This window comes from Clostridium sp. YIM B02569, from assembly GCF_022320765.1.
Taxonomy (GTDB): Bacteria; Bacillota; Clostridia; order Clostridiales; family Clostridiaceae; genus Clostridium; species Clostridium beijerinckii.
On the sequence record NZ_JAKJJX010000005.1, the window covers coordinates 115344 to 173014 of the forward strand.

Below are 57671 nucleotides of genomic sequence, written 5' to 3' on the forward strand. Positions count from 1 at the left end.
GTACAATGTCCATAAGATGCCTTTGGTGTTTATACCGAAGAAGTTGAATGTTATGTCCCCAAAAGGTACAGTATCCATAGAGTTGACTCGATTATAAGTTCACAAAGAATATTTTAAATTTACTGAAAATATAATTTGACTAGTAAAAGGAGATGAAGATATGTTGGAAAAAGCTATATGTATAGCAGCAAAAGCTCATGAAGGTCAGGTGGATAAAGGCGGTAAACCATATATTCTTCATCCTCTAAGATTAATGATTTCAAAGAGAAGCCAAGAAGAAATGATATGTGCAGTGCTTCATGATGTAATAGAAGATACTGATATTACAATAGATTATTTAAAAAATGAAGGCTTTTCAGAAGAAATATTATCTGCACTGGATGCTTTAACAAGACGGCATAATGAAACATACGATGAGTTTATAGAAAGAATAATTACTAATAGGTTAGCATGCGAGATAAAGCTAGTTGATTTAAAAGACAATATGAATCTATCAAGAATCGAAAATCCTTCCCAAAAGGACTATGAAAGAATAAAAAAATATAATAAAGCAGCAGATAAAATACTCAATGCATTAGAATTTTATAGAGGGGAGTAATATAGAGGGGATGAAGAACAGTTTTTCTTTTGATATGGAAAATATTATAGATAACATGAAAGTTTCAGGAGCATTTTTATTTTAATTGTTATATTAAATGGAACATTCTTAATTAATATTGATAAATAAGTAATTTTATTGTATCCTATTATATAAAAATTAAACTAGTACGTTAGTAGTGGGGGAAAGCTTTATGATAATAAGAGAAATACAGGAAAAAGATAATGAACAAGTAGAATCATTAATAAGAACTTGTTTGATAGAATTTGGGGCTAATAAACCTGGCTGTGCTTGGTCTGATCCCAACTTAGGATGTTTTTACCAAGTCTATAGCGGTGAAAAATCTAAATATTGGGTAGTTGAAGAAAACGGGAAGATAGTAGCAGGATGTGGGATAGGGCCATTGTTAGGAACTGAAGATGTATGTGAATTACAAAAAATGTATTCTTTAAAAGAAGCAAGAGGCTCAGGTATTGCAAAGAAATTGCTGGATCTTTCATTAGAATTTGCGAGAGAACATTATAAAAAATGTTATTTAGAAACTTTTGATAATATGGAGGCGGCTAAGAGATTTTACGAAAAGAATGGATTTCTTAGATTAGAAAAACCTTTAGTTGAAACTGAACATTATGCTTGTGATGTGTGGTACATAAAGGAATTATAAATTTTATTGAAGTTTAAGATATATAAATAGTATAAGATAATAAACTAATACAATATGCAATGTTTTAAATGTATATTTATTAGTTTATTTTTATGCCTATAGATATCCAACGTTAAAACTAGATTTATGTGATAACTTACCGAAATCATAAATATTTTGATTCCGAAAAGCTATGAAAATATCGCTGAAGGTTTTAAGCAGCAGGTTGTATCCAATTTAGCATGCTCCAACTTTCTTAGGGAAGCTCGACTCATTACATTCGCTGAGGAAGTTCGAGAACCCAAAATAAAATTTTGGACTCTCACTTCACAAGCTAAAATGGAACAACCTACAGCGAAGAACCTTTAACAGCTCATTTTCAAATGTTTTCCCATATTATCACCCCTGTGGTTACAAATATATTTATGATTTCTAGTGAAGATATGAACTCAAGGTTTTAGCAACTTTGTAAATCTGTTCATCAAATAAGTTGAATTGTTATTGTTTATCACTAAAGTAGATGTTCAAAATTACCACAAATAAAAAATTTAAATATGTAAATTATAAGAAGTGTTTAGAATTATGATTCTAAAATGGATTATAAAAGGAGGGTGAGAAATTGAAGAATAGAATAAAATTTTTCTTATTTTTATTAAGTGGTCTTTTTGTTATATTTATATGCATGAAAAGCGTAAGTGCTATTCCGATATCATCTAATGAAACAACTAGTGAAAATCATGATCTGGATAAAAAAGTTTCGCATGATATGAAGAAGGTAATTTATCTGACTTTTGATGATGGTCCTAGCTATAAAGTTACAGATCGTGTTCTAGACATTTTGAAAGAAAAGGATGTTAAAGGAACTTTTTTTCTCATAGGAAGCCAGATTGAAGGAAGAGAAGGGGTTGTAAAAAGAATTTATGATGAGGGAAACAGTATAGGACTTCATACTTATACTCATAAATTTAATAAAATTTATTGTAGTGAAGATAAATTTATACAAGAAATGCTTGCATGCCGTATTCAGATAAATAATGTTATTGGAATTTCGCCAAATATAATAAGGTTTCCAGGTGGAAGTAGTAAGCATTTAAATAATAGATGTTTAAAGAAATTACATGATAATAATTTTAAAGTATATGACTGGAATATGGATAATACAGATGGATTAAATCCAAAGCTTTCTCCATATAGTTTATATAGGAAGGCAACAAAGGGAAGCGAGAAATTATCAAAAGTAATACTGCTTTTACATTGTACGGATATGAATAATAATACTTGTGAAGCATTACCCGAAATAATAGAATACTATAAATCACAAGGATATGAATTTAAGACGATTACAGAAGAAACACAAGAATTATATTTTCCTATATCAAGAAGAACATTTACATTCTTTGAGAATATTATATAAGAGCCGATATAAAAAATATTCTTTATTAACTCTACATAATTCATTTTTTGGTAATATGATGTTTACAAAAGGTTAATAACTTTGACAAACGACTGACAAAAATAAGTATTAATATAGTTATTAGAAAGGGTGTTTATATCATGGAAAAAGAAATTGAGGATCTAGAAATTAGAGATGATAAAGAATTAGAAATTAGAAATAAAGTTACAAAAAGGGATAAGAAGATATTGCAAAAGGCAATAAGTGGAATAAAGGGATGGAGTTTTAATCCAATAGCTGTAGTAAGTAATGGAATAGAAGAGTATTATTTTATTTGTAAAGTAAAAACAATAATAGAAAATTTACAAATGACTATGGCGAGGATATATATTAAAGTTCAAGATGGAAATAAGCCTAGATTATTAGCTATAGAAGAGATAGTATAAAAGCCTTGTGACAAGTAAAATTGTTGTATAGGAATGGTTTGAAAAATAAAAAAATGTTAATAATTAAATTGTTAAACCTTTTTTCATAATTTATCAAAAGCAGCAATTAGGAATTGTCTAATTGCTGCTTATATTTATTTTCTTAGAAATAATCATAAAGAAAGATCTTCACATAGATAAACATTATAATAGCTTAGTCTTATGAAACAATCTACCAGAAAGGAGAAACATTATTATTTCACAGGCTATGAAAATTTCGCTAAAAGCGCTAAATTACAGATTGCACTACTAGTGATTGCTCTCGATTTCGTTGTGAGAAGTATTAATTCATAGATCAACTGATAAAAAATATCAATTAATATTGATTATCTTGTAATAATGTGCTAATATATGAATATACAAAAGATATTCAAATCCCCTTTACCCCTCATAATTAATATATAAAAAAATGCAGTCATATGATGGCTGCATTTTATTTTGCAATTTAAAACAGCGATATTAAGTTTTATTATTATTTTATTATTTTTAACTCATCTTGTAGCTGTTTTTGCATGTCTTGCATATAGTCATCTATATTTTTGTTTTTCGCAGAACTCAAAAATATACTTATTAATATAAAAATTAAAAATATTAGACTTAATATAATCATAAACTACACCTCACTTATCTAAAGTATTAACAAAAAAACGTAATTGTATTACGACTATTTTCAACAATTAGATTAAAAAGTAAAAAAATATATAGATGAGATTTTATAACTAAACATTTAATAAAACTTAACATATTCTTTATATATGGAATAAAATAATTTATTAAGATTATGGTGGATAAAGTGAAAAAATTGACCAATAAAGTATATTTTATTATAATTTATAATAGTACTATAAAAAACAAATGAAATATTTGTGAGGGAGAGAAGAACTATATGAGATTAGTTATATTAAACGAAAAAGCAATGGGCAAAGAGTTGGCAGTTCCTATTTACACGCAATCGGGAATGATATATTTGAATAAAGGTGCAAAAATTAATGAAAGAAATATAGAGCAAATAAAGAAAATAGGTATAAATACAGTTTATATAGACGATGGTATAAATGATGTCACTTTGCAAGAAATATATGATGCACCATTAAGGCTAAAAGCAATCAAAGAGTTAAAGAATGTATTTGATGAATGCAAAAGGAAAAGATATGTTCCTGAACAACCAGTAATAAAGATAGTCGAAGAAATAATTGAAAATATAAATATTTCAGAAAATGCCTATTTATATAACAACTTAGCTAAAAATGATAAAGACCTTGAATTATGTACTCATTCGTTGAATGTAGCATTATTATCAATAATAATTGGTTATAAGAAAAAATATAGTGAGGACAAAATTCTAAAGCTAGGAATTGGAGCTATATTGCATGATATAGGCAAAATAGTTTCTAATGGGGAAGATCATACTATCGAAGGGTATAAATTGGTAAAAAGTAATAATTATTTTTCGGCAACATTATGTACTTGCATACGCTCACATCATGAAAATGAAGATGGAAGCGGTTATCCTGAAAAATTAAAAGGGGACAAGATATATGAGTTTGCAAAGATTGTTTCTATTTGTAATGAATATATTAATATATTAGATTCTGATGATTCTATCTTGCCACACCATGCAATTGAAGTATTAGCAGCAATGGGGCAGCAAAGGTTCAGTAATGATATATATAAGGATTTTGTTGGATCAATTTATTGTTACCCTAATGGTTTGAGTGTAAAGTTGAGTAATGGGTTAGAGGCCATGGTTATTAAGCAAAATATAAACATGCCAACAAGACCTATAGTTGCATTTAAGGAAAATGATAATATAAAATATATTGATTTAGTTAATAATCTTACTATATTTATTGAAGAAGTAGTATATTAAATTAGATATTTTAGTTAGCCACGAGATTGTGGTTAACTATTTTTTTATTAAAAATGTTTATGTAAGGAATTAACTTAATTCATGACAAATGATAAAGATAAAGACTGATAAGCGTATTTTATTAGAGAGGGTATATGGCATGCTAGTAAATGATTTGGAGATTAGGAATACAATTACAGCAAAGGATAAGAGAATATTAAGAAAAGCATTAAACGGAATAGTTGGGTGGAAATTTATTCCTGTATTTGTGATAATAAATTATAAAGACGATTACTATTTTATATGTAAAGTAAAAGCGAATAATAGGAAAATGAAGATAGCCAAAATATATGTTAAAACTAAAAAGGATGGAAGCATAAATTTACTAACTATCGAAGAAATATTATAGGATATATTATAGAAAATTAATTATTTTAGGATATGAGAAAATACTTCATATCCTAAAATTTTAGTACCCAAATTTATACATGCAAATTGTATTATAGATATAGAAGGAGGTGGGGAATATGGGGAATATAATTAAGATAATTATGTATTCAGAGATTAAGAAGAATAAGAAGAGTAAAATTAAATTAAGAGTTTTAGAAGAAAATATTTTAAAATATAACTATTGGCTAAAAGTAACACACAGAGAGGATAAAATCGAAAATTATGAAGAATTTTTACGAGCTCGATAATTACTAAGAGGTAGATTAGATTTTAAGTTTAATCTGTCTCTTTTGTTTTTAATAAAGCAGAATCTTTATTTTTTTGTAATATTATATTAAGAAAAGCTTTATATAATTGATTAATAACTGACAAAAACCGGTAATAATATAATTACAGGAGAAGGTGTTTGTTTATATGTTAAAAGAAAATAGAAAAATGGAAATCAGAAGTGAAATTTCTATAGAAGAAAAAGTAATGCTAAATGATGCGTTAGATGGCATAAATGGATTCAAATTTGATCCTATAACAGTAATTACTAATGGTGTCGAGGACTATTATTTTATATGTAAAGTCAAGGTAATAATAAAAAGTTTGAGAATGAAGATAGCAAAGGTACATGTTAGAGTTTCTAATAACAATCCTCAATTATTAAGGATTGAAGGTATAGAATAAATTTATTTTAATTTTTATGATATTTATGTAATTATATATAAATACAATTTTAAAAATATTTTATTTATTTATTAATTGTATTACTAGATGGATAGTAAATATAATATAATTTTGAAATAACAAATAATTATTCTTAAATAGTATTGAATATTTTATAATAATCTGGTAATATATATTTGAAGATAAAAAATAATAAATAATATTCAATATTTAAGAGAGGAGAGTTATTATGGGTAACTTAATGAAAATCAATATATATGCTGAAAAAAAGAAAAAGATTGGAAAAGTTATAAAAATTAACAAGTTAGAAGAGACTATTTTAACTTATAATAACTGGCTAAAGAAGAATAATAGAGAGGATAGAATAGAGAGCTATGAGGAATTTTTACAAGCTCAATAATATTTATTATTAGAGGTAAATTAAATTGTATGATTTAATTTACCTCTATTTTTTTGGATTTTAAAATATTAATCAATAAAAGTTATTAATTAATATGGACTATTTAAAAACAATATGCTATTATATAAATACACAATATATTCAAATCCTAAATAACTCTCTCTCAAGTTTAACCATTAGATGCAGTCATTATTTGGCTGCATCTTTATTTTATTAGACCTAATTTATATAGCATTCTTTGAAAGAGCTTTAGCATATTTTGTCAAAATTTATGTTATGAAAAATAGTTACTAGTTTAAAGTATTGTGATATTATAAAAGTGATTTGATAAAAGATTCTTCATTTTATAAAGGTGGTATTGTCATGTACAATGCCACCTTTTTTTAAATTTAATTTTAAGAATTAAAATATTATGATCTATTTGCGATTGTTTAAAAAGATTTTTTATATAGAAATTTCGATTTTAATGGTTCAATGTTAAGGAACGGGATGTCTAACTTATACAAAATTTTATAGAAATTAAATCTACTTGAGATGGTGGATTTACTATAGGAAAGCAATAAAAATATGGTATGTTACTAAGTAATCACACAAATATGCGAGCAAACATAAAATATTATATATGTTTTAATAACGGAGGAGGAGCTTACGGTGAGATACAATTGTAATAATAACGGGAGATGCAGCTGTGGTTATAAAAATAACCAAAATGATAAAAATGAGGATAACTGTAACTATGTAGATATTAGCTATAGAATAAAGAATCATAATCATGAATATTTATCAAGTACAGATTATGCAAAAGATGATGAATGTGTGAGACATAATCATCGAATTGCCGGTATGACTGGTCCTGCAATAGAATGTGGGAATTCGCACGTTCATAAAATAGAAGGACGTACAGATACTTTTTGTGATCACTACCATGATCTTTGTGATACAACAGGTCCGGCCATTTACCTTCCAGACGGAAAGCATATTCATTTAGTAAAGGGTAAAACAGCTTGTGCAGATGGACATTATCATGATTATTATTTTACTACTTTAGTTGAAGATCCTACAAACGTTCCGAAAGATAAAGATTGCTAGATTTAAACACCAATAAGAGAAGCTTACTATTAAATAACTTCTAAAATATATATATTATAGATGTTTGATTATCACACTTTATGCATAATAGAGTGTGATTTAAATTTCGTTTCATTTTAGTTCAGTATTTCATCTATGATGTGCATATTTGAGGGATCAAGTATGATATAATGAAATTGAAATAGCAATAATAACATTATATAAACTTATTGAAATTATATCTCTAAATAAAGTGAAATATATAAATAAGTCTATATTAGAATATGATAAATGACTCTTAAGGACGTAAGAAGATTGGAGCTAGTAAATGAAAATAAACGTTTTTTTACCTAAATATATGGAAGACTTTAAATGCATAAACTCAAGTTGCATTGATACTTGTTGTGCAGGATGGGATATAAATATAGATGAGGATACTTATAATAATTACACTAATAGCACTGGTGAACTTAAAGAATTATTGGAAGGAAAGTTCTTTTTTAATGAAGCTGAACACGATTTTTTTAATAATGGTTTCATGGCACTAAAAGACGGTAATAGATGTCCTTTTTTGAATTGTAATATGCTTTGTGATATACATGGTGGATTTGGGGAAAAGAATCTTTGTATAACTTGTAAAAGTTATCCTAGAGTATTTAATATTGTCGATAATATTTACGAAAAGAGTGGATTACCTTCTTGTATTGAAATATGTACAAAAGCGTTTTTGGATAAAGATAAGATGGAGTTTATAGAGAACGAAGAAGAAATAAATGAGAATGATATTGAGATAAGAAGAATTATAGATAGTGAAGCTTTTGAAGGAACTGAAAGTCTTTTTCAATATTTCTGGGACATAAGGGTGATATCTATAAATATTATTCAATTGAGAGAATATTCGATAGAGGAACGGTTAAATATTCTTAAGAATTTTTACTGGAAAATCCAGAGTTCATATAAATTAAATGATTTTGATGGAATAGAGAAGTTATTAGATGATTTTAACAATGAATACATAGATTATGAGTCGTTAAAAGGAATGAATTTCAAGGAAAATAATGATTTTTATATGGATATTGCTAAGGATGATTTACTTGAAAATATAAGAGGGATAAGGCTTAAGCAATGTGTTAATGAATACAAAGATGGGATTTTTAATAAAAATGATTTACGCACGTATCTAGAAGAAAACCCTAGATATTTTGATGAGATAGATGAGTATTCATACATTCTAGAGAATTACTTAGTAAATCAGATTTTTAAAGATTTAATTCCTTTTAATAAAGGAGAAGAGTTTTTAGAAAGTATTAAAGTTCTTATTAATACCTATAAAATAATAAAAGCTTATATAATAGGAATTGCTATGAATTCCAAAGAAAAGATAAATGAACAGCAGATTATAAGAGTTATTCAATCTCTAAGCAAGGACATAGAGCACAATAAGGTGTTTAAGGAATTGCTGGAAAGGTAGAATTAGAAGCTAATTTATAGGAATATAATAGAGATAGTATTATTAATTAAAAAATACTATCTCTATTTTAAGTGTGGTTGAGTAATAATGCTTTCCTTTAGAATTATTGACAGGGTAGTAAGGAAATATACATATATTTTGAAATTATTATATAAAAATTTTATACATTAAATACATAGGTTGTAATGATAAACTCACATTCAAAATTATAGTAAGTTAAGTACTCAATTAAAATAATCAATGTAGGAATCCAACTGTAGCACATATAGATAGTTATTATAAATAAATTTAAAATACAAAATAGAGATAGTATTAGTGAATTCTAAAATACTATCTCTATTTTAAATTTAGGTCGGGTTATTATGTTTTCAATAATATTATTAACAAAGTACAGAAAAATATACGTTTTTTAAATAACTTTTATAGTTTTATTATTCAGGTTAAAGCTTAGATATATTGGAATATTTCTTTAGTAATTAATAGCAAATATTATAAAGCAGCATAATATAGTACTAAGTGATTGCTAATTTTAACAAAGTTCTGGTAAAAAAATGTTATCAGATTTCTAATAGCATAATTGATAAATTAAAAGCTATATAAATAGAGCTTCTATAAATCAAACAATTTTATGGAAATTACAAAGGAGAGAAAAAAATGGATTACAAAGATAATAAAGAAGAATACGATTATTATTTTGAAAATGAGCTTGACTTTGATTTTGATGACCTAGAGGATGAGTTTGATTTCTTTGGAAAAGAAGAATGCGAATTTGAAGAAAAAGACGATTATGAATATGATCAAAAAGAAGAATGTGAATTTGCTGAAAAAGAAGATTGGGATTTAGGCGGAAGAGAAGAGTGTGACTTTGATAAAGATGAAGATTATATCCCAAAGATGATGGAAAAAGTTTTCAAAGAAGGTTTTGAAAAAGGAAAGTACGAAGGGTATAAAGAAGGCTGTAGAGATGGTTATGAAAGAGCAAAACGTCAACTTATAGAGTATATGAAAAAGAATAAATGCTGCTTCAAATGTCGTAAATCTCATCATAAACATCACTGCTGTAAAAAACACTAATATAAGGCCAAGGGTTATTATATAAAATAATAGTTTATTTATTAAGAGGGGTTATACAAAATGCTCCTCTTTGTATGTTTAATAAGGCAAATTTTATTGAATTATTCGATACATAAGTTATTTTTAGTTAATTTAGGTTAAATGTATATGCTTACCTTAATTTAAATTAAATGTTATAATAAAGATTATTTATTATTACTTTACATTAGGTATTAGTTTTAAATGGTAAAGTGTTTTGAAAGGAATTAATTTAAGATGGAAAATAATTTTAATATATTGTCTAATATAACGAAAAAAAGTAGACCTGAGGACTTGTGTTTTTTAATATTCAAGGGCAGTTTATTAGTGAAGAGAAATGGGGAAGTATTAAGTATTCCTGTTTTTGACGAAATTATGAGATTAGGTGCTGAATATGAAAAAGAGTTCCTTCTTGGAAAAATTGAAGATAAGTTTTGCTTTGCAATAGAAGTTTCTTCAGAAATTAAATTGGAAAATAATTTTGAGTTAATATCATTATATGAAATAGGACCGCTATTAGAAGAAGAATTGTTTTTAGCAGCAGGAAGAGCTAACCAAATATTAAATTGGGATAAAACACATAAATTTTGCGGGAAATGTGGATCTAGAACAGAAGAAAAAATTGATGAAATGGCTAAAGTTTGTCCGAGCTGCAATAATGTAATGTATCCTGTAATATGTCCTGCTATAATAGTTGCTGTAATAAAAGGAGATGAAATTCTTCTTGCTCATAATGGAGGATTTAAAAATGATATGTATAGTTTGATTGCAGGATTTGTAGAGGCTGGAGAAGATTTAGAGAGTACAGTCAAAAGAGAAGTTTTTGAAGAAGTTGGAATAAAGGTTAAGAATATTAAATATTATAAAAGTTCTCCTTGGTCATTTCCTAACTCATTAATGGTTGGATTTTTTGCAGAATATGAATCAGGAGAAATAAAGGTCGATGGAAAAGAGATAGTTGATGCGCAATGGTTCTCAAAAGAAAACTTCCCTAATATACCTAAAAAGTTTACTTTGGCAAGAAAATTAATAGATGAATTTATAGAAAAAATTAAGTAATGAATTAGAACATATCTATAATCTATACTTATGAGTAACCTCACCGAAATGAATAACATACTTTTGTTCCAGTTTCCGGGTAATTGTGATGGGTGATTCTAAGGCTATAAAGTTGCACCCAAAGTGCTAGCCTCAAAGAACAAGCTTTGAACTAGCACATTTGGAACAACTTATAGCCAAAGAATCACATCCATCAAAATTACCAATGAAACATTCCACAAAAGTATATTACTCATTTCTGTATAGGAGATATTTCATAGTCTAAGTGTAGTTTGTGATTGTGTTATCTATAACTTATACATAGCTATGATTTATACTTTTAAATAAATACTATGCTAGAAAGCAGAAACATTTTTATGCAGCAGGCATTGAAAATAAGCTGTTAAAAGCTCTTAATTGTAGGTTGTTCCACTAATGCTTGTCACAATGAAAATGGGAGCAAGCATTAGTGATGCAACCTGCAATTTAGTACTTTCAGCGAAATTTTCATAGTCCTGCGGAATAACAATGTTTCTACTTTCGGTGGATTGTTTATATATTAATCGGAGATTACATAATTTAAAAGCTTTTATTAAGAATAGTAGAAGTATTTTTTGAAACAATAGTTATATAGAGCAAATACTCAATTTATTTAAGTCTAAAATTTTAAAATATAATACACTATAGAAAGAAGATGATTTAAATGATACATGAGCTAAAAATAACGCCTAATAACTATAAAGTGATAAGAGATGGAAGTAAAACTTTTGAATTAGTAAAATACAATAGGGATTTTAGTGTTAGAGACATTCTTGTATTTCAAGAATATGAAGACTCGATGGGATATACGGGAAGAAAAATTATTAAAGAAATTTCATATGTTTCTAATAAAGGCGAAGATGGATTAAGTGAAGAGTTTTGTATACTTGGATTAAAAAATACATTATGTGTAGAATTAAAAAATATAGATTCTGATGAAATAACTTTAATGAATCAGTTGAGAAAAGTTGAAAAGGAAAATAGTGAGTTTGAGACTGCAGTGGTTAAAAATCATGTCAATAGAGCAGTAGAAGAATTCTGGGATAAAGTACAATCTTCATTGGGGGCATTAGAGAAGATTGGAATAAAAGCTGATATTGTAATTCAGGATTATCCAAAGCACCTAGAAAAAATTAGAAGTGAATTACCACACAAAGTATAAAAGAGATAACTAATTATATAAATATAATTCTATAGAATGCTTAACAAAATGCTTTTTTCAATTAATACCAATATACTATTTGCAATAGCTTTTTAAAGTAATCTTATATTTTTGTACAAGCTGGCATGAATGGAAAATATTGGAAATATTGGAAATAAGGATTTTCGATAATAGTTATATATGTTGAAATTCACAATGCACATTTCACAATTGCGTTAAAATTCTTGTAATATTTTTTAGAATTATGATGAAGGATTATTTTTGCAATATATTAATTTAAAATGGAGGATTCGGAAGATGGGCTTCTGAGTCCTTTTTGTTGTCTGTATTTCTTTTTATATAATATTTGAGCTAATAGATCGTGGACTATATGAGATATCAGTTAGAATTTATTTTCAACTGATAATAATAAGTACTTGATATATTTTTAGATATATTAACATATATACAACAATAACATACTATAGAAGTATAAAATGTATTACCAATTGATAATTAATGAGCAAACTATTATTAAAATAATTGATGAAGCAGGATGTAGAATAAACTTTTTTAGAAGTAACATAAAGAAAAAATAATAATATATTAGTCATCTATAGTTGAATTCATCAACCAATTTATTATAGTTACTTAAATTTTATTAATTAAAAGTAGGTGTAATTTTGGAGAAAAACAATTTTAAAGAAATAAAAAGAGTTCTTTGGATTATTATGTTTGCAAATATAATAATAGCTTTTATAAAAATAGTAATTGGTACTTTTGCAAATAGTTCGAGTATAGTGGCAGATGGATTTCATTCAATAACAGATGGATCATCTAATATTATTGGACTTATTGGGGTAGGAATAGCAGCCAAGCCTATTGACGAAGAGCATCCTTATGGACATAAGAAATATGAAACACTTACAGGATTATTTATTGTTGGAATGTTAGTTTTTATAGGTGGAAAGATTATAATCGATGGGATTAATAAATTTATGCATCCAGTTAGACCAGAAATTACAACGATCAGTCTAATTGTAATGCTTGTTACACTATGCATTAATATATTTATTACAAAGTATGAATATAAGAAGGGATTAGAGTTAAAGAGTACAATTCTAATTTCTGATTCAATGCATACAAAAAGTGATGTATTTGTAACCATTGGTGTAATTATAGCTATTAGCGCAATAAAATTGGGAATATCGCCACTTATAGATAGTTTTGCTTCTGTTGTAGTTGCTATCTTTATATTTCATTCTGCCTATGAAATATTCAGAGCTGCTAGCGATATTTTAGTTGATAGTATTGCAGTAGAAGCTGGGACAATAAAAGAAATTACAATGTCCCAGAAAAGTGTAAAAGGTGTTCATAAAATAAGAAGTCGTGGAACTATTGAAGATATGCATATAGATATGCATGTTTTAGCAGATTCAAGAATGAGTCTTGAAGAGTCGCATAAATTAACTCATGAAATTCAAGATGCGTTAAGAAAGGAATTCAATAATAATGCCGATGTAATTGTTCATTTAGAGCCATATAGAGAAAATATGAATAATAGAGCAACTTAATATATAACATATATTGCTGATTATAAGTCATAATATAACAAAAGAGAAAACAATATAAGTTTTATATTTTATAATATAGTAGTAACTCCTCTGATTTTAAGACAATCAGAGGAGTTATTGCTGTATTAAAGAGGGGAAATTTAAATGTTAAATGGTTTTATTGGAGAACATATATTGCAAGAATTTTAGACGTAATTGTGCATTGTAAATTGCGCATTTTGAATTGCAACATATATGTTAAAGCGATATGTGAAATATAATGTTGTTATTTGGTAATCAATAATAAATTGAAAAATAGTTAAAAAAATATCAATATATATTAACCAATATGTGATTGCTTTCATAAAATGTAAGTATAATCAGATAATAAATATTTTGATTTAATTTTATATTTTAAATTTTCTTGAAAAATGTGGGAGAAATATAGAAATGTTAGCGATATCAATACATTAACAATAAAAAATAGATTTTTGAATAATAATGGATTAAAAAATAATTCTGAATTGTCAGAAAATTAGATTGACAAAAAATAGACAAGCTATTAAAATAAAGGTAAGAGGAATTGATAAAAAAATAACAAAGGCTATTATATTTTTCAGGAGATGATATTTATGGTAAAAATAATTAATTCTAAGGAAGCAGCAGATTTGGTAAAAGACAACAATGTTTTAGCAACATCAGGTTTCGCATTACTAGGAGTTCCAGAATCATTAATCAAAAGATTGGAAGAAAGATTTTTAGAAGAAAATAGCCCCAAAAATCTAACATTAATGTTTGCAGCAGCATCAGGTGATAGAGGAAGTAAAGGATTAAATCACTTAGCACATGAAGGGCTAACAGGTAGAGTTATAGGAGGACATTTTGGCTTAGCACCTAAGATAGGCGCATTAATTAGAGATAATAAAACATATGCATATAATTTACCGCAAGGAGTTATGTGTCATATGTTTAGAGATAAAGCAAGTAATAGGACTGGCACTATAACTAAAGTTGGATTAAACACTTTTGTAGATCCTAGAGTAGAGGGAGGAAAAGCAAATTCAATAACTAAGGATGATATAGTACAAGTAATAGATATATTAGGTGAAGAAAATTTAATATATAAATGTCCAAAGATAGATATTGCTTTTATTAGAGGAACATATGCAGATGAAAAAGGAAATATTACAATGGACCATGAAGCTACTTATTCTGAGGCTGCATGTATAGCTCAAGCAGTTAAAAATTGCGGAGGAACTGTAGTAGTTCAGGTTGAGAAGATTGTTAAATTTGGAACATTGGATCCAAGAGCTGTGAAGATACCTAGAATATATGTAGACTATATAGTTGAAGCAGAAGATAAAGAAGATCAAGCTCAAATATTAGGATACAATTATGACCCTTCATTAACTGGAGAGGCAAATATGGTAGTCGATGGTTTAGCACCTTTAAAATTAGATGAAAGAAAAATTATCGGAAGAAGAGCTGCAATGGAATTAGTAAAAGGACAAGTTGTGAATATCGGGATTGGAATGCCAGAAGCAATTTCAAATGTTGCTAATGAAGAAGGAATATGTGATTACTTTACGTTAACTGTAGAACCAGGAGCTATAGGGGGAATTCCTCAAGGCGGTAATAAATTTGGAGCATCAATAAACCCAGAATGTATGTATGATCAACCAACACAATTTGATTTCTACGATGGAGGCGGATTGGATATAGCATTCTTAGGTCTTGCAGAAGTAGACAAGCAGGGAAATATAAATGTAAGTAAATTTGGACCAAAGGTGCCAGGCTGTGGTGGATTTATTAACATTACTCAAAGCTCGAAGAAAGTAGTCTTCTGTGGAACTTTTACAGCTAAAGGATTAGACATAAAAATAGAAGACGGGAAATTAAAAATTATAAATGATGGATCAAATAAAAAATTTGTAGACTCTGTTCAGCAGATTACTTTTAGTGGAAATCGTGCAACGAAGTTAAAGCAACCTGTTATGTATATAACAGAAAGAGCTGTATTTGAGTTAAAAGAAGATGGATTACATTTAACTGAAATTGCACCTGGAGTAAATCTTGAAAAAGATATATTAGCTGCAATGGATTTTGCACCAATAGTAGATAAAGATCTTAAATTAATGGATGCTAGAATATTTGAAGATAAAGTAATGGGATTAAATTAAGTGAGTGTTATGGTGAAGGAGAGTGTAAGTATGTTAGAAAACTTAAAAATCAAACTTATAAAAATTGCTAAAGACGCAGAAAAATATAACTTATGCATAGAAAAAATAGGAAGCTTTAGTATTAAAGACGAAAGTTCTGGTTATGTAATTATAACACCATCAAAAATTAAAATAGAGGATTTATGTAAAGAACATGTTTGTGTTGTAGATTTAAATGGAAATAAAGTTGAAACAATGGATGGAATTGAGCCAAATAGTGATATGCAAATGCATCTTGATATATATAAGGCTCGAAAAGATATAAAAGCTTTTATGCATATTCACCCAGTTTATGCGACTACTTTTGCGGTAGCTAATAAAGTAATTCCTCCAGTAACTTATGATGCGGCAAACTACGGAGGTTATATATATTTAGCTAATTATGAAAAAGCAAAAACTAATGATCCAGCAAAAGACTTAGTAGAAAGATTGAGTACAAGTGATGCTTGTTTATTAGAAAGTAATGGGGTAATTGTTGTTAGTAAAGATATAGAAGATGTATTATCTAAAGGAAGATATGTTGAAAAAGTAGCTGAAGTTTATTATAGAGCGTTAACTTTAAATCAATTTAAAGAGCCTAAAAGATTTACAAGAGAAGAATTGATGGCTTATCTTATAGCTCAATAAAATTTTACAATAATCTTATTATAAAGTGCCGAGCTTATGCCTCTTATCGTTTTGAAGTAATGATAAGAGAGATAAGTTCGGCATTTTTTAATAAATTTCTTCATTTATTACTAATATTATTCTTATATTTGTTTAAAATAATGATGGATATTATAGGTTTAAATTTATTTAGAAATATAGATTAAAAATAATGCAGTAATTTTTTGTTGGGTTTTCGTCGTTAACCTATGATTTTCTTCCTTATATTAGGATTTTGCATAATATTATGTTAAAAAATATTGGTTTTTTAAGAGAAAAATTAAAAAATATATAAATTATTAATGTGTTAATGTCTTGCCTAATATTATAAAAATATGATAATATATTAATTGATTTGTTGTACTTTTAAAATTTCTAGATAAATATTTAATATGTTATATAGAGGTATATAGTTATTAAGAGATTTTTGACGAATGGATTAAGTAAATAGGAGGACCTATATGAATATTTTTAAGAAAAAATCGTTAGATAAAATGCTAGAAGGCGCGCAAAAGTCAGCTTTAAAGAAAAATCTTAAAGCAAAAGACATAGCTGCCTTTGGTATTGGAGCAGTAGTAGGGGTAGGTATTTTTGTTGCCACAGGGACAGGAGCACATTTAGCTGGACCAGCTGTAATTATTTCATTTATTTTAGCAGGTATAGTAGCTGGCCTTTGTGCATTGTGTTATTGTGAACTTTCAACTATGTTTCCAGTTGCGGGAAGTACATATTCTTATTCATACATAGTATTTGGTGAAATAGTAGCTATGATAATTGGATGGTGCCTTACTGCAGAATATTTAGTTGCATGTAGTGCGGTTGCATCAGGTTGGTCAGGAACCTTTATTGGAATATTAAAATCAGTGGGTGTAACACTTCCACAGGCTTTGATAACGTCACCAAGTAAAGGTGGAATAGTTGATCTACCAGCTGTATTAATAATTGCAATAATAACTTACATATTATATTATGGTATGAAAGAGAGCGCTAGAGTCAACAATTTAATTGTAGGAATAAAGATAACTATAATTATTGTATTTATAGTTCTTGGAGTATCACATATAAATCCATCTAACTATCAACCTTTTGTACCATTTGGATTTAAGGGGATTTTTGCAGCAACAGCTACTATATTCTTCTCGTTTATAGGATTTGATGCAATATCTACAGCAGCAGAAGAAGCTGAAAATCCTAAAAAAGACATTCCACTTGGACTTATAATTTGTCTAATAGCAGTTACTTTGCTTTATGTTTCAGTTGCAGTTGTGCTTACTGGAATGGTACCTTATAATGAAATAATTTCAGAAAATGCAGTACCAGGAGCTTTAGCTAGAGTTGGTATAAACTGGGGAGCAGCATTAGTTGGAACTGGAGCTATACTTGGAATGGTTTCTACTATGATGGTTGTACTTTATGGCCAAGTTAGAGTATTTATGGTTATGTCAAGAGATGGACTTTTACCAAAATTATTTTCAAAAGTACATCCTATTCATAAGACTCCACACATTTCAACTATAATAACTGGAAGTATAGCTGCAGTAATAGCAGGATTTTTACCATTAGATATTATTGTGGAATTTTTAAGTACAGGAACATTATTAAGTTTTATTTCTGTATCTGTTGCAGTTATAGTACTTAGAAAAACTATGCCAGATTTCAAAAGAATCTTTAAAACTCCAGGAGTACCATTTACTCCATTAATATCTATAATATGCTGTATAATTTTATTATGTGGATTGAAATTAATAACTTGGATTGGATTTTTAGTATGGCTTGCTATAGGTTTAATAGTGTATTTTGTTTACGGAAGAAAGCATAGCACACTTCAAAATGAAAGCAATCAAGAAAATTCAGACAAGGCTGTATAATTTATAATACATGAAAAAGTAGTGATCGTAGATTGCTACTTTTTTCATGTATTTTAGTACAAGATATTGAAAGTTTTTTCTAATTATAATTTATGATGCTACTTTTGTTAATATTTTTATAGGTTATAATTCATCATAATGGTTAATATATTACTGCCAAGCAAAATTTATATTAATTTAAGGGAGGTAGATATATATGTCTTCAAACAATAGTGGAAGAAACAGAACATTAATACCAGAAGCAAAACAAGGGTTAAACAGATTAAAAACTGAGGTTGCTTCAGAAATTGGATTACAAGACTATGAAAATCAAGATAAAGGAAACCTTTCTTCAAGACAAAACGGAAGCGTTGGCGGATACATGGTTAAACACATGATTGAAAGCTACGAACAAGGTTTAAAGTAATTAAGAACTAAGAACGTAGAAAAAGTTTTCTTTAAAAAACTGTAAATCTCAATTTGCGGTTAAGTAAGGCTGGTAGAACATTTAAGATTAAATGTTCTACTGGCTTTTTTGTTCTCTAAGAATTTATATTCATGCTAAATTTGTGGATAGTGTGCCACTTATGAATATAAATCATAAAAAATTAATTCAAAAGCCTATGCTTTGAGAGAGAATAAAAAGGAAAATATATTCGCTTACATAAAATGTTCTTATATGCAGCATAGCTGCCATTTCGGATGTGCAGATTTTTTTACGTGCACTTAAAAGATAGATTCTAAAAAATCTTAAGCTTAACAGTTGATTATAAATTTTGTGATGAAAATAATAACAAAATTCTTGACATTTAATAGTAAAGAAGTTATTATAAGAACATGGATAAACGATTACAAAATATTAGGATTGTTACTGACTAGATCAGGCGAAACCTTAATTAATGAGAAGAGATATTACTTAGTCTCTTTTGATTAATTGGGGTTTTTATATTCTAATTTATCATAAACTTTGATTGGGGGATAGGAATGATAATAAAAAAGATATTTAATAATAATGCTATTTTAGCAAAAGACTTAAGTAAGCAAGAGATTGTTATTATGGGGCGTGGAGTTGGCTTTAAGAAAAGTGTAGGAGATCAAGTAGATGAAAATCTAATCGAAAAAACTTTTATACTAAAACAAAAAGATGCTTCAGAGAAATTTAAATTATTATTAGAAGATATTCCTACTGAACATGTATCACTATGTTATGATATTATTGAATACGCCAAGAATATGCTAAGTGTTGAACTAAATGATTATATATATATTACTTTAACTGATCATATTAGTTATGCATTAAAATTATTTGATGAAGGATTAAATCGTCCAAATGCATTAATCTGGGAGATTAAAAAGTTTTATCCTAAAGAATTTGAAATTGGATTAAAAGCATTAGACCTCATCCAGAGTGAGACTAATAAAAAATTACCAGAAGATGAAGCGGGAAATATAGCTCTTCATTTAATAAATGCACAGACTAATAATTCGGGTAATAAAGTGGAGGATATTGCTCATCAAACAAAAATGATACAGGATATATTGAATATAATTAAGTACACTTACAACATTGCACTTAATGAAAAATCTCTTAATTATGAGAGGTTTGTTACACATTTAAGATTCTTTTTTCAACGATTAAGTAAAAACGAAAAGATGGAAAAGGAAGAGGATGATTTTTTATTAAAGCAAGTTAAAACCAAATATAAAAAAGCATATGAGTGTATGTTGAAAATACAGAAGTATTTAGAAAAAGAATTATCTGATGAAGAGCAACTGTATTTAACTATACATATCCAACGTGTGACTCAAAGATAAATTAAAGAATAAAAAGTATTGGATTGTTACTGGTAAAGCAGGCGAGACCAAATATGGATAGAAAAGATATATCTATCCATATCTGGTCTCGTTTTTTTATTCTTTAGGAATTTATATTCCAGTAAAATCTGTGAATAACTTAAAAAAAGGTTGCTTGGATAGTTTGGGTATTTTAAAAAGAATAAAAAAGAAATCTTATCCGCCTGCCAAATTTTTCTCACATGCGTTCGAAAAGGCAGATGCGTAAAAAAATCTTCAGCTCTAAAGTCGCTTGCGATTTTGTTATAAAGATATATGAAAAGGAGAATTATTATGAAATATGAACAATTAGCAAAAGACATTATAAAGAATGTCGGTGGTAAAGAAAACGTTAATAGCTTAACGCACTGTATTACTCGCTTACGTTTTAAACTGAAAGACGAAAGTAAAGCAAATACTGAGGTATTAAAAAATATGGATGGAGTCGTTACTGTTGTAAAGAGTGCAGGGCAATATCAAGTGGTTATTGGCAATCATGTTCCAGATGTTTTTGCAGATGTTGTTGCCATTGGTGGCTTTAAAACTGGAGCATCAGAAGATGTGTCAGAAGAAAAAATGAGTCCATTTAACAGATTCATAGATACTGTATCAGGTGTATTTACTCCGATTTTAGGAGTACTAGCTGCAACAGGTATGATTAAAGGATTTAATGCATTATTCATAGCGTTGCATATACTTAACACCACTGATGGAACTTATCAAATTTTAAATGCAACTGGAGATTGTTTATTTAACTTCTTCCCAATTTTCTTAGGCTATACAGCAGCTAATAAGTTTAAAGTGAATAAATTTATTGGTATGGCAATAGGTGCAGCGTTAGTTTATCCATCATTAGCAGGATTGACAGCACCACCAGCTCAGCCTTTATATACTTTATTTGCCGGTTCAATAATTGAATCACCAGTTTATATAACTTTTTTAGGAATTCCAGTTATATTGATGAGTTATACATCAAGTGTTATACCAATTATTTTAGCTACATATATAGGGGGTAAAATTGAAAATGGATTTAAAAAGGTAATTCCTGATGTAGTTAAAACATTCTTGGTTCCATTTTGCACATTATTAGTTATTGTTCCTTTAACATTTATAGTTATCGGGCCTATTGCAACTTGGGCAGGTAAATTACTTGGTGCGTTAACACTATCAATTTATAGCTTAAGTCCAGTTGTTGCAGGTTTATTTATGGGGGCTTTCTGGCAAGTATTTGTTATCTTTGGATTACATTGGGGATTTATTCCTATAGCAATAAATAATTTAACAGTATTACATCAAGATCCAATTCTCGGACTTATATTTGCAGCTTCATTTGCTCAGACAGGTGTAGTTGGAGCTATTCTGCTTAAAACAAAGAATAGTAAATTAAAAGGATTATGTATACCAGCATTTATTTCAGGAATTTTTGGTGTTACAGAGCCAGCTATATATGGTATTACATTACCACGTAAAAAGCCATTTATTTTGAGTTGTATAGGAGGTTCACTGGGTGGTGCGATATTAGGATTTATGGGTTCTAATGTATATATGATAGGAGGTCTTGGTATTTTTGGAATACCAGGTTATATTGGTCCAAATGGAATGGATAGGGGATTCTATGGTTCAATAATTGCTATGATAGCAGGTTTCTTAATTGGATTTATATTAATGTTATTTACAAAACTTGAAGATAATACAGATTCAGGTAAAAGTAAGAACGATTTAAACACAGTACAACCTTTAGTTAGACAAGAAATCTTAGTAAGTCCATTAAAAGGTGAAGTTAAACCTTTATCAGAAGTAAAAGATGAAGCGTTTTCAAAAGGTGCACTCGGAAAAGGCATTGCAATAGAACCAAAGGAAGGTAAAATACTTGCTCCTGTAGATGGAGTTTTGACAACATTTTTCCCAACAGGTCATGCAATAGGGATCACAAGTGCTAACGGTGCAGAAATATTAATTCATGTGGGCATGGATACTGTACAGCTGGAAGGAAAATACTTTTACCCTAAAGCGAAACAAGGAGATACAGTAAAAGCAGGACAGGTGCTACTAGAGTTTGATATTGATTCTATAGAGAAAGAAGGTTATTCTTTAATAACGCCAGTAGTAATTACTAATTCAGATAGTTATTTAGATGTTATTGAAACTGATAGAAAGATTATTGATTATAAAGAAGAGCTACTAACAGTAATGATATAAGATATTGGAGAATAATTTAAAATATACTGGGGATTAGTCTATAATAAATGTAATGCCCAGTATATTAAAATATGATAAATCAGGGGGGAGTTAAATGAAAAAAATAATTAGTAAGCGTGGAAAAATCATTATGTCAGTTATTATGGCAGTAACTATGATAAGTACACCTCATGTAGGTGCTTTTGCAGCTGATAATAAGACTCAGGAACCATCTTATCGTACTACTACAGAGGTATTTGATTGGGGCCCTGCAATCACAAAAATAATTGTTGATTTAGGTGAAACAATACCACAATCAGCAATTACTAAGGATACATTCGAAGTGCATGTATTAAGGACTGAGAATAGAGCAGATTCACCTATATTAGGAGAATCGGAAGGAAATTGCAAGATTAAAAATGCATATGTTTCTGATGATATTGGAAGTATTCAAAGCAAGGGGAATTATATTACTTTTGATTTGGAAGTTGGACCTGATTTATCTTTAACTTCGCCGATTAACTATAATTTAACTACTAATCTTAATGGTTGGGTTAATTGTGATTTTACAATTAAGCAGAAGAATGATATCGTTACGGATTCAGGTGAAATTTCTGGCTTAGTTATAAATAAATTTGCGGGTGGAACTAAAAAGCTTGTTGATGATTTTAAAATTGGAAGTGCAACTTATGATAACGTTACTTTAAAATATGCAAGCTATACACCAGAAAATGATTATAGTAAAAAACCATTAATTATTTGGTTACACGGCATTGGTGAAGGGGGAACAGATGGGCTTTTACCTATATCAGGCAATAAAGCTGTAAATTTTTCATCAAAAGACATGCAAGCATATTTTAACGGTGCATATATTTTGGCACCTCAAGCACCAACTTTTTGGATGGATGGATTTACTGGTTTTGGAGATGGAAGCTCAAAGTATGAAAAAGCTCTTATGTCATTAATCAAAGATTATGTCTCAAAGAATAGTAATATTGACACAAACAGAATTTATATAGGTGGAGACTCTAATGGTGGCTATATGACAATGCTTATGATACGTGATTATACTGATTATTTTGCAGCAGCGTTCCCAACTTGTGAGGCGCTAAAGGATACATTGATTACTGATAAAGATATTGAAGCGTTTAAGAAAGTGCCAATTTGGTTTACAGCAGCTAAAACAGATACAACAGTACCTCCAACTGATTATGTGGTTCCAACTTATAATCGCTTAGTGCAAGCAGGTGATACAAATGTTCATTTTTCATTTTTTGATAATGTAATTGATACTACAGGTTTATACAAAAAAGCAGATGGAACACCATATGAATATATGGGTCATTGGTCATGGATATACGTATATAATAACCAATGTTCCGCAATAATAAATGGAAAAGTAACAACGCTTATGGAATGGCTGTCTGACCAGCAATTAAATAAAGAAACTAAATCTAAAGCAAGCATGAAACCTATTACAGTATCTCAGACAATAACTGTATCGCAAAACTAGTATAGTTATTGTCACAACAAAAAGAAGTTTTATTTTTATAATATTTTTAAACATATGGAGGATACAATAAGATGAATGATAACTCAGAAATAAAGGAATTTCCAGAAGGATTTTTATGGGGCGGAGCTACAGCAGCGAATCAGTGCGAAGGAGGATACTTAGAAGGTAATAAAGGTTTATCTACAGTTGATGTAATTCCAGCAGGCAAAGACAGATTTCCAGTGATGCTTGGAAAGATGAAAATGATGAAATGCGATGAAGAACATTATTATCCAAGTCATGAAGCAATAGATTTTTATCATAACTATAAAGAAGATATAGCATTATTTGCTGAAATGGGTTTTAAGACTTTCCGTCTATCTTTGTCTTGGGCACGAATATTTCCAAACGGAGACGATAAAATGCCAAATGAGGAAGGATTAAAATTTTATGATAATGTTTTTGATGAGTGCCATAAATATGGGATTGAGCCATTAGTTACTATAACTCACTTTGATGTACCAATGCATCTTGTAGAAACAATTGGTTCATGGAAAAGTCGCAAAATGATAGATTATTATGAAAGATTATGTGAAGTGATTTTTGAACGTTATAAAGACAAAGTGAAGTATTGGCTTACTTTTAATGAAATAAATATGCTGCTACATCTGCCTTTCATTGGTGCAGGATTAGTTTTTGAAGAAGGAGAAAATGAAGAAGCTATAAAGTATCAAGCAGCACATCATCAATTAGTTGCAAGTGCTAAGGCAACTCAAATAGCACACAAGATAAATCCAGATTTTAAAATTGGTTGTATGCTTGCAGCTGGTAATACCTATGCAAATACTTGCAATCCAGAAGATGTATGGAAAGCTATGGAGAAGGATAGGGAAAACTATTTCTTTATTGATGTTCAGTCTCGTGGGGAATACCCAAACTATGCAAAGAAGATGTTTGAAAGAATAAACATTACTTTAGAAATGGAAGCTGAGGATGAAAAATTATTAAAGAATAATACTGTTGATTTTATTTCTTTCAGCTATTATGCATCAAGATTGACTAGTGCTGATCCAGAAATAAATGCACAAACTGAAGGGAATGTATTTGCTACGCTAAAAAATCCATACTTAAAAGCAAGTGAGTGGGGGTGGCAGATTGATCCTCTTGGACTTAGAGTTACTTTAAATTCTTTGTATGATCGTTATCAAAAGCCATTATTTGTAGTTGAAAATGGATTAGGAGCTGTTGATACTCCAGATGAAAATGAATATGTTGAAGATGAGTATCGTATTGATTATTTAAGGGAACATATCAAAGCTATGAGAGATGCGATTAATATTGATGGGGTTGATCTTATTGGATATACTCCGTGGGGATGTATAGATCTTGTAAGCGCATCCACAGGAGAAATGAAAAAAAGATATGGTTTTATTTACGTTGATAAAGATAATGAAGGCAAAGGTACATTAAAGCGTAGTAAGAAAAAGAGCTTTTTCTGGTACAAAGAGGTCATTTCTACTAATGGAAAAGATTTATAGAAAGCACTTTATATTTTTGAAAAGAGATTCTTATAGACAATAGATATTAAAGCTCTCCTTTTAACTTTAAAGCGTATTTCATAGTGTATATAAAATATTTTTAAATAAAGTATGTATAAAATATTATTTATTATGCACATTATGAATATAAGTCAAAAGGAGAGAAAAATATGAATAATCAAGTTGATTACAATTCTATTTGTGATAATGAATTGAAGGAAAAAACTATAAAGGAATTTCATAGAGCAATAGTTAAAGATCTTATTAATAAATATGGAGCTCAAACTATGAAAGATGTTATGAGGAAAGTGAATTTACAGCGTTAGAAAGTTTGTTATTAATTAAATAGAATAGTTAAAGAGAAGTGTTTCATAATGTTTGGGACGCTTCTCTTTATTATTTGGTTCTATCACCACATAAATCTAGATTTGAAGTCGGATATCTATAATCACCAATGCATATTACAAGTGATTTTCTATATTTTATTTTTTAAAGCAAATTTGCTGCACTTCTAAATTTTCTTTTGGAAATTAGTTAAAAAATTCAGATAATATGAATATGCTATAGTAAATCGAATGTTATATAATCGTTTTCTAAAATTTAAGGGGATATAAATGAGAGGAGAATTCTATGAAGATATCAAGAGGATGGAAAGTTCACAATAACATAACAGATGATGATATAAATGTGCTTAAGACAGCATTAAGTGAATTAATTTGTGTTGAGTATGAACCTAAAATCTTAGCTACTCAGAGCGTAAATGGAACAAATTATTGTTTTATATGTAAGTCAAAGGTTGCAGCGCATAATGGACAAGGTATTTCGAAAGTGATGATTTATAAGCCGCTTACGGGAGATGCAAAGATAACTAGCATTGAGTGTATATTATAAAATAAATCACAATAAAATTAGTTTAGCTGAAAGTAGGGATAATATTTCTGTGCTTAGTAAAATATTATCTCTATTTTTATTTGAGATTTATATTACATTGCCTCTTCTTTAAATAAATAACTTTAATATAAATTTAAGGTATTACTTAGATTAAAACTTAGATGGATTGTAAAAATGGCATTCATAATATATTTTTAAACATATATATTTTAAGAGGTATTAAAGTGATGAATGATAGTACCACTTATAAAATAGAATTCGTACTGTTAGTTCAATTTTAAGTCGCCATTAAGAGTTTTAATTCATATTATGTATATATAAAAGAAGAGAGGTGAAGATAGGTATGTTAGGTATTGATCTTCAAGCAAGATTAAAAAACAAAGCCTTTTGGGTTGCAATAGCTAGTGCTATAGCATTATTAGTGCAACAGTTAGGGTTAAATATAATTCCTAATAACTATACAGAAATTGTTAATACTATTTTAACAATCTTAACAATGCTAGGAATTATAGTTGATACTAGTACACCAGGATTAAGCGACCAAACTACAAATGATGAAGCAAAAACTGTCCAAGCTTCAGATTCTAAAGAAAATAAATAAAAGCAATAAGTTAATGGAACAATAGCAACTGAATATTTGAGAGTAACCCTTTAGGGTTACTCTTTATAAATATGAAAATCGAAAGGGAGTATGAATTATGGGGTATATAAAAGGTATAGATGTATCAAATAACAATGGAAATATAGATTTTGGAGCTGTTGCAGGAGATGGGGTTCAATATGTTTATTTAAAGGCAACAGAAGGGGCAACATTTAGAGATAGCAAAATGGAACTATTTTATAGTGGATGCAAAGATAATAACTTAAAAGTGGGAGCATATCATTTTTTAGTTGGGACAAGTACTCCAGAGGCACAAGCCCAGAATTTTTATAATAAGATAAAAGATTATAATTGGGATCTAGTTCCTATGATGGATGTAGAAACTAACTTTAGCGGACTTGCAGATTATGTTACAAGATTTGTTACTGCATTTGGCCAGCTAACGTCTATTCCATTAGGCATTTACAGTTATACAAGTTTTATAAGTTATCTTACTAATGCAAAATCAGTTATACAGGATATGCCTTTCTGGGAGGCTAATTATAACAATGATCCTTGGAATTTGCCGTCAAATTTCTTTACAAATAGGGTGGGACATCAATATACGGAAACTGGCAGAGTAAACGGGGTAAGTGAAGATTGTGACATAAATTCATTTACTGATGGAGCTCTAATAAGTAATGTTACTAAACCAGGACAATGGATTATAAAGGATAATAGGTGGTGGTATAGGCACACTGATGGAAGTTATACTAAGAATGGTTGGGAAAAAATAAATGGAAAGTGGTATCTATTTGATAGTGAAGGCTGGATGCTTTATGATTGGAAGTTGAGTGGAGATTATTGGTATTACCTAGGGAATTCAGATGATGGATCAATGAAATCAGGATGGTTATTGAAAAATAATAAGTGGTATTACCTTGGAGACTCTAGAGATGGATCAATGAAGACAGGATGGCAGAAAATAAATGGTAACTGGTACTACTTTGGAACAGATGGAGCCATGGTTACTGGATGGTTTAATGTAGGTGGATACGATTATCTAACTTATTCTACTGGCGAGTTAATTACCAATATAGATATATACGGATATCGCTTTGATGAGAATGGACATGCTACAAAGTTAAGCTAGCTTGAACAGTTACAATAAGGGGATTTTGAGCATAGGGAGGGATAGATAAACCAACCAACAGCTTGATTTATAATTTGTAAATAAAAGATAATATCTTGATTAGTAACAAAATATAAGCGGTGAGTATAGATAATTCAACTATAAGTTAGATTTATACTATTAAATATATCTTAACTAGAAATGAGTAATATACTTTTGTGGAATGTTTCATTGGTAATTCTGATGGATGTGATTCTTAATTGAAATTCCAAATCTATGATTTGGTCAATTGAAATTACTCAGTGAACGAAGTGAGTCGAGTTTCCTTTGAACTATTCCAAATGTGCTAGTTCAAAAAGTGAGAATCGAAAAGTGATGCTCCAAATTTTACATTTGGTAAGCAGAACTTTCTCTATGAGCATTTTATATTTCGTTCTTCGAACTTTCTCTATGAGCGCTTGTTCTTTGAGGCTAGCACTTTGGGTGCAACTTTATAGGCTTAGAATCACCCATTAGAATTACCTAGAAACTGGAACAAAAGTATATTATTCATTTCGGTGAGGTATACGCATAAGTATAGGCTGTAGTTGTTGTATCTATACAAAGAGCGTTTTTAAAATTATCTACGTTAGAAGATATAATTAAATTTTAACTATTTCTTAATATTTTTATACACACAAAATTAATATCAAAGTTATATTATATAGAAAGGAGGGCAATGAAATGGGAAATATAATTAAAATTAATATGTATGCAGAAATGAAAAGAAAAAGAAATAATAAATTAAACGTAACAACAATAGAAAAAGTTATCTTGGAATATAATAATTGGATAAAGAATACCAACAGAGAGGATAAAATAGAGAGTTATGAAAAGTTCCTACATACAAAATAGTCTATAAAGGGTAGTTTGCGATTTTAGTTCGTTAACTACCCTTTATTATTTTTAAAAGTAATTTAATTTGGATAATATTTTTATGTTAAAAGTGAGTAGAAATTTGAGCCTGAAATTAGTTAGAATGCCCTAAAATAAAGAGGCAGGGGGATGGCTTAAGTTTGTATGAAACTTAGGGTAAGCTTAATGTAGTTATGCATATACAATCTATCTTTGGGTACTATAGTAGTATAGAAAAATATGCATCTAGGAGGAGAACTAATGAGTAAAATGAAAAGAACAATTTTTAATTCACTTATATTAATCTTAGGTATTATGTTACTTGGATGTAGAGATATAGATTTAAGAAGTTCTACTGTAATAAATGAAAATGGGTCAGGTATTGTAAAATTGCAAGTTGTATATGATGATTTTATATCAACAAAATTAAAAAATGATGTAATTGATCATGAATGGGCTAAAGAAAATGGATATAATTTTAATAAGTATTTTAAAGATAATATGAATATTGAAGAAATCACATATGAGTTCAAAGATATTAAAGAATTAGAGGAAAAAATAAATTCAAGTGGATTAGCAACAATGACTGATTTAAAAAGAACAAAGGGAAAAGATGATGTATACACAATTGATGTAAAATTCAATAAATCAGCAATAGATAACTTAATAAAAAATAATACTGATGATCAAAAAGTATACAGTTATATTAAAAATATAGAATTTATTAATGAAGTTGAAGTACCAGGGAATGTTATAGGTTGCAATGCAGAAGAAGATGTTGATGAAAATACAAGAGTATGGAACTATAAATTGAGTCAAATAGATGATGATACTAAACTAGATCTTGCATATAAAATAAAGAAACATGCATTTCCAATTTCAGCATTACCTAATAATTAACTATCATATTGGAATTATGGGGGGCTAAAGAGAGGTAAAGTTAATATATTTTTTGAGTAAGAAAGTATTCAGATTGCAATGTATTCTACACATTTTAGGAATAAATAAACACCTAATTTAGTGAAATTATAAATGAAAAATCGTAATCGAAATATATACAATAATATGTGACGTTGATTGAAATTTTACATTATGTTAGAATAGATGAATAAATTTAACATGTAATAATTAAGGCTGAATTGTTTTTTTGATTCAATAGTTCAACATGATTAGCGGTTCTAAGATAAACTTTAAAGTTAATTGTATTCACTAAAGGATAAAAGCCTGAGAAGTATTTTAATAATATTTTTATTGGCTTTTTTTTGTATATTTTAAACTATAAATTTGCGATAAATAAGGCGTTTAAAAATGAGAAGAAAGGATGAAAGAAAGATATGTCGGAAAAAATATTAACTATCAGATTATTAGAAGAAAAATATGGAGTGTGCAGATTAAATAACAACGAATCAATTCCTGAATGGATAAAAAACAGTGATTTTTTTTCTATAACAAAGACATGTGATGAATTATCAATAGTATGCCTTGAAAAAGATATACCTGATGAAGTTAAATGCGAAAAAGAATGGAGAATTCTAAAGGTTGAAGGTCAGCTGGACTTTTCATTAGTAGGAATTCTTTCATCAATCAGTACGATTTTAGCGAAAAGTGGTATAAGCATATTTGCAATTTCCACTTATGATACTGATTATATCCTTGTTAAGGAAAAAGATGTGGATAATGCTATGAAAGCACTTATTAAAAATAAATATGAGATTATAGTTTAAGGATGAATATCTAAAATTAACTAATACAAGCTATCTGTACTACTTCTGTTAACATTTTTATAGATTATATTTTGTGATAGTGGTTAAGATATTACTGCCAAACAAAATAAAAAAAATTAAGGGAGGTAGATTCATATGGCTTCAAACAATAGTGGAAGAAACAGAACATTAGTACCAGAGGCAAAACAAGGGTTAAACAGATTAAAAACAGAGGTTGCTTCAGAAGTTGGATTAAGCAATTATGAAAGCATGGATAAAGGAAACCTTTCTTCAAGACAAAACGGTAGCGTTGGTGGAGAAATGGTAAAAAGAATGATAGAAAGCTATGAACAAGGACTATAATAAATAAAAGTAAAGCACTAAGAAGATTCTTAGTGCTTTGCTTTTTTCTCTGGAAATTGTAGATAAACAATATATAACTTAGACTTATGTAATAATCCACCGAAAGGAGAAACATTGTTATTTCACAGGACTATGAAAATTTCGCTGAAAGCACTAAATTGCAGGCTTCACCACTAATGCTTGTTCCCAATTTCATTGTGACAAGCATTAGTGGGACAACCTACAATTAAGGGCTTTTAACAGCTCATTTTCAATGCCTGTTGCATATTATGACCCTTGAGGTTATAAAAATGTTTCTGCTTTCTAGTATGTTATTCATTTCGGTGAGTTATATGCATAAGTTCAGGTCTTAGTTGGATTATCTATAAAGCTAAATCTGAGTAGAAGTTTTAAAAGCGGTAAGAAAATATAATATGTGAAACAGATATCCGTGTATTTTCCTTTTTTAAGAGTTATTATATTCTATTAGCATTATTGACATCACATGGTAAAAGGTGTAATAGTAATATGTGTAGGGAGGAATGGCAATGAATAAAGTGAAAAAGTTGTCCTTAGTAATCTTAACTATCTTGTCAATACAAATTACTAATTCTACTATGGCTAATGCATATTGGAAACAAAACAGTCAAGGATGGCAATTTACTAAAGGAGAAGCTTACTCAGTTGGATGGGATAAAATTGATGGTAACTGGTATTATTTTGATAGTGATGGAATAATGGAAACAGGATGGATTAATGATAATAATAAATGGTATTATCTAAATGATAGTGGAGCTTGGGAAGAATCTAAGACTACTACTGTTGTTCCAAATGATATTCAGGTTATGTATGATATAATTAATATTTATAATGATTCTGGAACTATTAAATATGAGAATAAGGGATTCATTAATCAAATAGGATTAAGTGATAAGAGTTTATATAAATTCTCTGCAGAAGACCAAGTTGGAAACAATATTAGTGAATATTACTATGATTCTTCTAATGGAAATGTATATAAAATAAAACAAGGAATTACAACACTGCTTAATTCTAATATTACTATAAATAACACTAATACTCAGATTTCAACCATTGAAGCTGTAGAGAAAGTAAAAGATTATCTTCTAGCGAATGGAAAATATGTTCCAAGTAAAGTTGAGTATGATCATGATGAGTCTAACTCTTATGTAATTCATTGCTATGATACAACAGGAGAATACGTAACAACTGGCGGATGGTATTATGTAGATAAATTTACTGGAAATGTGACATCAATGTTTTAGAGCTATAAAATAAGAATAATCTAACGTAGAAAGTTAGGTTATTCTTATTTTATATTCATTATAATTTTTTTACATAGAGATCATGTTGGCTGAAAATTATATTGTCATATATTTTAAAATGGATAAACATAAGAAGTGTCAGGAGTAGGATCTTTTTCTATATTCTCAACAGTTATAACTGGATCTATTCCATCTTCAGAAGTATTAATTTTAATTTTTCCCTTTATTTTTACCCAAGTACCATTATCATATGAATCTGAATCACCGCTAGAACATTCAATTCCTGCAACCTGAAGATCAGCAGCACAACACACCATCATAAATCGTGCAATTATAAATTGATTTTCTTTTAAATCTTTATCCCTATATACAAATCCTGAAATTTCTATTTCCTTTCCTTCATATTTTTTAGGGTTTCCTAAAATCTCATCAAGAGAAGATACAAAGTTATTAATGTTTACTTCTATAATATTATTCACAATATTTAGCTGAATCTTATCTACTTGACCTTGCCCATCACTTTCGGATTTTCCACTATACAATTCATATGTTGAGTTAAGGGAAGGCAAGCTGTTAGTTGAATTATTGGAAGAGCTGTTAGTAGATGATGATTCGTTAAGCTTTCCATTTGTATCAATTCCTTTAGTGGCAGAATTTGCGCTACTACTTTGCATAAAAAGTATCATAATCAAAGGAAAAATAAAGATAAAGTGATTCTTAATTTTAAATTTTTTTCTATTATTATAAAAGACATCTGAAATCAAAAATAAGGTAATTATGAACATTGAAATCATTCCAAAGATTGCAAAGGGTATAATTCTTGGATGTACATATGTGAGAATTTCATTACTTACAATAATTTTTAAATAGAATATTGAAAATCCTAATAGTATTAATATTTTTGCAACTACTTCCGCATTAATTTTTTTCATATTTTCATCTCCATATCAAATTAAAGAGTATCTTAAGATAAAATATATTGCCTAAAATAAGAGGATATTCTAAAATTGCTATATTCTTATATTCTTATATTCTTATATTCTTATATTCTTATATTCTTATATTCTTATATTCTTATATTCTTATATTCTAGTATTCTAATATGGCATGGATATGTGGACTTAGGTTAATATTATGGACACATTTTTTACTAGTATATTGAATCTAAGTCAGTGATCTGTACACACCTTCTATTGAATATATGCTATTATTACTAGAATTCTTCTCATTGCTGAATCAATATACTCTATAGAACTATAAATTCATTGGTGGTTACATATAGATATCTAATTTAAGAATTCAACTTATTAGATGAACATATTTACAAAATTGCTAGAACTTTAAGCTCATATCTTAACTAGAAATCATAAATATATTTGTGGAGAAAACATTTGAAAATGAGCTGTTAAAGGTTCTTGGCTGTAGGTTGTTCCATTTTAGCTTGTCAAACTGAAAGTTGGAGCATGCTAAAGTGGATACAACCTGCTGCTTAGAGCCTTCAGCGATATTTTCATAGCTTTTCGGAATCAAAATATTTATGATTTCGGTAAGTTATAACATAAATCTAGTCTTAAAGTTGGATATCTATAGTCTAAGGTTAATAAGAATACTAAATGATACTACAACAATAAAAAATATTAGTTTTATGGCAAATTTTCTTTTGAAGTTTCCAAAAATCATAATCGTATTTTTTATATCAAGCATAGGGCCAACAACTAGAAATCCCATTACAGAGTTAACTGAGAATTGTTTTAAAAATCCCTTAGCAATGAATGCATCTGAGGTTGAACAAACTGAGAGTACAAAAGACAATAATATCATTGCAATTAGAGGGCTTATATTACCACTCAAAATAGGAATGTTGGTACCGGCAGATACTATATTTTGAAAAATGCTAGATAAAAATGTACCAATGATCATAAACTTTCCTATATTAAAAAATTCATCGCCAGTATGAATAAATACTGCTCTGATTTTTTCGAATTTAGTTCTTGAATAATCATAGTCATCATTACAAAAACCGCACTCGCAACTTAATCCGTCATTATCAATACGTAATATATCATCATCTTTCCTAGTTATAAAATGCATAATTAAACCAACTAGAATAGAAATTGTTATGCCTGCAACGACTCTATAAATTACAACTGCCTTCATACCTTGAAAGGCATATACTGTTGAAATTATAGCTATTGGATTTACTATTGGGGCAGATAACATGAAAGTAATACTAGCAGCTATAGGAACTTTTTTCTTTATAAGGCCCTTAACAACAGGAATAGTTCCGCAATCACATATTGGGAAAAGTAAGCCCGCAAGAGCTGCAATAACACATGACAAGAATATATTTCTTGGAAAAAATTTAATAAATGTATCCTTTGGGATACAAATTTGTATTATTGCAGATACAAAACTTCCAACTAAGATAAATGGTATACCTTGAATTAATATGCTAATGAATACAGTATAAAAATTTTTAAACTTGTCCAAATAGAATAAATACTCATTACTATCAGTAATAGATAATGCAGCAAAACACGTAAATGACAATATTAGAAGGCTCATATAAAACATAGTTTTAATTGCAGAAAAACTATGACTACTAATTTCTCTATATTCGTCTTGATGTATTTCTTTAATATTTAATGAAGGCGCATGCTCTAATAAGTTAGCCGTCTCATTAATTCTCTTTATTTGATTCTGAATATTTAAGAAGTCTTTTTTGTTGATATTATTTATATTGTTTAATATTATTGTCTTGCTATTATAGATTTGAGTACTTAACATGCTTTTCATATTTCTGAAATAAATGAAGAACTTTTTCGTATCAATTAAGGTTACGATATCGTCAATTCTGCATAACTTTCTTAAATTTTTATTATTGAACATATTAATTATAGAGTTAGAATTTTTCATACCATTAACTTCAATAAATATTCTATGGGGAGAATATATTTCTAAAATTTTGTTTATATACTTTTCATTAATTTCTTCATTAGAAGTATTTTCGATGTTTATAATATTCATATTTTCATTTGAATTTATAAATTCATTTCTTATTTTGCTTTGTCCAAATTCATCTTGGATGACAACAATAGTTTCATTTTGTAAATCGCAATTTTTAATCATGGAATTTATAAAATTAGTTTTTCCAGACTCTAAGAACCCTAGTATTATTTCTATTTTCGTTTTCATATAAATCTCCTTGTTGCAATGTATTTGCATTTAAATGTATTATATTACCATATATGTAAACAAACAAGAATAATCTTGCGATAATTTTTGGCATTATTTTTATATTTGAAATTAGTAAGATGGGTATGAATTTAGTAGAGGTTTAGATAATACTCTTTTTATAGGCGCAATAGATTTTAATAAAAAGATTAAAAATAGTTAAGCTATATAAATAGAGAAGGAAAGTCGACTCACTTCGTTACTGAGTAATTTCAATTGAACCAATTATAGATTATAATTGGTTTATCTATATAGAATACCTCATTGAAAATTTGATTTATACGTTACAGTACTAGAAAGCAGAAATATTTTTATGCAGCAGGCATTTGAAAATGAGATGTTAAACTTAGATTTATACTATGAAATATATCCCAACTGGAACAAAAGTATGTTATTCATTTCGGCGAGTTATATGCATAAGTTCAGATCTTAGTTGGGTTATCCATAAAAGGAAAGGGAGAGGCGTGAAATGAAATACAATACGTTATTATTTGATGTTGATAATACATTACTTGATTTCGACGCAAACGAAGGAGAATCGTTTAAGAGTTTAATTAGAGATAAGGGTGAAATATATTCAGAAGAATTGTATGAAGTTTATAAAAAAATGAATCAAGGCATGTGGGCTGATATTGAACTAGGGAAGATTAAAGTAGAGGAAGTATTAAATACAAGATTTTCTAAGTTAATGTCTAAGTATGGGAAGAGTATAGATGGTGGAGAGTGGGAGAAGACCTATAGATTGCATTTAAATCAAGGATTGCAGTTAATGCCAGATGTCAATGAGGTTTTGAGTAAACTGCATGAAAAGTATACTTTATATATTGTTACTAATGGAATTGCGAGGACACAGTATTCAAGAATAAATGGCGCTGGAATTTCACAGTACTTTAAAGACTGTTTTATATCAGAGGATATAGGTGCTAATAAGCCAGCAATTGAATTTTTTAACTACGTCAAGGATCATATTAAAGGTTTCAATGAGGCAGAAACATTAATTATTGGAGATTCTATCACATCAGATATTAAGGGAGGAAATCTCGCTGGAATTGACACTTGTTGGTTTTGTAAGGAGGGAACAGTAAATGAATCATCAATATCTCCTAACTATGAAATACATTCGTTAAAGGAATTACTTCGAATACTATGATGATAAGAATAATAACTTTGAATTTTATTAATTGGTTTGATTTGGGATGATTAAATTAAATTTATAGGTTATAATGCTATTAAAAGTAACTATGATATCTAACAAATAAAAGAATTTAAGTCAATTATTAGAGGAAATATATCTTAGTAAATAAGCAAAAACTAAAAAGAAAATTAAGTTTAGTTAAGCATATTTGAGTATTTACTGATAAGGTTACTAAAGAGATATCAATAGTAAAAGGGAGGAATTAATATGAAATTAGGAATTGTTGGAGCTGGGATGATAGTAAAGGATTTTCTTTCAATTAGTCATCTTTTGCAAGATATAGAATTAGAGGCTATTTGCGGAACGCCAAGAAGTGAAGATACTTTGAATGAATTGAAAGATAAGTATGGGATTAAAAAGGTTTTTTGTGATTATGATGAACTACTAAATAGTGATTTAGATATAATTTATATTGGTGTGCCAAATAATTTACATTTTGAATTTGCTAAAAAAGCATTAGAGGCTGATAAAAATGTTATAGTTGAAAAGCCATTTACATCAACATATAAGGAATCATTAATTTTAAGTGATTTAGCTAGGAAAAAGAAATTATTCTTATTTGAGGCTATAACTAATCAATATTTCCCAAACTATAAAAAGATAAAAGAGCTACTTCCGACTTTAGGGAATATAAAGATTGTTCAGTGTAATTATTCTCAATATTCTAGCAGATATGATAGCTTTAAAGATGGGAAGGTATTGCCTGCTTTTGATCCTAAATTCTCTGGTGGCGCATTAATGGATTTAAATATTTATAATATTCATTATGTAGTAGGTTTGTTTGGCAAACCAGAAAATGTTGAGTATTATCCAAACATTGAGAGGGGAATAGATACATCAGGTGTATTAATCTTAGATTATGGAAAATTTAAATGTGTTTGTGTTGGTGCAAAAGATTGTAAGGCACCTATAGCAAATAATATTCAAGGAGATAAAGGCTGTATATATCAAGACACTCCAGCCAATGTTTGTAAGAGATTCGAATTACTTATGAATGATGGAACTAGCTCAGAAGTAAATGAAAATAATTATGAGCACCGTATGGTTAATGAGTTCATTGAATTTTCAGATGCTGTTAAAAATAATGATTTAGAAAGATGTTATAAAATGCTAGATCATAGCTTGATAGTTAGTGAAGTTCAAACAATTGCTAGGCATAAAGGTGGAGTAATATTCCCAGTAGATGATTTTACAGAAACAGAAAGTTAATTTGAATTTTGTAATAGCATAGCAGCTTATGTATCAGGCATACTAATCTTAGACCAATGTATGCCTGATTTTTTATCCGATAGTAATATCGCCAGCAGCTGCATTATTAGATACTGATTTTTTTATGAAATTAATCTATTTATATAATCTAGATCTAAGCTATTATCAATGATTTTATACTCTTTATTTGAGTTATCATAGTCATTAATAATATTAATATATTCTTTCCCTTGTATGATAATCTCGGTAGTGATCTTGCTTTTATCATAAATGAAAATATGAATAGCGCCCTTTGTTTTATCCGTTGTACTACCATAATGTCGAACTAATTTTATGTTGGAAACATTAGCTAAGATTTCATTAATTTTATCCTTATCTTTAATTGATTTATCTTGTCTCGAAAGCGTACTTCTAATCTCTATTTGTTCAATATTTTCTTTGTTATAATTATTTAATAAAAAACTATTCAAAGTTCCAGGTTTATGATATAAGTAATATCCTGTTCCTAAAGCTAATATTAATAAAATTGAAAAAAGCAATATTGAAAATTTCTTTTTATTTCTCATAAATAATAACTCCTAACATACAAGTTATGTAAACCAAATTATACCATAATATTAAACTGAATTATATTTCAAAATAGGTTTGTATATAAATTTTGTTTTTTAAAGTAACTTTTATTGACTGCTAGTACTACATGGAAATGTGGGTGATAAGTATCATGAATTGAGATAATTTATATTATTGGCATAGCTATGGAATTATTAATCTTGATGCACAAATGAATTATAAACTAATACAATGAAAGTGAGTTAATTATTTGTAGGAGAATCAATAATATTTTATGGAAGACAATAATAATCAAATGAGTAATAATGATCAGATGAACAATTATGATCAGTTACAGATAGCAATTCAGGGGGTAAAAAAAGCAATTCAAGGAGAAAGAGAAGATGAATTGTTTTATGATTACCTTATTAGTGAAGCGCCAACAAATGAAGAGAAAGAAATAATATCATCTATTAGAGATGATGAACGCAGACATAATATGTTGTTTAGAAGGATCTATGAAGATTTTACAGGTGATATGGATGCTACAATGGAGAGTGAAGAAGAAAATTTTGAAGTCCCTGAATCATATTTAGAAGGTATTAAGAAAGCTTTATTTGGAGAGCTAGCAGCAGTAGAAAGATATAGAGCTATTAGGAGAGGACTTCCTGAAGGAGTTTACAGGGATGTATTATTTGATATAATTACAGACGAATTAAAGCATGCTTCAAAATACAATTATCTATTTACATTAAATAGTATTGGAAATAATGAATCTATGAATAGAAGCTTAATGAGACAAGATACAGTTGTTACAGAGAATATAGATAACACAAATGATCTTACTCCAGATGATTGGGTTAGCTATATTGCTCCACTAGTTAATCGAGCTTTAACAGAATCAAAAGAAGGGGTCAATTCTGAACATTTGTATCAAGAATTTATATTATCAGGTGTACTTGTTGGCTTAGGAAAGAATCCTAATGAAGCCATGGAACAGATTGAAGAGTGGCGAAAATCAGGAGCTTCAAAGAAATTAGCTATGAGCAAAATGAGCAGATATTTTAATGATTTAGATAACATTTAAATATTTTTTAATACCACAACATTCATGAGTGTTGTGGTATTTTATTAAGAAATATTCATGATAAGCAACTATTAAGAGTCATATTCATAATATAAATTATTAATAAATTCTTTGGAGAAAGATATGTTTGATATAGGTCCATACAGAACAATGATGAGAGCATTAGAAAAAGCTACTGCATATAGAAGAGACGGGATAATTTATATATTTGTGACAGGTGAGATGCCAACGCCATGCGATGAAGTTAAAATAGTTGGTACGTATCCAGGCGATATTGTGCATATAAAAGATCCAGGCGTAGCAGAACTTTTTATTAAAATGGGGCGTAAGCCTGAAGAAGAAGGGGAGTATTGCATTCCTATAGTGATGCCATTTTTTATTGAGGAAGAGATAGAAGATTCGAATCATGATGAAGTAGCAATTTATGTGAATGACAATTTGTATAAAAGGATAGAGATAGAAGAGTGGAATGAGACATTTGCGCGCGTGACAAAGGAGTAAATGTTATACATTTACAGTATAGTAATTTAGATTTTTATTGTTTTGTAATTGTGAAAGAATCTATATACCACAATATTCGGGTATGTAGCTAGATTTGTGTACAACAAATCTACTACATTCTTTTTTTGTTTCATGGTAGATTTGAAATAGTATACTTTAAAATAACAAGGGAGGATTCTAAAGGAAATTTCACTCTCAAATTGTCCATAGCCCATTTTCAATTGTTACTAATCAAGATATTATCTTCTTGATTGTATAAGCACATTTCTAGGTAAGGGATACGTTGATGGTGTTATTGAAGCAGATGAAGTATTATTTGCTGAAAGTTTTAAAGGCACAAAACCTTTAATATGCTAAGACGCTCTCGTAAAAGAGGTAAACATAAGGAAGGATTATATCACATTCAACTTATTAATGCTCTCCATAGCAATTTTAAAAAAATGGATGAACAGGTTCAATGGTGTTGCAACAAAATACCTAAGTAACTATGTTAAGTGGTTCAAATGGCTTCAAATATTTGATACAGATAAAGAGATAATAAAGGCTAAAAACTTTATAGTTCAAAGTAATGTAGCACAGTCATATTGCAAAGTAAGAGATTTAAAAAATAGAAAGCCAATGTATGTATGGAATATGTGGTATTTTGTAAATTATGTTACAATAGGTATTATAAAAAAACTATAATCAAGTAAGTAATAGTAATTAATTAAGAGCATTATTTAAAAAGGAGGTTCGTTAATGAAGATTATTAGCAAAACTAATGGTATTAATTTTGGAGTTTCAAGTGAATTTAAAAGCGAATATCTTGCACCAATAATACAAAATTTACTGTTTAAAGCAGAAAATGAGTGGGATGATTATAATGAAGTTTATCATTGTTGTAAATTAATTGAGAATGTAAAAAGCAATGAAAATATAAATATGGACTTTCATATTATGAAGAAAGACGAAAAATGTTTAGGTGTTGCTCTTGTTAGTAGTGGCATTCTTGATTATAAGACGTTTTTTAAAGAACCTATACAGATAAACGAAGAGGATAAAGACATTTTGATATTCAACTATTTTCATATAGCCCAAGAAGGCAGAGGAAATGGAGAAATGTGGTTGAAGAACATAATACAATATTATAAATCTAAACATTATAAAGCAATTTATTTAAAATCAAGTCATCCCAAGGTATTTTCTATGTATAATCGTTTGGGGATAGAAGTAGGAGAATATTCAAGTTATAGTGATAATAATTTATTTCATAGGAAAGGAAAAATATTTAAAATTACACTTTAAAGACATATATATAAATATTTCATAATTTTCATATATATTAAGTATTGTAGGTGGGAAATCTTACTTATAATTTTTATAGGCTATATTTCAACATTATATTAAAGCATAGCCTATTTTTAAGATAATTCTAGCCTTTTACTCTACATATTTAATTAAAGCTTCTCTTTCTAGTATTATTACTTTTTTATATTTTAGTTTAATATATCCTAGTTTGCTAAAGTAGTTTAATATCTTGGTGGTTGTAACTCTATTTAGACCAATACAAGAAGCAATTTCTTCATGAGAATAAGGAATGCAATCTTCGCTTATATTTTTATCTTTATTAGGAACAGCTGTCTGCTGCAATAAAAAATTAGCTACTTTTTCATAACGATTATAAAAGTAAGCTTGGTTAAGCAGACTTGAAAGATGATTACATGTATTTGAAAGCAACTGAAAAAGCAGAATCATTAATTCTTTTGATTGAGTTAAGTAAGGATACAGATCTTCTAATGAACAAGAAATCAATTCAACATCATTAACCGCGCTTACTGTAGTAGGCTGTTTTGAGCTTTGAACGAAAGATGATTCGCCAAATATTCTGCCTTTTTCAACTATTTCTATTGTAATTTCACTGCCATCTTTTGAAGAAGAATACACTCTTACTCGACCATTTTTTATCAAGTATAAATGGGTTGCGTTATCATCTTGCATATAGATAATATCATTCTTATTGTATGTTAATGATTTTCCAACTTTTTCAAAATAATAATATAATTCTTCTGGAATTTTTATTTTATCCAAATTTTTCACCTTCTTTTATGAGATTGTAACATAGATTACATTTTTGTTTCAAGTATTATGGTATTCTGTGTCTTGGGGTGATAACATGAAAGGAAAAATCAATAGTTTAATTTACATTCTTCTAGGAAATATATTAATAGCTTTTGCTATTAGCACATTAATATTAGAGAATAATATTATTGTTGGTGGAGTTACAGGATTAGGAAGAGTGATAAATCATTTTACTGGGGCAAGCTTGACAATAGTTGTGTACATTATAAGCATTGCATTATTTTTATCGGCATTATTTTTTTTAGGAAAGAAATTTGCTTTATCTACTTTAGTATCTACATTTTTATTTCCTATTCTTTTGGACTTTTTTGAAAAGCATGAAAATTTGCATCATTATTGCAATGATATATTATTATCATGTGTCCTTGCAGGATGCTTAATAGGAATAGGAGCAGGACTTATATTAAAAGCAAATGCATCATCTGGTGGAATTGATATTATAGGAATTATAATAAATAAAAAATTTAATACTCCAGTTCATATCACTTTAAATGTCATTGATTTATGCATTTTAACTTTGCAGATTACATTTTCAAGTGCTACTAATGTACTATATGGTCTGGTTGTTGTATTTTTAACTTATTTTATGTTAAATAAGACTTTAACTTTTGGAAAAGAAATGATACAAGTAGTTATTATGAGCGATCATTATGATGAAATAAAAAAGGCTATTATCTCAGAGGCAGATACAGGAGTAACTTTATTGCATGCAGAAAAAGGATACTCAAAAGTTGAAGCTAAAGCTATCAGCACAGTTATTCCAGCTGAAAAGCTGCAAAAAGTAAAAAATATTGTTAATAAAATTGATTATAGCGCTTTTATAACAGTATCAGACGTTAGGGAAGTTGGGGGAAGAGGATATACTCTAAATCGTGCATATGACAATTTAGATGTGTCTACAACGTAATTAATAAAAAATGATTAATAATAGTAATTTAAATGCTCAAGGTGAAATATCTATATATATTTTGCCTTGAGTATTTTTTCGTATATAAAATATATTCTATAGGAAATATGCTATAAATACTGTATTATAATAATGTTATTTTAAATAAGTTGTAGAAACTATTTTAAGATATAAAAGTTAATATATTTAAAAGAGAGAGGATCATATATGGATATAGATGAAACATTAGTTAACGATAAATTAGAAGGTCTGACTGCACATGAAATTTGGGAAAAGTTATACAATAAAGAACTTGGCTCTAAAAAAAGTATCTTAGAATACATTGATTTAACAAAGGTATTAAAAAAGGGAAATGCAAGTGAGGAACAGATTACGGATACATATAATTATATTTATACTAAAATTGATAATTTAAAGGATGCTATAAAGCCTAATACAATAATGTATTTAAAGAATAGTTTAAAATCACAGCTTGGAAAGTATGTTAAAGAAAAAGATCCCAAGCCAATAAATCATTTTATAGAATTTTTTAAAGCTGCATATCCTGAAAATAGTAGAAGAAAAGATTTCACATGGGTGTTAATGGATGTAAATAGCATATCAGAGGAACAGGCATGGACTACTTTAACTTATATTAATAGAGAGTGCCTAAGTAATTCTATGGAACTAAGTTCTGCTGAAAAAAAAGACATAATAGAAGTAATTAAAAAATTGATCGCTAAAGGAAATGTTAAATTTATAAATAATATGAAAAGTCTTAAGCAATTCACTGATATTTTAGGAATAAATATCATAAATGATGGTAAAGGATTCAAAGTAAAACATAAGATTATCTAAAGTTATCTAATACAAGCTATCTGTACTACTTTTGTTAATATTTTTATAGATTATAATTTATCATACTGGTTAATATATTACTGCAAACAAAATATTAATTAAGGGAGGTAGATGTATATGTCATCAAACAATAGTGGAAGAAACAGAACATTAGTACCAGAAGCAAAACAAGGATTAAACAGATTAAAAACTGAGGTTGCTTCAGAAGTAGGATTACATGATTACGAAAATCAAGATAAAGGAAATTTATCTTCAAGACAAAATGGATACGTTGGCGGATACATGGTTAAGCACATGATTGAAAGCTACGAACAAGGTTTAAAGTAATTAGTAACGTAGAATAATAGAAAACCATTTCTTCGCAATATAATAACTATCCCCTTGCGGTTAAAAAGCTAGCAGAGCACTATAACATTGTTATATTTGTTCTGTTGGCTTTTTATAATGTTTAAAGGAATATACGCTAAATGATTATAGATAAACCACCTATAGTCTATGCTTATGCGTATACCGCGCCGAAATGAATAATATACTTTTGTTACAGTTTCTAGGCAATTCTGATGGTGATTCTAAGGCTATAAAGTTGCACCCAAAGTGCTAGCCTAAAAGAACAAGCTTTGAACTAGCACATTTGGAACAACTTATAGCCAAAGAATCACTTTCTTCAAAATTGCCAATGAAACATTCCACAAAAGTATATTACTCATTTCTGGTTGAAATATATTTCATAGTTTAAGTATAGTTTATGACTTTTAAGGAAGAAATGAAATTGAAATTTTTGTAACTTTCTAAATATGTTTATCTAATGAGCATATTTAATTAACTATATATCCGATTTAAGAATTTGACATATACATCAGGTTAGACGATAGATAATGTTTATCTATAAACTATGCAAAATAAATGAAAAGAGGTTATAATTAGTAATATAATAAATGCATTAATTCCAAATAAATCATATATGCTTGCGACTCTTTATCAAATATGGAGAATTAAGATAAGATTTATTGCTAAGGAAGTATGCAGAAAATTATTAAGCCGTGGAAGTGAGAGTATTGGATCATGTTGTAGAATTGTTTAATCATTGTGGATATATAGCAGTGCTTATAAGTTTAGCGTTAGAATTAATAGCATTTCCTTTGCCTGGTGAGGCACTAATGACTTATTGTGGATATGTTGTTTATATGAATAAAATGAGTTATCTGCTCAGCATTATAGTGGCTACAAGTGGGGCTATAATAGGTATTACTATATCATATTTCATTGGCAGGGCATTAGAAATAAGATTAATTGAGAAATATGGATGTCATATTCATCTAAATAAAAATAGGATGGATAAGATTTCAACGTGGTATCAAAAATATGGTGGTATATTGCTGATTGTAGCATATTTTATTCCAGGAATAAGGCATGTTACAGGATACTTTTCTGGTATGACTAAGGTATCATATAAGAAGTTTGCGATTAGTGCATATTTAGGTGCATTAATATGGACTACTACATTTATATCATTGGGAAGGGTTCTTGGAGCAAATTGGAATAAATATAATGAAATATCAAAATGGTATCTATTAATAGCAGTTTTAATTGCTATATTACTAATACTTCTTTATATAAGCTACAAAGAAAAAATAAATGGATTTCCTAAATTCCTAAAAGAAGAGTTTTGCAAAATACTTTATTCAATGCTTAAAGCAAAGGTAGTGGTTACAGCATTAGCAGTTTTATTTTTGATATTTATAGTTGTTATAATAGGATTTATTTAAGATTAGTAAGTTAAGATTTGATAGAGAGTAAAAAATAAAATATATTCGCCAGTGATTTTGCTTGTCTTAAAGAATTGATTATTTAAGTTAAATTGGTGAAGATTACTCTTGTGGATGTAGAGTATGAGATGAAATTTATAAAAAAGGATGATGCAAATGAATATTACATATGTTGAACATAGCTGTTTTTCAGTTGAACTTGATAAAGTAGTTTTGATATTTGATTATTTTAAAGGTCAGCTTCCAGATTTTGATCCAGAAAAGACAATATACGTGTTTTCAAGTCATAATCACCATGACCATTTTAATATAGATATTTTTCAGTTATTAAATAAATATCCAAATGTTGTGTATATTTTTTCAAAAGATATCAAAAAGAAATTTGGTAGAAAATTTTTTAATACTCATGGCGTTGATGATGAGGTTTATGAAAAAATAGAATTTATAGATATTAATAAAACTCTTGAAATATCAGATTTGAAAATAGAGACATTAAATTCCACAGATGAGGGCGTAGCATTTATTGTAACAGCAGAAGATAAAACAATTTATCATGCTGGGGATCTTAATCTATGGTGGTGGAATGGAAGGGATCAAAAGGACAATGAAAGTGCGAGAGAAAGATTTGAAGAAGAAATTAATAAGATCAAGAGTAGGCATTTTGATGCTGCATTTGTAGTTTTAGACCCTAGGCAAGGAGAAGAATTTTACTTAGGATTTGATTACTTCATGAAAAACACTAATACAGATAAAGTGTTTCCAATGCATTTTTGGGGAGACAGCTCCGTAATAGAACGATTAAAGGAAAGGAAATGTTCAGAAGATTACCGTAATAAAATATTTCTTTAATAAATTAAAAAAGAGTGAGTATTATGTTGTTAAGTTTTTTAACATATAACAAACAACAATTGGCACTCTTTTTTGCTTATTATATTTAGATATCTTGGACTACTTTAATAAATATAGATACATTGTTATTCAACTTTTTTAAATGGGATAACATTATTCTTTTTAGGCATATCTGCGAAATTATCATCTTCGATTTCCTTTTCAGTAAAACTTAAATCAAGATCTTTATTTAGTAGTTTAATAAATGATATAATCCTTTCTCTACGAGTTTGAAATAGCATTTTGTTCATTAAAATTCTCCTTTTCACAAAAATTAATATGAAAATAGCTTGCCCTCAAATGAATAAAATATTCAAAATTAGGCACAACAATTCTATAATTTTAAAAATATATAATTTAATAAAAATTAGCCCCTTAATTAATAAGGGGCTAGTAAAAGAGAAGAATAATGGCCGGGGGTGCAATTTAATAAGTTTGAATGTTGTATCAAGAGTAGTCTATGAAACATTGCAATATATATTCAAGTTATAATTAGTAAAAATAGAGGTTTTTAGGATATATTGCTTTAATTTATTAATGAGTAATTATGAACGGTTATTTTTAAGATATAAGCTAGCTTTTCTTTTTCATATTATATTAAGAATTGGTTAAATGTAGGAAGCGTGTTATATTAATACTATTTTTTCTAATATTTTTAAAGAGTATAAGTGTCAGTTAAGGTTAATATATTAGTGTCAAAACAAGTTGAAATAAGCCAGTAGGAAATACAAGCAAACCCTTCTTATATAACACTTTCAGTAATATATTCTACGGGTTTATCTAATAAAATTATGCAAAAATTCTTAAAGATATTAACAAATAAAGGAGAATTAATTATGGATTCTATAAACAAAATAGATAGGCAAATTTATGAGATGGAACAAAACCTTCTAAATATAATAAAGGAAAAAGTTGATTTGTTCGATCCTGAGGTAATTGTTGCAAGTCAACAATTAGATTCTATTTTGGACGAGTATAGCCATTTAATTCAATTAAGCTAGATTAGAAATCCAGATAAAAGAGAGTTCTTTAAAGAGGAGCTCTTTTTTTGTGATATAGATAAACAACATTAAATTTAGATTTATGATATAATCCACCGAAAGTAGAAACATTGTTATTTCACAGGACCATGAAAGTTTCGCTGAAAGCGCTAAAATGAAGGTTTCACCATTAATGCTTGCTCCCAATTTCATTGTGACAAGCATTAATGGAACAACCTACAATTAAGAGATTTTAACAGCTCATTTTCAATGCCTGCTGCATAAAAGTGTTTCTACTTTCTAGTATTGTATTTATTGTAAAGTATAAATGAAGTTCTTAAATTGTTTATCCATATAGACAAGCTTTTACTTATACCTTTGATTTACATGAGTTAGCTTGCTTTATATGTCAATTTCTTAGCTTGGATATATATAAAAATATAGATAACACAATCATAAACTATACTTGAACTATGAAGTATTTTCCAACCCAAAATGAGTAACATACTTTTGTGGAATGTTTCGTTGGTAATTTTGATGGCTGTGATTCTTTGGCTACAAGTTGTTCCAAATGTGCTAGTTCAAAGCTTGTTCTTTGAGGCTAGCACTTTGGGTGCAACTTCATAGCCTTGGAATCACCCAGCAGAATTACCTAGAAATTGGAACAAAAGTATGTTATTCATTTCGGTGAGGCATACCCATAAGTTCAGGTATTAGTTGGTTTATCAATAGAAATTGATTTATTTTTGGGCGATTATTCCGTAGAAGTCTTCACCAATATCTATAGTTGATATGGTTGAAAAATTAAGTTCATCTAATAGTTTTATTAGATCCATCCTGTCTAACCTACGTTCAATAGGAGGTCCAAAATCACTATCAATTTTTTCCCATTCAAGTATAGCAATTTTCCCTTCTGGGCATATTATTCTTTTTATTTCATTTAAAAATCTCTCTTTTTCTTCGACTTCATGAATTATATTACTTGCAAAAGCAAATGTGACCGAATTATTTTTTAATTTTAAGTGATTTTCCTCTGTTAAAATAGTCTCAACATTGGATATATCATTTTCAATTATTTTTTCTTCAACGTCTTGCAGCATTTCATCTGATATATCAAGTGCTAATATTTTACCGTTTTTTCCTACAATTTTAGAGGCGGGAATAGTAAAATATCCAATGCCGCATCCTATATCAGCCATTACATCTCCAGTCTGCAGATCAAGATTAATAAGTGTCTGTTCAGGTGGCAATATTTTTCTTCTCTTTTCATTTTCTATCTTGAGCGTGTCTTTTGCATCTAGTTTTTGTGTCATCATTTAAAAATACACCTCCTAAAATTTGTTTTAGGCACATGAAAGAAAGTAATAGACCAAAGATTCATAAGATATTTCGTATAGTTTCTCCACCAACACTACCGTTTTATCTTGAAGAAACTTTCCTTTATTCATGCTCTATTTGTCCTGTATGAGTTCAATTAAATTAAGCTGGAATATAAAATTCCAAATTAAAGGTTTCACATAAAAAGATATTAAGAGTACATAAATATTATGCACTTTCAGTAAATAATTATTAACCATAATTATATTTTTTAGTAATAAATATTGCATTTATTAAATATAATATCTTGAAAAAATAGAAAGAGGAATGTTATGGAGAATATAAGTAGTGAAAATGTTACAGGTAGTACTGGCGAAAATATGATACCAAATACAGCTGGAGGTTCAACTTTAAGTGCAGGAGGTGCTACAGGAAGCGCTGCTGGGAGTGTCACAACACCAAGTACTGGAGGTGCTACATTAGGTGCAGGAAACATTACAGGAAGTGCCCCAGCAAATACTGGAACGACATCAAGCACTGGAAGTGCTACACCAAAAATAGGTGGCTTGAAGATACAATGTTTCAGAGGAAACGATTATATTCCAGTAGATAGAGCTAGAATAACAGTAAGAGGACAATCTACTTTAGGTAATGATAGAACCATTGAGTTAGTTACTGATGTAGTTGGATTAACTAATATTATAGAACTACCAGCACCACCATTGGAATATTCCTTAAATCCTAATAGTAATCAAATACCTTATAGTTTATATGATATAACTGTTGAGAGAGAAGGGTTTAATCCTATAATAATAAGAGGATGCCAAGTGTTTCCTACAGAAATTGCATATCAGATATGTAATTTGCAACCTAATTTAGGCAGAGGCTCTATGAGACAAGAAGTTATAGACATACTGCCAAATACTTTGAATGGAAATTTTCCTCCTAAGATACCAGAGGCAGAAGATAAGCCATTACCACCGCCAACTTCAGGGGTTGTATTACCACAGCCTGTAGTGCCTGAATTTGTCATTGTTCATCAAGGTGGTCCAAATGATCCATCAGCACCAAATTATAAGGTGGCATTTAAAGATTATATTAAAAATGTTGCTTCATGCGAAATATATTCAACTTGGACAGAGTCAGCTATAAGAGCAAATGTTTTCTGTATTGTATCTTTTACATTAAATAGGATATTTACTGAATGGTATAGAGGTAAGGGAAAAAATTTCGATATTACAAGTTCTACAGCTTATGATCAAGCATTTAATTATGGTAGAAATATTTATGATAACATAAGTGAAATTGTAGATGAAATTTTCTCAACATATATAAGAAGAATTGGAAAGAAGCAGCCACTTTTTGCACAATATTGCGATGGAAAGAGCGTTACTTGCCCTAACTGGTTAAGTCAATGGGGAAGCCAGGAATTATCACGTCAAGGCCTCGGACCATACGATATATTGACACGTTACTATGGAAACAATATTGAATTAACCACAGCTGAGAAAGTTGCTGGAATACCAGTATCATACCCAGGAAGAGAATTAACACTTGGGTCATCAGGAGCATCTGTAAGAGCAATTCAAGGTCAATTAAACAGAATAGCAAGAAATTATCCGCTCATTCCTAAGATCGCTGAAGATGGAAAATATGGACCAAAGACAGCTGCAGCAGTAAAAACATTTCAACAAATATTTACATTGCCTCAAACAGGAGTAGTTGATTATGCAACATGGTATAGGATATCAGATATTTATGTTGGAGTGACAAAACTTGCAGAACTTAATACAACTGAATCAAGCAGAAGCTTTGGAATGAATGAATTTAGACCACCAGTTATACCTGGATTTGATAATGAAAGGAATATTCCAAGATTTTATTATTAAAATAAAAGTGTGCCCTTTAGAGTAAAAATATACTTTAAAGGGCACATTCAATTTGTTTTATTTTCCTGGGATATGGGTTCTTATTAATTCAGTTGGAGATAATATTTTATCAATGATATCTTCAGGTAGTATTTGTTCTTCTAGAAGAATCTCTCTTATGGTCTTTCCAGTAGCTAAGGCTTTTTTTGATATTAAGCTGGCTTTATCATAACCTAAGTGAGGAACTAAGGATGTTGCAGAAACTAAGGAATTTTCTAGGTTTTCTAAGCATCTATCCTCATCCATTTTTAGATCATTTATGCATTTATCTTTAAAAAGTGTGACGCTTCTTTCAAGAAGTTCTAGAGATTCAAGTAGACATTCTGCTATAAGTGGAGTAAAAGCGTTTAGTTCTAATTGTCCCATAGAACTTGCCATGGTTATGGCGCTGTCATTGGAAATAACTCTTAAGCTTACTTGAGCAACCATCTCAGGGATAACAGGATTAACTTTTCCTGGCATAATTGTCGAGCCTGCCTGCATCTTAGGAAGAATTACTTCTCCTATTCCACCACGAGGGCCAGAATTAAGGAGCCTCAAATCATTTGAAATCTTAAGAAGATTTACGCTGCACGATTTTAAAAGTCCAGAAGTTTCTACGAATATATCACAGTTTTGAGTAATGTCCATAGGGAAATCAGATCTTGCTATTCCAAGACCAGTAAGGTTTTGGATAATATCTGTCATCATAAATACATATTTATTTGTAGCATTTAAACCTGTACCTATAGCAGTACCACCAAGGTTTATCTGTCTTAATCTTTCTTCTACTTTGTATATTCTCCATCTATCTCTTTCTATGGCTTTAGAATATGCTCCAAAGCTTTGTCCTGCAGTCATTGGAAGTGCATCCATTAACTGGGTTCTTCCAAGCTTTATTATATCTGAAAATTCATTCTCCTTAATTTGAAGAGCTTCTTGTAAGCTTGATAAAGAATCACTTAACTTTCTTATTAATCTAATTGCTGCAATTCTAAGGGCAGAAGGGTAAACATCATTAGTTGATTGGGACATATTAACATGGTTAAGAGGATGAACTAAATTGTAATCCCCTTTAACTCCACCTAACAATTCAATAGCTCTGTTAGCAATAACTTCATTTACATTCATGTTAGTAGATGTACCAGCTCCACCTTGAAATGCACTTAGTTTAAATTCATAATCAAATTTCCCATCTATAACTTCTTCACTTGCTTTTATTATTGCATCGGCTTTTTCAGGGGCAAGAAATTTTAAGGTTTTATTTGTCATAGCAGCAGCCTTTTTTATAAGGGCAATTTCTCGTATTAAATTTAAATTTACACTTTTACTGTTTAAATCAAAATTCTCCAAAGCCCTTGCTGTATTTATCCCACTATATGTAGAATTATCAATATTCTTTTCACCTAATACATCTTGTTCTAATCTATAATCCAAAATGAACACTCCTTAATATTTTTGTACTGATAATAAAGCATCAATAAATAAAGAATTATTTTGCAATGTATATCTTTATATTTTATATTATAATAGAATAGGCAACTTAAAAAAATATTTTTGAGTAATTAAAATTAATTCAAAGGAGAAATAATATGAGTTTAAATACAACACCGTCTGGAGAAAGAGTACATATTGCTCTATTTGGTATGACAAACGCTGGAAAATCAAGTATTATAAATGCACTTACAAATCAAGAAATTTCAATTGTTTCTGATGTTAAGGGGACAACTACAGACCCTGTTTATAAAGCTATAGAAATTCTTCCGATAGGACCTTGTATGATTATTGATACAGCAGGACTTGACGATGAAAGTGAATTAGGTGAGTCAAGAAAAAAGAAAACTATTGAAGTTTTATCAAAAACAGATGTTGCATTAGTAGTGGTAGATGCTACTGTTGGAGTTACTGAAAATGATAGAGCAATAATAGATCAAATAAAGGAAAAGAAGATACCTACAATTTGTATTTTTAATAAGGCAGATAAGAAAAGTATAGAAAAAGAGGAATTAGCTGATTTAGAAAAGACAATTGGAACTACTGTTGTTTCAGTTTCTGCATTAAATAAAAATGGAATAGATGAGCTTAAGCAAAAAATTATAAGCGTAATACCAGATAATGAAGATAAATTTAAATTAGTTGGAGACCTTATAAGCCCAGGAGATTTAGTTGTTCTTGTAACACCTATTGATAAAGCAGCCCCTAAAGGAAGATTAATTCTTCCTCAGCAGCAAACAATAAGAGACATAATTGAAAGTGATGCCATAGCTATTGTAACAAAAGAACATGAGCTAAGAGAAACTCTTGAAAATTTAAAGAAAAAACCTAAACTTGTTATAACAGATTCACAAGTTTTCTTAAAAGCTTCAGCAGATACGCCTAAAGATATTATGCTTACATCATTTTCAATATTGCAAGCAAGATATAAGGGAGACCTTATGGAGCTTGTAAAAGGAGCTAAAGCAGTAGAAAGTTTAGAAGATGGGGATTGTGTTTTAATCTCAGAAGGATGCACTCATCACAGACAATGTGACGATATTGGAACAGTTAAAATACCTAGATGGGTACGTCAAATGACAGGGAAACAAATTAATTTTGAATATTCTTCTGGAAATTCATTTACTGATGATGTTAAGAAATACAAACTTATCATTCATTGTGGAGGCTGCATGTTAAATAGAGCAGCTATGCTTTCAAGAATTGGTAATGCAGTTAAATATGAAATTCCAATTGTAAATTATGGAGTATTAATAGGATATGTTCAAGGAATTTTAGAAAGAGCACTTGAACCTTTCCCAATGGCAAAAGCAATATATGATGGAGATTTTAATTAGGCAGAATTTATGCAGTAACTTACCGAAATAAGAATTATGCTGTTGTTCCAGTTTCTAAGGAAATTATGATGGATGATTCTAAGATCACAAGTTGCGTCCAATATGCTAGCATCAAAGGCAGGCTTTGAACTAGCATAATTCTTATTTCTAGTTAGTATATATTTCATGAGCATATATGGAACAAGCATAGATTCAACTTCAGTTGATATCCACATAAATTCGACTCTCATTTTCAAATTCCTGCTACATAAAAATGTTTCTACTTTCTAGTTGAAGCATTTTTCTTTATATAAATCTAGCTTTATGTAGTAACTTACCGAAATAAGGATTATTCAATAAAAATCAATTATGTTTTGATGAAAGGATTTTAATTAATGAGATATTTAAAGAAAATACCTTCTGCAGATAAGGAAGTTAGTATTAAGCTAATATCAGAGGGATGGACAAAACTAAAAGAACCCTCTAATTTGGGTATAGCAATGTTATTATCAGTGCCTTTTATGCTTATAAATGGGATTATATCTATTGCTATTTCCTATTATTTATATCCACAATTGAAAGAAATTTTTAGTAGTAGTTGGCATGGCTTTAGTATTAATTTCACAGTAAATTTATTTACTCTTATATACATTGTTGCAATTTTCATCTTTATGACTATACATGAATTTCTTCATGCTTGTTTTATACCTAATGTATTTAAATCAAGTCAAATATATTGGGGGATAAATGGCTTTTTCGGATTTGTTTATACTACTGAAAAAGTCAAAAAGAACAGATTTTTAATTATTTCTATTATGCCTTTCAGTTTGTTGTCAGTTGTATTACCTTTTATTCTGAATTTTTTTGGATGGTTAAATGGATTCACTATATTTCTGTGTTTATTAAATGCAATGGGTTCATGTGTTGATTGTCTGAATATATGTTTAGTAGCAATTCAAGTTCCAAAGGGTTCATATATTGTTAATAATGGATTTGAAACATATTTTAAGTAATTTAGGATTATGAACGTAATATTCCTACTTTGAGTTTTATAGGTGGACAATCTCACTTATAATTTTTTCAGGCTATATTTCAAAATCACATTAGAACGCAGCCAAGATAAAGATACCAACATTTCAGTTTAAGAAAAGTTGGTATCTTTATTTTGGGCTCTGATAATGAATGTATAGCATATGTGATATTTTGTGAGTGGTGTTATAATAAGTGTTGTGTAACACTATAATCTAATGAACAAGTGCGAATATGTAATAATAAGGAGAATCAACGTTGAGTATTATCGGAATTATAATAAGTATATTTTTGTTAGCAGTCACAGTTCTTCCTTTAGCATTTATAAAGAAAAAATTCTCAATAAAGAAGATATTTAAAATTATTATTACTATTTTACTCTTAATTTGCTGTATTATATTTGGTGCTTATAAATATTTCCAAAGGTCAAGCAGCTTTATGTTTACCAAAACAACGACTCTTGGCCAAGAAAATATAGATGGCATTCAAATGTATGAGAGTATTGATAGTAAGGAATTTATACAAAAATACGGGACAAATCTTGAAAAAATTGATAATGCACTATTTGACTACTATAAACTAAGTGATGGTTTAAAAATTGCTACAAATAAACAGAGACAAATTATTAGAGTTATTATTAACTCTGATACCAACAGTAATATGAAGACAAGTAAAGGTATTGGGTTAGTGAGCTCAGTCGATGATGTGATTAATGCTTATGGGACTAACTATTATAAGAGAACTGAGGAACAAATGCCTAGCTCGCCAGTAATTGGATATGTAGATCATGAGAAAAAAGTAACAATTGAATTTTGGAATGCAGAAGATAAAGTAGTAGAAATAAGATATGATATTACTTCCATGGAATAACATCATATATAATCTGTAGATTTGACTTGGTAGTAAGTGAAAAAAGATGTTCTTAAAGAAAATAAAGCTAGATTTGATATAATATTTCAAGGATAATAATATCATATTAAATATATTAAAAGGAAAGGAGATGTTTTGAATTATGGTTAATATATTAAACATTAATAATTTGCCTAATGAATACACAATAGATTTTCTAGGTAAAGCTAACACTTCATATTTGGGTAAAGCAGCTGGCAGTGAGAAAATTTATATAAATATTGACAGAATATTGCCAGGAGCTAAAAGTGCTAAATATCACAGCCACACAAAACAAGAAGAATTTTTTATGATTATTAGTGGATGTGGAACTCTGAGGATGGATGGTAAAGAATATTTAATAAAAAAGGGAGACTTTATTGCTAAAACTGCAGGAAAAAATATAGCACATCAATTCATAAATACCGGGAATGAAACATTGGAAATATTGGATGTTGGTACTAAAGAAGAAGGCGACATGGCATATTATCCAGATGAAGATGTATATTATTTAAGTGAGCAGAAACTTATTTTTAATGGAAATAGTAAGTTAAATGGATGGGATTCTGAGCCAAATAAGTAATTTGGGAATAGAGTTCTATGAACGAGAATAATGTGTGATTGAGTTAATTCACAGTTTTCTTTCAGTATACATAGGAAAAATAAATAGTAGATTGAAATATCACATTATTCAGTATGAATTTGTGATATTTTTTTGTTACGCAATTCTAAAATAAAACGTGATAGTAAATTATGAGGTAGTAAATAAAAAACGTAGATTTTAGTATTTGGGAAATATGTTATAATTAGGATGTGATGTTATTAAATTATTTTATTTATTGAGAGGAAGAGTATTTTTATGAAAAGCTATTATTATTTTTTAGCACTTGCAACATATGTAATATCATTTTTAATATGTTTTAATATCTGCTTAAAAGTAAATATAGAAAAATTTATACGTGGTAAAATAAGCAGAAGAGTTTGTTTTCTTATAATTGCTTTTTTATTTAGTATTGTTGGTACTTTAATGATAGATGGTTTAAATATTGCAAAAGAATACAGATTTTTGATTGATGGCTTTTTTGTTTTTGGACCGGCTACAGCCCTTTTTGTTTGGGCATTGCCAGCAAAACTAAATCGTAATAATCAATAAGTAACAATTAATACAAGTAAAGACTAAATTGAAATATTACAGGATCATCTAGAAGTTGCAATGTTTTTTTGCATGATTTAGACATAATACACAATGTTCTTATATTGAGTATTATAGGTGGAAAATCTAAGCTATAATTTCTTCAAGCTATATTTCAAGATAATATCAAAACACAGCCAAAATAAAAGTATCAACATTTCTATTTAGAAAAAGTTGGTATTTTTATTTTTACCATGATAGTTGATGTTAGTATGCCTAAATAATTTTTAAAGCACAAAATTATATATGCTATCAGAGCATATATATGTACTGCAACTAAATGTATTAGTAATTATATTAAGTGATAAAGTATTTTATACAAATAAAGAAATAATAAAAGCTAAAAACTTTATAGTTAAGAGTAGTGTGTTACTCTCATACATTAGAATAAAAGGCCTAAAAATAGAGAGCGATACATGCATAGTGTGTGTAATATTTTGTAAGCAATGTTATAATAAGTGTTGTGTAAAGCTATAATCTAATGAATAATAGTAATTTATTATATATAAATAAAAAATGAAATTGAGGTAAGTAGAAATGAAAAATTTAAATAAAATAATAGCGACTTCATTAGCAGTAACTTCGATACTTACATTAAATAAAATAGTCGCAAATGCAGAATGGAAACAGGATTCTAATGGATGGTGGAATACAGAAGGTAGTTCATGGTCAATAGATTGGAAAGAGATTGACGGAAAGTGGTATTATTTTGATAACAACGGATATATGAAAACAGGTTGGCTGCAAAATGGAGATAAGTGGTATTATTTATCTGCTAGTGGTGC

At 28.7% G+C, this 57671-nt stretch carries 59 protein-coding genes and 2 pseudogenes (1 of these 61 only partly in view); 53 read left to right on the plus strand and 8 right to left on the minus strand.

Annotated elements, in window-relative coordinates:
* The first annotated feature begins 160 nt into the window (after positions 1 to 160).
* From L3B96_RS06220 to L3B96_RS06375, 32 genes are all read left to right on the plus strand, one after another.
* Positions 161 to 598: a GTP pyrophosphokinase gene (locus tag L3B96_RS06220; protein ID WP_238859393.1), complete on the plus strand. Its 438-nt coding sequence runs from the start codon at positions 161 to 163 to the stop codon at positions 596 to 598.
* A gap of 193 nt (positions 599 to 791) precedes the next feature.
* Complete coding sequence (locus tag L3B96_RS06225; protein ID WP_238859395.1) at positions 792 to 1262, plus strand: GNAT family N-acetyltransferase; 471 nt, start codon at positions 792 to 794, stop codon at positions 1260 to 1262.
* Between the two features lie 598 nt (positions 1263 to 1860).
* Positions 1861 to 2655 carry a polysaccharide deacetylase family protein gene (locus L3B96_RS06230; RefSeq protein WP_238859396.1) on the plus strand — a complete coding sequence of 265 codons (795 nt, stop codon included), beginning with the start codon at positions 1861 to 1863 and terminating at the stop codon, positions 2653 to 2655.
* A 140-nt stretch (positions 2656 to 2795) separates the two neighbouring features.
* Positions 2796 to 3080, plus strand: coding sequence for a hypothetical protein (locus tag L3B96_RS06235; protein ID WP_012059467.1), 285 nt, complete (start codon positions 2796 to 2798; stop codon positions 3078 to 3080).
* Positions 3081 to 4005: 925 nt separating this feature from the next.
* On the plus strand, positions 4006 to 4989 hold the full coding sequence (locus tag L3B96_RS06240) for an HD domain-containing protein (protein WP_077829140.1): 984 nt from the start codon (positions 4006 to 4008) through the stop codon (positions 4987 to 4989).
* A gap of 139 nt (positions 4990 to 5128) precedes the next feature.
* The gene (locus L3B96_RS06245; RefSeq protein ID WP_238859648.1) at positions 5129 to 5377 is read left to right on the plus strand and encodes a hypothetical protein; all 249 of its coding nucleotides are present in this window, start codon (positions 5129 to 5131) and stop codon (positions 5375 to 5377) included.
* Between the two features lie 118 nt (positions 5378 to 5495).
* A complete protein-coding gene (locus L3B96_RS06250; RefSeq protein ID WP_017211057.1) occupies positions 5496 to 5666 on the plus strand; it encodes a hypothetical protein in 171 nt (56 codons plus the stop codon).
* A 166-nt stretch (positions 5667 to 5832) separates the two neighbouring features.
* Positions 5833 to 6090 carry a hypothetical protein gene (locus L3B96_RS06255; protein ID WP_012059465.1) on the plus strand — a complete coding sequence of 86 codons (258 nt, stop codon included), beginning with the start codon at positions 5833 to 5835 and terminating at the stop codon, positions 6088 to 6090.
* 229 nt (positions 6091 to 6319) lie between these two features.
* The gene (locus L3B96_RS06260) at positions 6320 to 6490 is read left to right on the plus strand and encodes a hypothetical protein (RefSeq protein ID WP_017211058.1); all 171 of its coding nucleotides are present in this window, start codon (positions 6320 to 6322) and stop codon (positions 6488 to 6490) included.
* A gap of 651 nt (positions 6491 to 7141) precedes the next feature.
* Positions 7142 to 7579, plus strand: coding sequence for a YmaF family protein (locus L3B96_RS06265; RefSeq protein WP_012059464.1), 438 nt, complete (start codon positions 7142 to 7144; stop codon positions 7577 to 7579).
* Between the two features lie 307 nt (positions 7580 to 7886).
* Positions 7887 to 9029 carry a flagellin lysine-N-methylase gene (gene fliB, locus L3B96_RS06270; protein ID WP_171787994.1) on the plus strand — a complete coding sequence of 381 codons (1143 nt, stop codon included), beginning with the start codon at positions 7887 to 7889 and terminating at the stop codon, positions 9027 to 9029.
* 654 nt (positions 9030 to 9683) lie between these two features.
* Positions 9684 to 10103, plus strand: coding sequence for a hypothetical protein (locus L3B96_RS06275; RefSeq protein ID WP_238859398.1), 420 nt, complete (start codon positions 9684 to 9686; stop codon positions 10101 to 10103).
* Positions 10104 to 10358: 255 nt separating this feature from the next.
* Positions 10359 to 11180: an NAD(+) diphosphatase gene (nudC, locus tag L3B96_RS06280; RefSeq protein WP_238859400.1), complete on the plus strand. Its 822-nt coding sequence runs from the start codon at positions 10359 to 10361 to the stop codon at positions 11178 to 11180.
* Between the two features lie 682 nt (positions 11181 to 11862).
* On the plus strand, positions 11863 to 12360 hold the full coding sequence (locus tag L3B96_RS06285; RefSeq protein WP_238859401.1) for a DUF3850 domain-containing protein: 498 nt from the start codon (positions 11863 to 11865) through the stop codon (positions 12358 to 12360).
* Positions 12361 to 13022: 662 nt separating this feature from the next.
* The gene (locus L3B96_RS06290) at positions 13023 to 13913 is read left to right on the plus strand and encodes a cation diffusion facilitator family transporter (protein ID WP_238859403.1); all 891 of its coding nucleotides are present in this window, start codon (positions 13023 to 13025) and stop codon (positions 13911 to 13913) included.
* Between the two features lie 611 nt (positions 13914 to 14524).
* On the plus strand, positions 14525 to 16072 hold the full coding sequence (locus L3B96_RS06295; protein WP_012059458.1) for an acyl CoA:acetate/3-ketoacid CoA transferase: 1548 nt from the start codon (positions 14525 to 14527) through the stop codon (positions 16070 to 16072).
* A gap of 30 nt (positions 16073 to 16102) precedes the next feature.
* A complete protein-coding gene (locus L3B96_RS06300; RefSeq protein ID WP_023976985.1) occupies positions 16103 to 16738 on the plus strand; it encodes a class II aldolase/adducin family protein in 636 nt (211 codons plus the stop codon).
* Between the two features lie 479 nt (positions 16739 to 17217).
* Positions 17218 to 18624: an amino acid permease gene (locus L3B96_RS06305; RefSeq protein ID WP_236897279.1), complete on the plus strand. Its 1407-nt coding sequence runs from the start codon at positions 17218 to 17220 to the stop codon at positions 18622 to 18624.
* Positions 18625 to 18820: 196 nt separating this feature from the next.
* A complete protein-coding gene (locus L3B96_RS06310; protein WP_012059455.1) occupies positions 18821 to 19030 on the plus strand; it encodes an alpha/beta-type small acid-soluble spore protein in 210 nt (69 codons plus the stop codon).
* Positions 19031 to 19587: 557 nt separating this feature from the next.
* Positions 19588 to 20418, plus strand: coding sequence for a PRD domain-containing protein (locus tag L3B96_RS06315; RefSeq protein ID WP_012059454.1), 831 nt, complete (start codon positions 19588 to 19590; stop codon positions 20416 to 20418).
* A gap of 312 nt (positions 20419 to 20730) precedes the next feature.
* Positions 20731 to 22635 (plus strand): beta-glucoside-specific PTS transporter subunit IIABC, encoded by a 1905-nt coding sequence (locus tag L3B96_RS06320; RefSeq protein ID WP_238859405.1) that lies wholly within the window; start codon positions 20731 to 20733, stop codon positions 22633 to 22635.
* Positions 22636 to 22729: 94 nt separating this feature from the next.
* Positions 22730 to 24127: a prolyl oligopeptidase family serine peptidase gene (locus L3B96_RS06325; protein WP_238859407.1), complete on the plus strand. Its 1398-nt coding sequence runs from the start codon at positions 22730 to 22732 to the stop codon at positions 24125 to 24127.
* 71 nt (positions 24128 to 24198) lie between these two features.
* Positions 24199 to 25644, plus strand: a complete 1446-nt coding sequence (locus tag L3B96_RS06330; protein ID WP_238859409.1) for a 6-phospho-beta-glucosidase — start codon at positions 24199 to 24201, stop codon at positions 25642 to 25644.
* A gap of 170 nt (positions 25645 to 25814) precedes the next feature.
* A complete protein-coding gene (locus L3B96_RS06335) occupies positions 25815 to 25970 on the plus strand; it encodes a hypothetical protein (protein ID WP_012059450.1) in 156 nt (51 codons plus the stop codon).
* A 304-nt stretch (positions 25971 to 26274) separates the two neighbouring features.
* Positions 26275 to 26535, plus strand: coding sequence for a hypothetical protein (locus L3B96_RS06340; RefSeq protein WP_238859411.1), 261 nt, complete (start codon positions 26275 to 26277; stop codon positions 26533 to 26535).
* 343 nt (positions 26536 to 26878) lie between these two features.
* The gene (locus L3B96_RS06345) at positions 26879 to 27136 is read left to right on the plus strand and encodes a phage holin (protein ID WP_012059448.1); all 258 of its coding nucleotides are present in this window, start codon (positions 26879 to 26881) and stop codon (positions 27134 to 27136) included.
* Between the two features lie 97 nt (positions 27137 to 27233).
* The gene (locus L3B96_RS06350; RefSeq protein ID WP_238859413.1) at positions 27234 to 28268 is read left to right on the plus strand and encodes a GH25 family lysozyme; all 1035 of its coding nucleotides are present in this window, start codon (positions 27234 to 27236) and stop codon (positions 28266 to 28268) included.
* A gap of 702 nt (positions 28269 to 28970) precedes the next feature.
* Complete coding sequence (locus L3B96_RS06355; RefSeq protein ID WP_017211073.1) at positions 28971 to 29141, plus strand: hypothetical protein; 171 nt, start codon at positions 28971 to 28973, stop codon at positions 29139 to 29141.
* Between the two features lie 261 nt (positions 29142 to 29402).
* The gene (locus L3B96_RS06360) at positions 29403 to 30041 is read left to right on the plus strand and encodes a hypothetical protein (protein WP_012059446.1); all 639 of its coding nucleotides are present in this window, start codon (positions 29403 to 29405) and stop codon (positions 30039 to 30041) included.
* 434 nt (positions 30042 to 30475) lie between these two features.
* The gene (locus L3B96_RS06365) at positions 30476 to 30865 is read left to right on the plus strand and encodes an ACT domain-containing protein (protein WP_012059445.1); all 390 of its coding nucleotides are present in this window, start codon (positions 30476 to 30478) and stop codon (positions 30863 to 30865) included.
* Positions 30866 to 31000: 135 nt separating this feature from the next.
* Positions 31001 to 31207: an alpha/beta-type small acid-soluble spore protein gene (locus tag L3B96_RS06370; protein ID WP_012059444.1), complete on the plus strand. Its 207-nt coding sequence runs from the start codon at positions 31001 to 31003 to the stop codon at positions 31205 to 31207.
* A gap of 527 nt (positions 31208 to 31734) precedes the next feature.
* Positions 31735 to 32472, plus strand: a complete 738-nt coding sequence (locus tag L3B96_RS06375) for a cell wall-binding protein (protein WP_023973848.1) — start codon at positions 31735 to 31737, stop codon at positions 32470 to 32472.
* Between the two features lie 113 nt (positions 32473 to 32585).
* Here L3B96_RS06375 and L3B96_RS06380 read toward each other — a convergent pair whose 3' ends face one another.
* Both L3B96_RS06380 and L3B96_RS06385 read right to left on the minus strand, forming a co-directional pair.
* Positions 32586 to 33404, minus strand: a complete 819-nt coding sequence (locus L3B96_RS06380) for a TIGR03943 family protein (protein ID WP_238859415.1) — start codon at positions 33402 to 33404, stop codon at positions 32586 to 32588.
* 652 nt (positions 33405 to 34056) lie between these two features.
* Complete coding sequence (locus tag L3B96_RS06385) at positions 34057 to 35667, minus strand: permease (protein WP_238859417.1); 1611 nt, start codon at positions 35665 to 35667, stop codon at positions 34057 to 34059.
* Positions 35668 to 36175: 508 nt separating this feature from the next.
* Between L3B96_RS06385 and L3B96_RS06390 the strand changes: the two genes are divergently transcribed.
* Both L3B96_RS06390 and L3B96_RS06395 read left to right on the plus strand, forming a co-directional pair.
* On the plus strand, positions 36176 to 36856 hold the full coding sequence (locus L3B96_RS06390; RefSeq protein ID WP_012059440.1) for a YjjG family noncanonical pyrimidine nucleotidase: 681 nt from the start codon (positions 36176 to 36178) through the stop codon (positions 36854 to 36856).
* A 252-nt stretch (positions 36857 to 37108) separates the two neighbouring features.
* The gene (locus tag L3B96_RS06395) at positions 37109 to 38110 is read left to right on the plus strand and encodes a Gfo/Idh/MocA family oxidoreductase (RefSeq protein ID WP_238859419.1); all 1002 of its coding nucleotides are present in this window, start codon (positions 37109 to 37111) and stop codon (positions 38108 to 38110) included.
* Between the two features lie 122 nt (positions 38111 to 38232).
* On the opposite strand, the gene L3B96_RS06400 is transcribed toward L3B96_RS06395, so the two are convergent.
* Positions 38233 to 38676 carry a hypothetical protein gene (locus L3B96_RS06400; protein WP_238859421.1) on the minus strand — a complete coding sequence of 148 codons (444 nt, stop codon included), beginning with the start codon at positions 38674 to 38676 and terminating at the stop codon, positions 38233 to 38235.
* 278 nt (positions 38677 to 38954) lie between these two features.
* Here L3B96_RS06400 and L3B96_RS06405 point away from each other — a divergent pair, with 278 nt between their 5' ends.
* The 4 genes and pseudogenes from L3B96_RS06405 (at position 38955) to L3B96_RS06420 (ending at position 41531) form a co-directional block, all read left to right on the plus strand.
* Positions 38955 to 39746, plus strand: a complete 792-nt coding sequence (locus L3B96_RS06405) for a ferritin-like domain-containing protein (RefSeq protein ID WP_238859423.1) — start codon at positions 38955 to 38957, stop codon at positions 39744 to 39746.
* Between the two features lie 123 nt (positions 39747 to 39869).
* Positions 39870 to 40247: a hypothetical protein gene (locus L3B96_RS06410; protein ID WP_238859425.1), complete on the plus strand. Its 378-nt coding sequence runs from the start codon at positions 39870 to 39872 to the stop codon at positions 40245 to 40247.
* Positions 40248 to 40481: 234 nt separating this feature from the next.
* A pseudogene (locus L3B96_RS06415) lies at positions 40482 to 40931 on the plus strand (hypothetical protein); the annotation flags it as partial.
* A gap of 54 nt (positions 40932 to 40985) precedes the next feature.
* Entirely contained in the window at positions 40986 to 41531 is a 546-nt protein-coding gene (locus L3B96_RS06420; RefSeq protein WP_012059434.1) for a hypothetical protein, read from the plus strand.
* Positions 41532 to 41666: 135 nt separating this feature from the next.
* Here the strand turns inward: L3B96_RS06420 and L3B96_RS06425 are convergent, their stop codons facing one another.
* Positions 41667 to 42314 (minus strand): Crp/Fnr family transcriptional regulator, encoded by a 648-nt coding sequence (locus L3B96_RS06425; protein ID WP_238859434.1) that lies wholly within the window; start codon positions 42312 to 42314, stop codon positions 41667 to 41669.
* Between the two features lie 85 nt (positions 42315 to 42399).
* Here L3B96_RS06425 and L3B96_RS06430 point away from each other — a divergent pair, with 85 nt between their 5' ends.
* The 5 genes from L3B96_RS06430 (at position 42400) to L3B96_RS06450 (ending at position 46724) form a co-directional block, all read left to right on the plus strand.
* A complete protein-coding gene (locus tag L3B96_RS06430; RefSeq protein WP_077869346.1) occupies positions 42400 to 43272 on the plus strand; it encodes a YitT family protein in 873 nt (290 codons plus the stop codon).
* Positions 43273 to 43479: 207 nt separating this feature from the next.
* Entirely contained in the window at positions 43480 to 44109 is a 630-nt protein-coding gene (locus L3B96_RS06435) for a hypothetical protein (RefSeq protein WP_238859436.1), read from the plus strand.
* 117 nt (positions 44110 to 44226) lie between these two features.
* Positions 44227 to 44436 carry an alpha/beta-type small acid-soluble spore protein gene (locus L3B96_RS06440; RefSeq protein WP_012059430.1) on the plus strand — a complete coding sequence of 70 codons (210 nt, stop codon included), beginning with the start codon at positions 44227 to 44229 and terminating at the stop codon, positions 44434 to 44436.
* Between the two features lie 719 nt (positions 44437 to 45155).
* Positions 45156 to 45875, plus strand: a complete 720-nt coding sequence (locus tag L3B96_RS06445) for a DedA family protein (protein WP_238859437.1) — start codon at positions 45156 to 45158, stop codon at positions 45873 to 45875.
* Between the two features lie 156 nt (positions 45876 to 46031).
* Positions 46032 to 46724 (plus strand): MBL fold metallo-hydrolase, encoded by a 693-nt coding sequence (locus tag L3B96_RS06450; protein WP_238859439.1) that lies wholly within the window; start codon positions 46032 to 46034, stop codon positions 46722 to 46724.
* A 125-nt stretch (positions 46725 to 46849) separates the two neighbouring features.
* Here L3B96_RS06450 and L3B96_RS06455 read toward each other — a convergent pair whose 3' ends face one another.
* Complete coding sequence (locus tag L3B96_RS06455; protein ID WP_238859441.1) at positions 46850 to 47014, minus strand: hypothetical protein; 165 nt, start codon at positions 47012 to 47014, stop codon at positions 46850 to 46852.
* 585 nt (positions 47015 to 47599) lie between these two features.
* Between L3B96_RS06455 and L3B96_RS06460 the strand changes: the two genes are divergently transcribed.
* The gene (locus L3B96_RS06460) at positions 47600 to 47764 is read left to right on the plus strand and encodes an aspartyl-phosphate phosphatase Spo0E family protein (protein WP_012059427.1); all 165 of its coding nucleotides are present in this window, start codon (positions 47600 to 47602) and stop codon (positions 47762 to 47764) included.
* A 474-nt stretch (positions 47765 to 48238) separates the two neighbouring features.
* Positions 48239 to 48370, plus strand: coding sequence for a hypothetical protein (locus L3B96_RS27185; protein WP_275297112.1), 132 nt, complete (start codon positions 48239 to 48241; stop codon positions 48368 to 48370).
* 113 nt (positions 48371 to 48483) lie between these two features.
* Here L3B96_RS27185 and L3B96_RS06465 read toward each other — a convergent pair whose 3' ends face one another.
* Positions 48484 to 49059 (minus strand): methyltransferase domain-containing protein, encoded by a 576-nt coding sequence (locus L3B96_RS06465; RefSeq protein WP_238859443.1) that lies wholly within the window; start codon positions 49057 to 49059, stop codon positions 48484 to 48486.
* A gap of 333 nt (positions 49060 to 49392) precedes the next feature.
* Here L3B96_RS06465 and L3B96_RS06470 point away from each other — a divergent pair, with 333 nt between their 5' ends.
* The gene (locus L3B96_RS06470; protein ID WP_238859445.1) at positions 49393 to 50949 is read left to right on the plus strand and encodes a peptidoglycan-binding protein; all 1557 of its coding nucleotides are present in this window, start codon (positions 49393 to 49395) and stop codon (positions 50947 to 50949) included.
* Between the two features lie 57 nt (positions 50950 to 51006).
* On the opposite strand, the gene L3B96_RS06475 is transcribed toward L3B96_RS06470, so the two are convergent.
* Complete coding sequence (locus tag L3B96_RS06475) at positions 51007 to 52404, minus strand: aspartate ammonia-lyase (protein WP_238859447.1); 1398 nt, start codon at positions 52402 to 52404, stop codon at positions 51007 to 51009.
* Between the two features lie 155 nt (positions 52405 to 52559).
* Here L3B96_RS06475 and hydF point away from each other — a divergent pair, with 155 nt between their 5' ends.
* Positions 52560 to 53798 (plus strand): [FeFe] hydrogenase H-cluster maturation GTPase HydF, encoded by a 1239-nt coding sequence (gene hydF, locus L3B96_RS06480; RefSeq protein WP_238859449.1) that lies wholly within the window; start codon positions 52560 to 52562, stop codon positions 53796 to 53798.
* On the opposite strand, the gene L3B96_RS06485 is transcribed toward hydF, so the two are convergent.
* Entirely contained in the window at positions 53795 to 54028 is a 234-nt protein-coding gene (locus tag L3B96_RS06485) for a hypothetical protein (RefSeq protein ID WP_238859452.1), read from the minus strand. The two genes, hydF and L3B96_RS06485, sit on opposite strands and share 4 nt — an antisense overlap.
* A gap of 144 nt (positions 54029 to 54172) precedes the next feature.
* On the opposite strand from L3B96_RS06485, the gene L3B96_RS06490 reads away from it, so the two are divergent.
* From L3B96_RS06490 to L3B96_RS06515, 6 genes and pseudogenes are all read left to right on the plus strand, one after another.
* The gene (locus L3B96_RS06490) at positions 54173 to 54790 is read left to right on the plus strand and encodes a DUF3267 domain-containing protein (RefSeq protein ID WP_238859454.1); all 618 of its coding nucleotides are present in this window, start codon (positions 54173 to 54175) and stop codon (positions 54788 to 54790) included.
* Positions 54791 to 55064: 274 nt separating this feature from the next.
* Positions 55065 to 55676, plus strand: coding sequence for a hypothetical protein (locus L3B96_RS06495; RefSeq protein WP_238859456.1), 612 nt, complete (start codon positions 55065 to 55067; stop codon positions 55674 to 55676).
* 142 nt (positions 55677 to 55818) lie between these two features.
* On the plus strand, positions 55819 to 56277 hold the full coding sequence (locus L3B96_RS06500; protein ID WP_012059420.1) for a cupin domain-containing protein: 459 nt from the start codon (positions 55819 to 55821) through the stop codon (positions 56275 to 56277).
* Between the two features lie 276 nt (positions 56278 to 56553).
* Entirely contained in the window at positions 56554 to 56847 is a 294-nt protein-coding gene (locus L3B96_RS06505) for a hypothetical protein (RefSeq protein ID WP_077831248.1), read from the plus strand.
* A gap of 311 nt (positions 56848 to 57158) precedes the next feature.
* Positions 57159 to 57363, plus strand: a pseudogene (locus L3B96_RS06510) (hypothetical protein); the annotation flags it as partial.
* A 60-nt stretch (positions 57364 to 57423) separates the two neighbouring features.
* Positions 57424 to 57671: the 5' end (the start) of a hypothetical protein gene (locus L3B96_RS06515; RefSeq protein WP_275297113.1), read on the plus strand. It continues 748 nt past the right edge of the window; only the first 248 of its 996 coding nucleotides appear in the window; the start codon lies at positions 57424 to 57426; its stop codon lies off the right edge, out of view.

What these genes read in the sequence shown, in the direction of transcription:
- L3B96_RS06440 (WP_012059430.1), top strand. Translation starts at nt 44,227, where the DNA reads ATGTCATCAAACAATAGTGGAAGAAACAGAACATTAGTACCAGAAGCA.
- L3B96_RS06310 (WP_012059455.1), top strand. Translation starts at nt 18,821, where the DNA reads ATGTCTTCAAACAATAGTGGAAGAAACAGAACATTAATACCAGAAGCA.
- L3B96_RS06420 (WP_012059434.1), top strand. Translation starts at nt 40,986, where the DNA reads ATGAAGATTATTAGCAAAACTAATGGTATTAATTTTGGAGTTTCAAGT.
- L3B96_RS06255 (WP_012059465.1), top strand. Translation starts at nt 5,833, where the DNA reads ATGTTAAAAGAAAATAGAAAAATGGAAATCAGAAGTGAAATTTCTATA.
- hydF (WP_238859449.1), top strand. Translation starts at nt 52,560, where the DNA reads ATGAGTTTAAATACAACACCGTCTGGAGAAAGAGTACATATTGCTCTA.
- L3B96_RS06410 (WP_238859425.1), top strand. Translation starts at nt 39,870, where the DNA reads ATGTTTGATATAGGTCCATACAGAACAATGATGAGAGCATTAGAAAAA.
- L3B96_RS06380 (WP_238859415.1), bottom strand. Translation starts at nt 33,404, where the DNA reads ATGAAAAAAATTAATGCGGAAGTAGTTGCAAAAATATTAATACTATTA.
- L3B96_RS06240 (WP_077829140.1), top strand. Translation starts at nt 4,006, where the DNA reads ATGAGATTAGTTATATTAAACGAAAAAGCAATGGGCAAAGAGTTGGCA.
- L3B96_RS06470 (WP_238859445.1), top strand. Translation starts at nt 49,393, where the DNA reads ATGGAGAATATAAGTAGTGAAAATGTTACAGGTAGTACTGGCGAAAAT.
- L3B96_RS06320 (WP_238859405.1), top strand. Translation starts at nt 20,731, where the DNA reads ATGAAATATGAACAATTAGCAAAAGACATTATAAAGAATGTCGGTGGT.
- L3B96_RS06335 (WP_012059450.1), top strand. Translation starts at nt 25,815, where the DNA reads ATGAATAATCAAGTTGATTACAATTCTATTTGTGATAATGAATTGAAG.
- L3B96_RS06485 (WP_238859452.1), bottom strand. Translation starts at nt 54,028, where the DNA reads ATGAGAGTCGAATTTATGTGGATATCAACTGAAGTTGAATCTATGCTT.
- L3B96_RS06500 (WP_012059420.1), top strand. Translation starts at nt 55,819, where the DNA reads ATGGTTAATATATTAAACATTAATAATTTGCCTAATGAATACACAATA.
- L3B96_RS06490 (WP_238859454.1), top strand. Translation starts at nt 54,173, where the DNA reads ATGAGATATTTAAAGAAAATACCTTCTGCAGATAAGGAAGTTAGTATT.
- L3B96_RS06390 (WP_012059440.1), top strand. Translation starts at nt 36,176, where the DNA reads ATGAAATACAATACGTTATTATTTGATGTTGATAATACATTACTTGAT.
- L3B96_RS06340 (WP_238859411.1), top strand. Translation starts at nt 26,275, where the DNA reads ATGAAGATATCAAGAGGATGGAAAGTTCACAATAACATAACAGATGAT.
- L3B96_RS06300 (WP_023976985.1), top strand. Translation starts at nt 16,103, where the DNA reads ATGTTAGAAAACTTAAAAATCAAACTTATAAAAATTGCTAAAGACGCA.
- L3B96_RS06405 (WP_238859423.1), top strand. Translation starts at nt 38,955, where the DNA reads ATGGAAGACAATAATAATCAAATGAGTAATAATGATCAGATGAACAAT.
- L3B96_RS06465 (WP_238859443.1), bottom strand. Translation starts at nt 49,059, where the DNA reads ATGATGACACAAAAACTAGATGCAAAAGACACGCTCAAGATAGAAAAT.
- L3B96_RS06250 (WP_017211057.1), top strand. Translation starts at nt 5,496, where the DNA reads ATGGGGAATATAATTAAGATAATTATGTATTCAGAGATTAAGAAGAAT.
- L3B96_RS06430 (WP_077869346.1), top strand. Translation starts at nt 42,400, where the DNA reads ATGAAAGGAAAAATCAATAGTTTAATTTACATTCTTCTAGGAAATATA.
- L3B96_RS06245 (WP_238859648.1), top strand. Translation starts at nt 5,129, where the DNA reads ATGCTAGTAAATGATTTGGAGATTAGGAATACAATTACAGCAAAGGAT.
- L3B96_RS06450 (WP_238859439.1), top strand. Translation starts at nt 46,032, where the DNA reads ATGAATATTACATATGTTGAACATAGCTGTTTTTCAGTTGAACTTGAT.
- L3B96_RS06455 (WP_238859441.1), bottom strand. Translation starts at nt 47,014, where the DNA reads ATGAACAAAATGCTATTTCAAACTCGTAGAGAAAGGATTATATCATTT.
- nudC (WP_238859400.1), top strand. Translation starts at nt 10,359, where the DNA reads ATGGAAAATAATTTTAATATATTGTCTAATATAACGAAAAAAAGTAGA.
- L3B96_RS06345 (WP_012059448.1), top strand. Translation starts at nt 26,879, where the DNA reads ATGTTAGGTATTGATCTTCAAGCAAGATTAAAAAACAAAGCCTTTTGG.
- L3B96_RS06460 (WP_012059427.1), top strand. Translation starts at nt 47,600, where the DNA reads ATGGATTCTATAAACAAAATAGATAGGCAAATTTATGAGATGGAACAA.
- L3B96_RS06355 (WP_017211073.1), top strand. Translation starts at nt 28,971, where the DNA reads ATGGGAAATATAATTAAAATTAATATGTATGCAGAAATGAAAAGAAAA.
- L3B96_RS06305 (WP_236897279.1), top strand. Translation starts at nt 17,218, where the DNA reads ATGAATATTTTTAAGAAAAAATCGTTAGATAAAATGCTAGAAGGCGCG.
- L3B96_RS06325 (WP_238859407.1), top strand. Translation starts at nt 22,730, where the DNA reads ATGAAAAAAATAATTAGTAAGCGTGGAAAAATCATTATGTCAGTTATT.
- L3B96_RS06360 (WP_012059446.1), top strand. Translation starts at nt 29,403, where the DNA reads ATGAGTAAAATGAAAAGAACAATTTTTAATTCACTTATATTAATCTTA.
- L3B96_RS06220 (WP_238859393.1), top strand. Translation starts at nt 161, where the DNA reads ATGTTGGAAAAAGCTATATGTATAGCAGCAAAAGCTCATGAAGGTCAG.
- fliB (WP_171787994.1), top strand. Translation starts at nt 7,887, where the DNA reads ATGAAAATAAACGTTTTTTTACCTAAATATATGGAAGACTTTAAATGC.
- L3B96_RS06435 (WP_238859436.1), top strand. Translation starts at nt 43,480, where the DNA reads ATGGATATAGATGAAACATTAGTTAACGATAAATTAGAAGGTCTGACT.
- L3B96_RS06385 (WP_238859417.1), bottom strand. Translation starts at nt 35,667, where the DNA reads ATGAAAACGAAAATAGAAATAATACTAGGGTTCTTAGAGTCTGGAAAA.
- L3B96_RS06370 (WP_012059444.1), top strand. Translation starts at nt 31,001, where the DNA reads ATGGCTTCAAACAATAGTGGAAGAAACAGAACATTAGTACCAGAGGCA.
- L3B96_RS06505 (WP_077831248.1), top strand. Translation starts at nt 56,554, where the DNA reads ATGAAAAGCTATTATTATTTTTTAGCACTTGCAACATATGTAATATCA.
- L3B96_RS06295 (WP_012059458.1), top strand. Translation starts at nt 14,525, where the DNA reads ATGGTAAAAATAATTAATTCTAAGGAAGCAGCAGATTTGGTAAAAGAC.
- L3B96_RS06330 (WP_238859409.1), top strand. Translation starts at nt 24,199, where the DNA reads ATGAATGATAACTCAGAAATAAAGGAATTTCCAGAAGGATTTTTATGG.
- L3B96_RS06275 (WP_238859398.1), top strand. Translation starts at nt 9,684, where the DNA reads ATGGATTACAAAGATAATAAAGAAGAATACGATTATTATTTTGAAAAT.
- L3B96_RS06375 (WP_023973848.1), top strand. Translation starts at nt 31,735, where the DNA reads ATGAATAAAGTGAAAAAGTTGTCCTTAGTAATCTTAACTATCTTGTCA.
- L3B96_RS27185 (WP_275297112.1), top strand. Translation starts at nt 48,239, where the DNA reads ATGAGTAACATACTTTTGTGGAATGTTTCGTTGGTAATTTTGATGGCT.
- L3B96_RS06225 (WP_238859395.1), top strand. Translation starts at nt 792, where the DNA reads ATGATAATAAGAGAAATACAGGAAAAAGATAATGAACAAGTAGAATCA.
- L3B96_RS06400 (WP_238859421.1), bottom strand. Translation starts at nt 38,676, where the DNA reads ATGAGAAATAAAAAGAAATTTTCAATATTGCTTTTTTCAATTTTATTA.
- L3B96_RS06260 (WP_017211058.1), top strand. Translation starts at nt 6,320, where the DNA reads ATGGGTAACTTAATGAAAATCAATATATATGCTGAAAAAAAGAAAAAG.
- L3B96_RS06365 (WP_012059445.1), top strand. Translation starts at nt 30,476, where the DNA reads ATGTCGGAAAAAATATTAACTATCAGATTATTAGAAGAAAAATATGGA.
- L3B96_RS06350 (WP_238859413.1), top strand. Translation starts at nt 27,234, where the DNA reads ATGGGGTATATAAAAGGTATAGATGTATCAAATAACAATGGAAATATA.
- L3B96_RS06315 (WP_012059454.1), top strand. Translation starts at nt 19,588, where the DNA reads ATGATAATAAAAAAGATATTTAATAATAATGCTATTTTAGCAAAAGAC.
- L3B96_RS06285 (WP_238859401.1), top strand. Translation starts at nt 11,863, where the DNA reads ATGATACATGAGCTAAAAATAACGCCTAATAACTATAAAGTGATAAGA.
- L3B96_RS06395 (WP_238859419.1), top strand. Translation starts at nt 37,109, where the DNA reads ATGAAATTAGGAATTGTTGGAGCTGGGATGATAGTAAAGGATTTTCTT.
- L3B96_RS06235 (WP_012059467.1), top strand. Translation starts at nt 2,796, where the DNA reads ATGGAAAAAGAAATTGAGGATCTAGAAATTAGAGATGATAAAGAATTA.